This is a genomic window from Buttiauxella agrestis (assembly GCF_900446255.1).
GTDB classification, from domain to species: domain Bacteria; phylum Pseudomonadota; class Gammaproteobacteria; order Enterobacterales; family Enterobacteriaceae; genus Buttiauxella; species Buttiauxella agrestis.
Window position 1 is genome coordinate 401,979 of sequence record NZ_UIGI01000001.1, and the last position, 54,772, is coordinate 456,750.

Annotated in this window: 68 protein-coding genes, 3 tRNA genes and 4 rRNA genes (2 of these 75 only partly in view); 52 read left to right on the forward strand and 23 right to left on the reverse strand. The window is 49.4% G+C overall.

Annotation, left to right across the window (positions count from 1 at the left end; all coding sequences use genetic code 11):
- Positions 1-134: the end of a bacterioferritin gene (gene bfr / locus DY231_RS01915; RefSeq protein ID WP_034499033.1), read on the forward strand. Its footprint begins 343 nt before the window's first position; 134 of the gene's 477 nt are visible here — the last part of the coding sequence; its start codon lies off the left edge, out of view; its stop codon occupies positions 132-134.
- On the opposite strand, the gene DY231_RS01920 is transcribed toward bfr, so the two are convergent.
- Positions 118-630 (reverse strand): prepilin peptidase, encoded by a 513-nt coding sequence (locus DY231_RS01920; RefSeq protein ID WP_115627102.1) that lies wholly within the window; start codon positions 628-630, stop codon positions 118-120. The genes bfr and DY231_RS01920 overlap by 17 nt on opposite strands.
- Positions 631-1,016: 386 nt before the next feature.
- Here DY231_RS01920 and rpsJ point away from each other — a divergent pair, with 386 nt between their 5' ends.
- The 30 genes from rpsJ (at position 1,017) to DY231_RS02070 (ending at position 15,535) form a co-directional block, all read left to right on the forward strand.
- Positions 1,017-1,328 carry a 30S ribosomal protein S10 gene (gene rpsJ, locus DY231_RS01925; RefSeq protein ID WP_034461784.1) on the forward strand — a complete coding sequence of 104 codons (312 nt, stop codon included), beginning with the start codon at positions 1,017-1,019 and terminating at the stop codon, positions 1,326-1,328.
- 31 nt (positions 1,329-1,359) lie between these two features.
- On the forward strand, positions 1,360-1,989 hold the full coding sequence (rplC, locus tag DY231_RS01930) for a 50S ribosomal protein L3 (RefSeq protein WP_034461783.1): 630 nt from the start codon (positions 1,360-1,362) through the stop codon (positions 1,987-1,989).
- 10 nt (positions 1,990-1,999) lie between these two features.
- Entirely contained in the window at positions 2,000-2,605 is a 606-nt protein-coding gene (gene rplD / locus DY231_RS01935) for a 50S ribosomal protein L4 (RefSeq protein ID WP_034499031.1), read from the forward strand.
- On the forward strand, positions 2,602-2,904 hold the full coding sequence (rplW, locus tag DY231_RS01940) for a 50S ribosomal protein L23 (RefSeq protein WP_034499029.1): 303 nt from the start codon (positions 2,602-2,604) through the stop codon (positions 2,902-2,904). The genes rplD and rplW overlap by 4 nt, the downstream gene beginning before the upstream one ends.
- A gap of 17 nt (positions 2,905-2,921) precedes the next feature.
- Positions 2,922-3,743, forward strand: a complete 822-nt coding sequence (gene rplB, locus DY231_RS01945) for a 50S ribosomal protein L2 (protein WP_034499027.1) — start codon at positions 2,922-2,924, stop codon at positions 3,741-3,743.
- 16 nt (positions 3,744-3,759) lie between these two features.
- Positions 3,760-4,038, forward strand: a complete 279-nt coding sequence (gene rpsS, locus DY231_RS01950; RefSeq protein ID WP_001138115.1) for a 30S ribosomal protein S19 — start codon at positions 3,760-3,762, stop codon at positions 4,036-4,038.
- Positions 4,039-4,051: 13 nt separating this feature from the next.
- A complete protein-coding gene (rplV, locus tag DY231_RS01955) occupies positions 4,052-4,384 on the forward strand; it encodes a 50S ribosomal protein L22 (RefSeq protein ID WP_034461779.1) in 333 nt (110 codons plus the stop codon).
- Positions 4,385-4,401: 17 nt separating this feature from the next.
- Entirely contained in the window at positions 4,402-5,103 is a 702-nt protein-coding gene (gene rpsC, locus DY231_RS01960) for a 30S ribosomal protein S3 (protein WP_000529945.1), read from the forward strand.
- An 11-nt stretch (positions 5,104-5,114) separates the two neighbouring features.
- Positions 5,115-5,525: a 50S ribosomal protein L16 gene (gene rplP / locus DY231_RS01965; RefSeq protein WP_008927134.1), complete on the forward strand. Its 411-nt coding sequence runs from the start codon at positions 5,115-5,117 to the stop codon at positions 5,523-5,525.
- Complete coding sequence (gene rpmC, locus DY231_RS01970) at positions 5,525-5,716, forward strand: 50S ribosomal protein L29 (protein WP_008457158.1); 192 nt, start codon at positions 5,525-5,527, stop codon at positions 5,714-5,716. The genes rplP and rpmC overlap by 1 nt, the downstream gene beginning before the upstream one ends.
- Positions 5,716-5,970: a 30S ribosomal protein S17 gene (gene rpsQ, locus DY231_RS01975; protein WP_034499024.1), complete on the forward strand. Its 255-nt coding sequence runs from the start codon at positions 5,716-5,718 to the stop codon at positions 5,968-5,970. The genes rpmC and rpsQ overlap by 1 nt, the downstream gene beginning before the upstream one ends.
- 166 nt (positions 5,971-6,136) lie before the next feature.
- The gene (gene rplN / locus DY231_RS01980) at positions 6,137-6,508 is read left to right on the forward strand and encodes a 50S ribosomal protein L14 (RefSeq protein ID WP_002438705.1); all 372 of its coding nucleotides are present in this window, start codon (positions 6,137-6,139) and stop codon (positions 6,506-6,508) included.
- Between the two features lie 10 nt (positions 6,509-6,518).
- Positions 6,519-6,833 (forward strand): 50S ribosomal protein L24, encoded by a 315-nt coding sequence (gene rplX / locus DY231_RS01985; protein WP_034461774.1) that lies wholly within the window; start codon positions 6,519-6,521, stop codon positions 6,831-6,833.
- A gap of 14 nt (positions 6,834-6,847) precedes the next feature.
- Complete coding sequence (rplE, locus tag DY231_RS01990) at positions 6,848-7,387, forward strand: 50S ribosomal protein L5 (protein ID WP_034461772.1); 540 nt, start codon at positions 6,848-6,850, stop codon at positions 7,385-7,387.
- A 13-nt stretch (positions 7,388-7,400) separates the two neighbouring features.
- Positions 7,401-7,706 (forward strand): 30S ribosomal protein S14, encoded by a 306-nt coding sequence (gene rpsN / locus DY231_RS01995; RefSeq protein WP_034499021.1) that lies wholly within the window; start codon positions 7,401-7,403, stop codon positions 7,704-7,706.
- A gap of 30 nt (positions 7,707-7,736) precedes the next feature.
- Positions 7,737-8,129 carry a 30S ribosomal protein S8 gene (gene rpsH / locus DY231_RS02000; RefSeq protein ID WP_034461770.1) on the forward strand — a complete coding sequence of 131 codons (393 nt, stop codon included), beginning with the start codon at positions 7,737-7,739 and terminating at the stop codon, positions 8,127-8,129.
- Between the two features lie 13 nt (positions 8,130-8,142).
- On the forward strand, positions 8,143-8,676 hold the full coding sequence (gene rplF, locus DY231_RS02005) for a 50S ribosomal protein L6 (RefSeq protein WP_034461769.1): 534 nt from the start codon (positions 8,143-8,145) through the stop codon (positions 8,674-8,676).
- Between the two features lie 9 nt (positions 8,677-8,685).
- Entirely contained in the window at positions 8,686-9,039 is a 354-nt protein-coding gene (gene rplR, locus DY231_RS02010) for a 50S ribosomal protein L18 (protein ID WP_034461768.1), read from the forward strand.
- Between the two features lie 14 nt (positions 9,040-9,053).
- Positions 9,054-9,554 carry a 30S ribosomal protein S5 gene (gene rpsE, locus DY231_RS02015; RefSeq protein ID WP_034461766.1) on the forward strand — a complete coding sequence of 167 codons (501 nt, stop codon included), beginning with the start codon at positions 9,054-9,056 and terminating at the stop codon, positions 9,552-9,554.
- A 6-nt stretch (positions 9,555-9,560) separates the two neighbouring features.
- The gene (gene rpmD, locus DY231_RS02020) at positions 9,561-9,740 is read left to right on the forward strand and encodes a 50S ribosomal protein L30 (RefSeq protein WP_004846568.1); all 180 of its coding nucleotides are present in this window, start codon (positions 9,561-9,563) and stop codon (positions 9,738-9,740) included.
- A 3-nt stretch (positions 9,741-9,743) separates the two neighbouring features.
- Positions 9,744-10,178, forward strand: a complete 435-nt coding sequence (rplO, locus tag DY231_RS02025; protein ID WP_034499019.1) for a 50S ribosomal protein L15 — start codon at positions 9,744-9,746, stop codon at positions 10,176-10,178.
- A gap of 7 nt (positions 10,179-10,185) precedes the next feature.
- Positions 10,186-11,517: a preprotein translocase subunit SecY gene (gene secY / locus DY231_RS02030; protein WP_034499015.1), complete on the forward strand. Its 1,332-nt coding sequence runs from the start codon at positions 10,186-10,188 to the stop codon at positions 11,515-11,517.
- 30 nt (positions 11,518-11,547) lie between these two features.
- The gene (gene rpmJ, locus DY231_RS02035; protein ID WP_000868187.1) at positions 11,548-11,664 is read left to right on the forward strand and encodes a 50S ribosomal protein L36; all 117 of its coding nucleotides are present in this window, start codon (positions 11,548-11,550) and stop codon (positions 11,662-11,664) included.
- 146 nt (positions 11,665-11,810) lie between these two features.
- On the forward strand, positions 11,811-12,167 hold the full coding sequence (gene rpsM, locus DY231_RS02040) for a 30S ribosomal protein S13 (protein ID WP_034461763.1): 357 nt from the start codon (positions 11,811-11,813) through the stop codon (positions 12,165-12,167).
- A gap of 16 nt (positions 12,168-12,183) precedes the next feature.
- Positions 12,184-12,573, forward strand: coding sequence for a 30S ribosomal protein S11 (gene rpsK, locus DY231_RS02045; protein ID WP_004138423.1), 390 nt, complete (start codon positions 12,184-12,186; stop codon positions 12,571-12,573).
- Positions 12,574-12,604: 31 nt separating this feature from the next.
- The gene (gene rpsD, locus DY231_RS02050; protein ID WP_034461762.1) at positions 12,605-13,225 is read left to right on the forward strand and encodes a 30S ribosomal protein S4; all 621 of its coding nucleotides are present in this window, start codon (positions 12,605-12,607) and stop codon (positions 13,223-13,225) included.
- Between the two features lie 25 nt (positions 13,226-13,250).
- Positions 13,251-14,240, forward strand: coding sequence for a DNA-directed RNA polymerase subunit alpha (locus DY231_RS02055; protein ID WP_034461761.1), 990 nt, complete (start codon positions 13,251-13,253; stop codon positions 14,238-14,240).
- 40 nt (positions 14,241-14,280) lie between these two features.
- Positions 14,281-14,667: a 50S ribosomal protein L17 gene (gene rplQ, locus DY231_RS02060; RefSeq protein WP_034461760.1), complete on the forward strand. Its 387-nt coding sequence runs from the start codon at positions 14,281-14,283 to the stop codon at positions 14,665-14,667.
- Between the two features lie 143 nt (positions 14,668-14,810).
- On the forward strand, positions 14,811-15,230 hold the full coding sequence (gene zntR, locus DY231_RS02065) for a Zn(2+)-responsive transcriptional regulator (protein WP_115627103.1): 420 nt from the start codon (positions 14,811-14,813) through the stop codon (positions 15,228-15,230).
- A 62-nt stretch (positions 15,231-15,292) separates the two neighbouring features.
- Positions 15,293-15,535, forward strand: a complete 243-nt coding sequence (locus DY231_RS02070; RefSeq protein ID WP_115627104.1) for an alternative ribosome-rescue factor A — start codon at positions 15,293-15,295, stop codon at positions 15,533-15,535.
- Here DY231_RS02070 and mscL read toward each other — a convergent pair.
- The 5 genes from mscL to def form a co-directional block, all read right to left on the reverse strand.
- The gene (mscL, locus tag DY231_RS02075) at positions 15,510-15,923 is read right to left on the reverse strand and encodes a large-conductance mechanosensitive channel protein MscL (RefSeq protein ID WP_115627105.1); all 414 of its coding nucleotides are present in this window, start codon (positions 15,921-15,923) and stop codon (positions 15,510-15,512) included. The genes DY231_RS02070 and mscL overlap by 26 nt on opposite strands.
- A gap of 159 nt (positions 15,924-16,082) precedes the next feature.
- Complete coding sequence (gene trkA / locus DY231_RS02080) at positions 16,083-17,459, reverse strand: Trk system potassium transporter TrkA (RefSeq protein WP_034499005.1); 1,377 nt, start codon at positions 17,457-17,459, stop codon at positions 16,083-16,085.
- Positions 17,460-17,506: 47 nt separating this feature from the next.
- A complete protein-coding gene (rsmB, locus tag DY231_RS02085) occupies positions 17,507-18,796 on the reverse strand; it encodes a 16S rRNA (cytosine(967)-C(5))-methyltransferase RsmB (RefSeq protein ID WP_115627106.1) in 1,290 nt (429 codons plus the stop codon).
- Positions 18,797-18,872: 76 nt separating this feature from the next.
- Positions 18,873-19,820, reverse strand: coding sequence for a methionyl-tRNA formyltransferase (fmt, locus tag DY231_RS02090; protein ID WP_115627107.1), 948 nt, complete (start codon positions 19,818-19,820; stop codon positions 18,873-18,875).
- A gap of 21 nt (positions 19,821-19,841) precedes the next feature.
- Positions 19,842-20,351 carry a peptide deformylase gene (gene def / locus DY231_RS02095; protein ID WP_115627108.1) on the reverse strand — a complete coding sequence of 170 codons (510 nt, stop codon included), beginning with the start codon at positions 20,349-20,351 and terminating at the stop codon, positions 19,842-19,844.
- A gap of 128 nt (positions 20,352-20,479) precedes the next feature.
- On the opposite strand from def, the gene dprA reads away from it, so the two are divergent.
- Genes dprA through DY231_RS02125 form a run of 6 tightly spaced genes read left to right on the forward strand, consistent with a single transcriptional unit; the run spans position 20,480 to position 24,276 of the window.
- Complete coding sequence (dprA, locus tag DY231_RS02100; protein ID WP_115627109.1) at positions 20,480-21,604, forward strand: DNA-protecting protein DprA; 1,125 nt, start codon at positions 20,480-20,482, stop codon at positions 21,602-21,604.
- A complete protein-coding gene (gene smg, locus DY231_RS02105) occupies positions 21,576-22,049 on the forward strand; it encodes a DUF494 family protein Smg (RefSeq protein WP_115627110.1) in 474 nt (157 codons plus the stop codon). The genes dprA and smg overlap by 29 nt, the downstream gene beginning before the upstream one ends.
- 24 nt (positions 22,050-22,073) lie before the next feature.
- Entirely contained in the window at positions 22,074-22,616 is a 543-nt protein-coding gene (locus DY231_RS02110; protein ID WP_115627111.1) for a DNA topoisomerase family protein, read from the forward strand.
- A 6-nt stretch (positions 22,617-22,622) separates the two neighbouring features.
- Positions 22,623-23,195 (forward strand): L-threonylcarbamoyladenylate synthase type 1 TsaC, encoded by a 573-nt coding sequence (gene tsaC, locus DY231_RS02115; protein WP_115627112.1) that lies wholly within the window; start codon positions 22,623-22,625, stop codon positions 23,193-23,195.
- Positions 23,196-23,203: 8 nt separating this feature from the next.
- A complete protein-coding gene (gene aroE / locus DY231_RS02120; RefSeq protein WP_115627113.1) occupies positions 23,204-24,022 on the forward strand; it encodes a shikimate dehydrogenase in 819 nt (272 codons plus the stop codon).
- On the forward strand, positions 24,019-24,276 hold the full coding sequence (locus DY231_RS02125; RefSeq protein WP_115627114.1) for a DUF1488 family protein: 258 nt from the start codon (positions 24,019-24,021) through the stop codon (positions 24,274-24,276). The genes aroE and DY231_RS02125 overlap by 4 nt, the downstream gene beginning before the upstream one ends.
- On the opposite strand, the gene DY231_RS02130 is transcribed toward DY231_RS02125, so the two are convergent.
- The gene (locus DY231_RS02130; protein ID WP_115627115.1) at positions 24,252-24,806 is read right to left on the reverse strand and encodes a gamma carbonic anhydrase family protein; all 555 of its coding nucleotides are present in this window, start codon (positions 24,804-24,806) and stop codon (positions 24,252-24,254) included. The two genes, DY231_RS02125 and DY231_RS02130, sit on opposite strands and share 25 nt — an antisense overlap.
- A 510-nt stretch (positions 24,807-25,316) precedes the next feature.
- Between DY231_RS02130 and DY231_RS02135 the strand changes: the two genes are divergently transcribed.
- The 7 genes from DY231_RS02135 (at position 25,317) to rrf (DY231_RS02165) (ending at position 30,781) form a co-directional block, all read left to right on the forward strand.
- A 16S ribosomal RNA gene (locus DY231_RS02135) occupies positions 25,317-26,856 on the forward strand.
- Positions 26,857-26,925: 69 nt separating this feature from the next.
- A tRNA-Ile gene (locus DY231_RS02140) sits at positions 26,926-27,002 on the forward strand.
- A 113-nt stretch (positions 27,003-27,115) separates the two neighbouring features.
- Positions 27,116-27,191 (forward strand) — tRNA-Ala (locus DY231_RS02145).
- A 207-nt stretch (positions 27,192-27,398) separates the two neighbouring features.
- Positions 27,399-30,307: ribosomal RNA gene (locus tag DY231_RS02150) — 23S ribosomal RNA — on the forward strand.
- A gap of 113 nt (positions 30,308-30,420) precedes the next feature.
- Positions 30,421-30,536, forward strand: a 5S ribosomal RNA gene (gene rrf / locus DY231_RS02155).
- 15 nt (positions 30,537-30,551) lie between these two features.
- Positions 30,552-30,627: transfer RNA gene (locus DY231_RS02160), tRNA-Thr, on the forward strand.
- Between the two features lie 38 nt (positions 30,628-30,665).
- Positions 30,666-30,781 (forward strand): 5S ribosomal RNA (gene rrf, locus DY231_RS02165).
- The 16S, 23S and 5S rRNA genes sit together here with 3 tRNA genes alongside, the layout of an rRNA operon.
- Positions 30,782-30,878: 97 nt before the next feature.
- Here rrf (DY231_RS02165) and DY231_RS02170 read toward each other — a convergent pair.
- The 5 genes from DY231_RS02170 to DY231_RS02190 all read right to left on the reverse strand — a co-directional run bounded on the left by DY231_RS02170 (position 30,879) and on the right by DY231_RS02190 (position 35,761).
- Positions 30,879-31,637: an amino acid ABC transporter ATP-binding protein gene (locus DY231_RS02170; RefSeq protein WP_115627116.1), complete on the reverse strand. Its 759-nt coding sequence runs from the start codon at positions 31,635-31,637 to the stop codon at positions 30,879-30,881.
- A 10-nt stretch (positions 31,638-31,647) separates the two neighbouring features.
- A complete protein-coding gene (locus tag DY231_RS02175) occupies positions 31,648-32,748 on the reverse strand; it encodes an amino acid ABC transporter permease (RefSeq protein WP_115627117.1) in 1,101 nt (366 codons plus the stop codon).
- A gap of 9 nt (positions 32,749-32,757) precedes the next feature.
- Entirely contained in the window at positions 32,758-33,939 is a 1,182-nt protein-coding gene (locus DY231_RS02180; RefSeq protein WP_115627118.1) for an amino acid ABC transporter permease, read from the reverse strand.
- 69 nt (positions 33,940-34,008) lie between these two features.
- Positions 34,009-35,034 (reverse strand): amino acid ABC transporter substrate-binding protein, encoded by a 1,026-nt coding sequence (locus DY231_RS02185; protein WP_115627119.1) that lies wholly within the window; start codon positions 35,032-35,034, stop codon positions 34,009-34,011.
- A 505-nt stretch (positions 35,035-35,539) separates the two neighbouring features.
- On the reverse strand, positions 35,540-35,761 hold the full coding sequence (locus tag DY231_RS02190) for a hypothetical protein (RefSeq protein WP_034498932.1): 222 nt from the start codon (positions 35,759-35,761) through the stop codon (positions 35,540-35,542).
- 482 nt (positions 35,762-36,243) lie between these two features.
- On the opposite strand from DY231_RS02190, the gene DY231_RS02195 reads away from it, so the two are divergent.
- Positions 36,244-36,567, forward strand: a complete 324-nt coding sequence (locus DY231_RS02195; protein ID WP_115627120.1) for a DUF1889 family protein — start codon at positions 36,244-36,246, stop codon at positions 36,565-36,567.
- 89 nt (positions 36,568-36,656) lie between these two features.
- Here the strand turns inward: DY231_RS02195 and fis are convergent, their stop codons facing one another.
- The 11 genes from fis to msrP form a co-directional block, all read right to left on the reverse strand.
- A complete protein-coding gene (fis, locus tag DY231_RS02200) occupies positions 36,657-36,953 on the reverse strand; it encodes a DNA-binding transcriptional regulator Fis (RefSeq protein WP_000462905.1) in 297 nt (98 codons plus the stop codon).
- A 25-nt stretch (positions 36,954-36,978) separates the two neighbouring features.
- Entirely contained in the window at positions 36,979-37,944 is a 966-nt protein-coding gene (dusB, locus tag DY231_RS02205; RefSeq protein WP_034498926.1) for a tRNA dihydrouridine synthase DusB, read from the reverse strand.
- A gap of 374 nt (positions 37,945-38,318) precedes the next feature.
- Complete coding sequence (locus tag DY231_RS02210) at positions 38,319-39,059, reverse strand: carbonic anhydrase (RefSeq protein ID WP_115627121.1); 741 nt, start codon at positions 39,057-39,059, stop codon at positions 38,319-38,321.
- A gap of 169 nt (positions 39,060-39,228) precedes the next feature.
- Positions 39,229-40,110 carry a 50S ribosomal protein L11 methyltransferase gene (gene prmA / locus DY231_RS02215; protein WP_115627122.1) on the reverse strand — a complete coding sequence of 294 codons (882 nt, stop codon included), beginning with the start codon at positions 40,108-40,110 and terminating at the stop codon, positions 39,229-39,231.
- 11 nt (positions 40,111-40,121) lie between these two features.
- Positions 40,122-41,576 (reverse strand): sodium/pantothenate symporter, encoded by a 1,455-nt coding sequence (gene panF, locus DY231_RS02220; RefSeq protein WP_115627123.1) that lies wholly within the window; start codon positions 41,574-41,576, stop codon positions 40,122-40,124.
- Positions 41,566-41,808 carry a YhdT family protein gene (locus DY231_RS02225; protein WP_115627124.1) on the reverse strand — a complete coding sequence of 81 codons (243 nt, stop codon included), beginning with the start codon at positions 41,806-41,808 and terminating at the stop codon, positions 41,566-41,568. Before DY231_RS02225 ends, panF begins: the two co-directional genes overlap by 11 nt.
- Positions 41,809-41,924: 116 nt before the next feature.
- Positions 41,925-43,271 carry an acetyl-CoA carboxylase biotin carboxylase subunit gene (accC, locus tag DY231_RS02230; RefSeq protein ID WP_034498918.1) on the reverse strand — a complete coding sequence of 449 codons (1,347 nt, stop codon included), beginning with the start codon at positions 43,269-43,271 and terminating at the stop codon, positions 41,925-41,927.
- Positions 43,272-43,281: 10 nt separating this feature from the next.
- Positions 43,282-43,755 carry an acetyl-CoA carboxylase biotin carboxyl carrier protein gene (gene accB / locus DY231_RS02235; RefSeq protein ID WP_034498916.1) on the reverse strand — a complete coding sequence of 158 codons (474 nt, stop codon included), beginning with the start codon at positions 43,753-43,755 and terminating at the stop codon, positions 43,282-43,284.
- A gap of 21 nt (positions 43,756-43,776) precedes the next feature.
- Entirely contained in the window at positions 43,777-44,229 is a 453-nt protein-coding gene (aroQ, locus tag DY231_RS02245; RefSeq protein WP_115627125.1) for a type II 3-dehydroquinate dehydratase, read from the reverse strand.
- A 232-nt stretch (positions 44,230-44,461) separates the two neighbouring features.
- Positions 44,462-45,061, reverse strand: a complete 600-nt coding sequence (gene msrQ / locus DY231_RS02250; protein ID WP_115627126.1) for a protein-methionine-sulfoxide reductase heme-binding subunit MsrQ — start codon at positions 45,059-45,061, stop codon at positions 44,462-44,464.
- A gap of 1 nt (position 45,062) precedes the next feature.
- Positions 45,063-46,067, reverse strand: a complete 1,005-nt coding sequence (gene msrP, locus DY231_RS02255; RefSeq protein WP_115627127.1) for a protein-methionine-sulfoxide reductase catalytic subunit MsrP — start codon at positions 46,065-46,067, stop codon at positions 45,063-45,065.
- 298 nt (positions 46,068-46,365) lie between these two features.
- Between msrP and csrD the strand changes: the two genes are divergently transcribed.
- The 7 genes from csrD to yhdP all read left to right on the forward strand — a co-directional run.
- Entirely contained in the window at positions 46,366-48,306 is a 1,941-nt protein-coding gene (gene csrD / locus DY231_RS02260; RefSeq protein WP_115627128.1) for an RNase E specificity factor CsrD, read from the forward strand.
- 307 nt (positions 48,307-48,613) lie between these two features.
- Positions 48,614-49,657 (forward strand): rod shape-determining protein MreB, encoded by a 1,044-nt coding sequence (gene mreB, locus DY231_RS02265; protein ID WP_034498906.1) that lies wholly within the window; start codon positions 48,614-48,616, stop codon positions 49,655-49,657.
- Between the two features lie 67 nt (positions 49,658-49,724).
- Positions 49,725-50,750 (forward strand): rod shape-determining protein MreC, encoded by a 1,026-nt coding sequence (gene mreC / locus DY231_RS02270; RefSeq protein WP_115627129.1) that lies wholly within the window; start codon positions 49,725-49,727, stop codon positions 50,748-50,750.
- A complete protein-coding gene (gene mreD, locus DY231_RS02275) occupies positions 50,750-51,238 on the forward strand; it encodes a rod shape-determining protein MreD (RefSeq protein ID WP_034498903.1) in 489 nt (162 codons plus the stop codon). The genes mreC and mreD overlap by 1 nt, the downstream gene beginning before the upstream one ends.
- An 8-nt stretch (positions 51,239-51,246) precedes the next feature.
- A complete protein-coding gene (locus DY231_RS02280; protein ID WP_115627130.1) occupies positions 51,247-51,840 on the forward strand; it encodes a Maf family protein in 594 nt (197 codons plus the stop codon).
- Positions 51,830-53,299: a ribonuclease G gene (gene rng, locus DY231_RS02285; protein ID WP_034498898.1), complete on the forward strand. Its 1,470-nt coding sequence runs from the start codon at positions 51,830-51,832 to the stop codon at positions 53,297-53,299. Before DY231_RS02280 ends, rng begins: the two co-directional genes overlap by 11 nt.
- A 59-nt stretch (positions 53,300-53,358) precedes the next feature.
- Positions 53,359-54,772, forward strand: the 5' end (the start) of a protein-coding gene (yhdP, locus tag DY231_RS02290; protein ID WP_115627131.1) for an AsmA2 domain-containing protein YhdP. Its footprint extends 2,387 nt past the window's final position; 1,414 of the gene's 3,801 nt are visible here — the first part of the coding sequence; its start codon is at positions 53,359-53,361; the stop codon falls past the right edge of the window.

Here is a 54,772-nt window from a genome sequence, read left to right on the forward strand (position 1 = left end):
TTAGTCGGGATATGATGATACAAATTCTTGCCGAAGAAGAGCATCACATCGATTGGTTAGAAACTGAATTGGATCTCATTTCAAAAATTGGTTTGCAAAATTATCTACAATCGCAAATCAAAGAAGGAAACTGAGTTCTTTAAACTGTGGGAGGGAAGAGCAAATCCATCCTACAGAACCACCCGCTATCGCGAGGTTTGGTCCGAAAGGTAGCGGAGTGGTAGCAAGTGAAAGACGATTCCCCAGTAACAATTTTGTTATCAAGGCAAAAAGCAATCCAGATGTTGCCGCCGCTAATGTTATCCATCCTAAACTCTGCCAACCATGCCACGCCCCCAGGGCGGATAACAATTTCATATCGCCGTATCCAATTCCTTCCCAGCCTCGCCAGTAATAGTAAACCCAATAGAGTACCCACAAACTCAAATACCCGATAATGGCTCCAAGTACACAGTCAGATAAGTGTTCCGGTGCAAAACAGATTTGAAATATCAATCCAGACCACAAAAGAGGGTAGTTCAGTCTATCCGGTAGCAGCAAGCTTCGATAATCAATCCAGGCCAGGCGCAGTAAAAGCCCAACATGCAGGACAATAAAAAGTAAAAGGACCGGGGTAGAGGAGATAAACATTACGTAAAAGTACTCTTCAAAAAGATGTCTTCCCAAGCTAGTGAAATGAATGGGTCAAAGCAAAATGACAATTGCTGATTTACGAGGGGTCTTCCCAAAAAGTTCTCTCGCCACTTACGGAAGACATTTACCCTGCAAAGAGAATCGTATTCCCGCACAAAAGATTGTTTAATTCGTATCCATGGCTTGCTTAAGGTGCAGATTTACGTATAATGCGCGGGCCTGTCTTAATCGATGGCTGGCTCGATATGAGCCTGACAGCGAAGCTGCTGTCGACAATGTTCCCAATTGGGGAACTATGTATGAACGATTACACTCCCCCATCAATCGTAATGGGTGCGAGTAGTGATTTTTTTCGTCTATAAAATAATTGGAGCTATGGTCTCATGCAGAGCCAAAGAATCCGTATCCGCCTTAAAGCGTTTGATCATCGTCTGATCGATCAATCAACTGCGGAAATCGTCGAGACTGCTAAGCGCACTGGTGCGCAAGTACGTGGTCCGATCCCGCTGCCGACCCGCAAAGAGCGCTTTACCGTTCTGATCTCTCCGCACGTCAACAAAGACGCGCGTGATCAGTACGAAATTCGCACTCACAAGCGTCTGGTTGACATCGTTGAGCCAACTGAGAAAACCGTTGATGCTCTGATGCGTCTGGATCTGGCTGCTGGTGTTGATGTGCAGATCAGCCTGGGTTAATCAGGTCATTGACGATTGAGAGGTTGAAACAATGATTGGTTTAGTCGGTAAAAAAGTGGGTATGACCCGTATCTTCACAGAAGACGGCGTTTCTATCCCAGTAACCGTGATCGAAGTAGAAGCAAACCGTGTTACTCAGGTTAAAGACCTGGCTAACGACGGCTACCGTGCTGTTCAAGTTACCACTGGCGCTAAAAAAGCTAGCCGTGTAACTAAGCCGGAAGCTGGTCACTTCGCTAAAGCTGGCGTAGAAGCTGGCCGTGGCCTTTGGGAATTCCGTCTTGCAGAAGGCGAAGAGTTCACTGTAGGTCAAGACATTAGCGTTGAGCTGTTTGCTGAAGTTAAAAAAGTTGACGTAACTGGCACCTCTAAAGGTAAAGGTTTCGCAGGTACCGTTAAGCGCTGGAACTTCCGTACCCAGGACGCTACACACGGTAACTCCTTGTCTCACCGCGTTCCGGGTTCTATCGGTCAGAACCAGACTCCGGGCAAAGTGTTCAAAGGCAAGAAAATGGCAGGCCAACTGGGCAACGAACGTGTAACTGTTCAGAGCCTGGATGTAGTACGCGTTGACGCTGAGCGCAACCTGCTGCTGGTTAAGGGTGCAGTTCCGGGTGCAACCGGTAGCGACCTTATTGTTAAACCAGCTGTGAAGGCGTGAGGAGATAGCAATGGAATTAGTATTGAAAGACGCGCAAAGCGCGCTGACTGTTTCCGAAACTACCTTCGGTCGTGATTTCAACGAAGCGCTGGTACACCAGGTTGTAGTTGCTTATGCAGCTGGTGCCCGTCAAGGTACTCGTGCTCAGAAGACCCGTGCTGAAGTAACTGGTTCCGGTAAAAAGCCGTGGCGCCAGAAAGGTACCGGCCGTGCGCGTTCAGGTTCTATCAAGAGCCCGATCTGGCGTTCCGGTGGCGTAACCTTCGCTGCTCGCCCGCAGGACCACAGTCAAAAAGTTAACAAAAAGATGTACCGCGGAGCGCTGAAAAGCATTCTGTCCGAACTGGTACGTCAGGATCGTCTGATCGTTGTCGAGACGTTCTCTGTAGAAGCGCCTAAAACTAAGCTGCTTGCTCAGAAACTGAAAGACATGGCCCTGGAAGATGTGCTGATCGTAACTGGCGAACTGGATGAGAATCTGTTCCTGGCTGCGCGTAACCTGCATAAGGTTGACGTGCGCGATGCAGCAACAATCGATCCAGTTAGCCTGATCGCCTTCGACAAAGTCGTTATGACTGCTGATGCAGTTAAGCAAGTTGAGGAGATGCTGGCATGATCCGTGAAGAACGTCTGCTGAAAGTACTGCGCGCGCCGCACGTATCTGAAAAAGCATCTATGGCGATGGAAAAAACAAATACCATCGTTCTCAAAGTTGCAAAAGACGCGACCAAAGCAGAGATCGTTGCTGCTGTTGAGAAACTGTTCGAAGTTGAAGTTAAAGGCGTTAATACCTTGGTTGTTAAAGGTAAAACTAAGCGTCATGGACAGCGTATCGGTCGTCGTAGCGACTGGAAAAAAGCTTACGTCACCCTGAAGGAAGGCCAGAATCTGGACTTCGTCGGCGGCGCTGAGTAAGTCGGAGGAGAAAAACAATGGCAGTTGTTAAATGTAAACCGACATCTCCGGGTCGTCGCCACGTAGTTAAAGTGGTCAACCCTGAGCTGCATAAGGGCAAACCATTTGCTCCGCTGGTTGAAAAAAACAGCAAATCCGGTGGCCGTAACAACAATGGTCGTATCACTACTCGTCACATCGGTGGTGGTCACAAGCAGGCTTATCGTATTGTTGACTTTAAACGCAACAAAGACGGTATCCCGGCAATTGTTGAACGTCTTGAGTACGATCCGAACCGTTCTGCGAACATCGCACTGGTTCTGTACAAAGATGGCGAACGCCGTTACATCCTGGCCCCTAAAGGCCTGAAAGCTGGCGACCAGATTCAATCTGGCGTTGATGCTGCAATCAAAGCAGGTAACACCCTGCCGATGCGCAATATCCCGGTTGGTTCTACCGTTCATAACGTAGAAATGAAACCAGGTAAAGGCGGTCAGCTTGCACGTTCTGCTGGTACCTATGTGCAGATCGTTGCACGTGATGGTGCTTACGTTACCCTGCGTCTGCGTTCTGGTGAAATGCGTAAAGTCGAAGCTGACTGCCGTGCAACCATGGGCGAAGTCGGTAACTCTGAGCATATGCTCCGCGTTCTGGGTAAAGCAGGTGCTGCACGCTGGCGTGGTGTTCGTCCTACCGTTCGCGGTACTGCGATGAACCCAGTCGACCACCCACACGGTGGTGGTGAAGGTCGTAACTTTGGTAAGCACCCGGTAACTCCGTGGGGCGTTCAGACCAAAGGTAAGAAGACCCGCAGCAACAAGCGTACTGATAAATTCATCGTACGTCGCCGTAGCAAATAATTTTAGAGGATAAGCCATGCCACGTTCTCTCAAGAAAGGTCCTTTTATTGACCTGCACTTGCTGAAGAAGGTAGAGAAAGCGGTGGAAAGCGGTGACAAGAAGCCCCTGCGCACTTGGTCCCGTCGTTCAACGATCTTTCCTAACATGATCGGTTTGACCATCGCTGTCCATAATGGTCGTCAGCATGTTCCGGTATTTGTTTCCGACGAAATGGTCGGTCACAAACTGGGTGAATTTGCACCGACACGTACTTATCGCGGCCACGCTGCTGATAAAAAAGCCAAGAAGAAATAAGTAGGAGGAAGAGATGGAAACTTTAGCTCAACATCGCCACGCTCGTTCTTCTGCTCAAAAGGTTCGCCTTGTTGCAGACCTTATTCGCGGTAAGAAAGTGTCGCAGGCACTGGAAATTTTGACCTTCACCAACAAGAAAGCTGCGGTATTGGTCAAGAAAGTTCTGGAATCTGCCATTGCTAACGCTGAACACAACGATGGCGCTGACATTGACGATCTGAAAGTCGCGAAAATCTTCGTAGACGCAGGCCCAAGCATGAAGCGCATTATGCCGCGTGCAAAAGGTCGTGCAGATCGCATCCTGAAGCGCACCAGCCACATTACTGTGGTTGTGTCCGATCGCTGAGACTCTGGAGACTAGCAATGGGTCAGAAAGTACATCCTAATGGTATTCGCCTGGGTATTGTAAAACCTTGGAACTCTACTTGGTTTGCGAACACCAAAGAATTCGCTGACAACCTGGACAGCGATTTTAAAGTTCGTCAGTACCTGACTAAGGAACTGGCGAAGGCGTCTGTATCTCGTATCGTTATCGAGCGTCCAGCTAAGAGCATCCGTGTGACTATTCACACTGCTCGCCCTGGCATCGTAATCGGTAAGAAAGGCGAAGACGTAGAAAAACTGCGCAAGGTCGTAGCGGATATCGCTGGCGTTCCTGCACAGATCAATATCGCCGAAGTTCGTAAGCCTGAACTGGACGCAAAATTGGTTGCTGATAGCATCACTTCACAGCTGGAACGTCGTGTTATGTTCCGTCGTGCTATGAAGCGTGCTGTACAGAACGCCATGCGTCTGGGCGCTAAAGGTATCAAAGTTGAAGTTAGCGGCCGTCTGGGTGGCGCTGAGATCGCACGTACCGAATGGTATCGTGAAGGTCGCGTGCCATTGCACACACTGCGTGCTGACATTGACTACAACACCTCTGAAGCGCACACCACTTATGGTGTAATCGGCGTTAAAGTGTGGATCTTCAAAGGTGAGATCCTGGGTGGGATGGCTGCTGTTGAACAACCGGAAAAACCGGCTGCTCAACCTAAAAAGCAGCAGCGTAAAGGCCGTAAGTAAGGAGAGTCGCTGTGTTACAACCAAAGCGTACAAAATTCCGTAAAGTGCACAAAGGCCGCAACCGTGGTCTGGCTGCTGGTACGGATGTTAGCTTCGGCACTTTCGGTCTGAAAGCTGTTGGCCGTGGTCGTCTGACTGCACGTCAGATCGAAGCAGCACGTCGTGCAATGACCCGTGCAGTTAAGCGTCAGGGTAAGATCTGGATCCGTGTATTCCCGGACAAACCGATCACCGAAAAGCCGCTTGAAGTGCGTATGGGTAAAGGTAAAGGCAACGTAGAGTATTGGGTTGCCTTGATTCAGCCTGGCAAAGTCCTGTATGAAATGGACGGCGTACCAGAAGAGCTGGCCCGTGAAGCATTCAAGCTGGCAGCAGCGAAACTGCCGATTAAAACCACCTTTGTAACTAAGACGGTGATGTAATGAAAGCAAAAGAGCTGCGTGAAAAGAGTGTTGAAGAGCTGAACACCGAGCTGCTGAATTTGCTGCGTGAGCAGTTCAATCTGCGTATGCAAGCAGCAAGTGGCCAGCTGCAACAGACTCACCTGCTGAAGCAAGTGCGTCGTGATGTTGCACGTGTTAAGACTTTATTGACTCAGAAGGCGGGTGCGTAATGACCGATAAAATCCGTACTCTGCAAGGTCGCGTGATTAGCAACAAAATGGAGAAATCCATCGTTGTTGCTATCGAACGTGTGGTGAAACACCCGATTTACGGTAAATTCATCAAACGTACGACCAAACTGCACGTACATGACGAGAGCAATGAATGTGGTATTGGTGACGTGGTTGAAATCCGCGAATGCCGTCCACTGTCCAAGACTAAGTCCTGGACGCTTGTTCGCGTTGTAGATAAAGCTGTTCTGTAATACAGTGAGCTTTGTCTAACGAATAAACGGCTCAGTAAATGAGCCGTTTATTTTTTCTACCCATATTCAGGAACCGGTGTTATAATGCCGCGCCCTCGTTTATGGGGCTTTTTAACGACCTAATTATGGGTCCCGAAGTAGTAGTTGACATTAGCGGAGCACTGAAATGATCCAAGAACAGACTATGCTGACCGTAGCCGACAACTCCGGCGCGCGTCGCGTAATGTGTATCAAGGTTCTGGGTGGCTCGCACCGTCGCTACGCAGGCGTCGGCGACATCATCAAAATTACCATCAAGGAAGCAATTCCTCGTGGTAAGGTGAAGAAAGGCGATGTCCTGAAAGCGGTAGTGGTGCGCACCAGGAAGGGTGTTCGTCGCCCGGACGGTTCTGTCATTCGCTTCGATGGTAATGCATGCGTTATTTTAAATAATAACAGCGAGCAACCAATCGGCACGCGTATTTTTGGGCCGGTAACTCGTGAACTGCGTAATGAAAAGTTCATGAAAATTATCTCTCTGGCACCAGAAGTACTCTAAGGAGCGAATCATGGCAGCTAAAATCCGTCGTGATGACGAAGTTATCGTGTTAACCGGTAAAGATAAAGGTAAGCGCGGTAAAGTTAAGAATGTCTTGTCTTCCGGCAAGCTAATTGTTGAAGGTATTAACCTGGTTAAGAAACATCAGAAGCCGGTTCCGGCCCTGAACCAACCAGGTGGCATCGTTGAAAAAGAAGCTGCTATTCAAGTTTCTAACGTTGCACTCTTCAATGCGGCAACCGGCAAGGCTGACCGTGTAGGCTTTAGATTCGAAGAGGGCAAAAAAGTCCGTTTCTTCAAGTCTAACAGCGAAACTATCAAGTAATTTGGAGTAGTACGATGGCGAAACTGCATGATTACTACAAAGACGAAGTAGTTACAAAACTCATGACTGAGTTTAACTACAATTCTGTCATGCAAGTCCCTCGGGTCGAGAAGATCACCCTGAACATGGGTGTGGGTGAAGCGATCGCTGACAAGAAACTGCTGGATAACGCAGCAGCTGACTTGACAGCAATCTCCGGTCAAAAGCCGTTGATCACCAAAGCACGCAAATCAGTTGCAGGCTTCAAAATCCGTCAGGGCTATCCGATCGGCTGTAAAGTAACTCTGCGTGGCGAACGCATGTGGGAGTTTCTTGAGCGCCTGATCACCATTGCTGTACCGCGTATCCGTGACTTCCGTGGCTTGTCCGCTAAGTCATTCGATGGTCGTGGTAACTACAGCATGGGTGTCCGTGAGCAGATCATCTTCCCAGAAATCGACTATGACAAAGTCGATCGCGTTCGTGGTTTGGATATTACCATTACCACTACTGCGAAATCTGATGATGAAGGCCGTGCTCTGCTGGCAGCCTTTAACTTCCCATTCCGTAAGTAAGGTAGGGTTACTAATGGCTAAGCAATCGATGAAAGCACGCGAAGTCGTTCGCGTGAAACTGGCCGACAAATACCGCGCTAAACGCGAGGAATTGAAAGCTATCATCTCTGGTGTGAACTCATCCGACGAAGATCGTTGGGATGCTGTTCTTAAGCTGCAGTCTCTGCCGCGTGATTCCAGCCCGTCCCGTCAGCGTAACCGCTGCCGCCAAACTGGTCGTCCGCATGGTTATGTGGGCAAATTCGGGTTGAGCCGTATCAAGCTTCGTGAAGCCGCTATGCGCGGTGAAGTACCTGGCTTGAAGAAGGCTAGCTGGTAATATCCAATTGAATCACGGGAGTAAAGACAGATGAGCATGCAAGATCCGATCGCGGATATGCTGACCCGTATCCGTAACGGTCAAGCCGCGAATAAAGTTGCGGTCACCATGCCTTCCTCCAAGCTGAAATTGGCAATTGCCAACGTGCTGAAAGAAGAAGGCTATATTGAAGATTTTAAAATCGAAGGCGACATCAAGCCTGAACTGGAACTGACTCTTAAGTATTTCCAGGGCAAGGCTGTGGTAGAGAGCATTCAGCGAGTCAGCCGCCCAGGTCTGCGCATCTATAAGAAAAAAGATGAGCTGCCTAAAGTTATGGCCGGTATGGGTATTGCTGTCGTTTCTACCTCTAAAGGTGTTATGACTGATCGTGCAGCGCGCCAAGCTGGTCTTGGTGGCGAAATTATCTGCTACGTAGCCTAATTGGAGGAATAAAATGTCTCGTGTTGCTAAAGCACCGGTCGTTATTCCTGCTGGCGTAGAGGTAAAACTCAACGGTCAGGTTATTTCGATCAAAGGTAAGAACGGCGAGCTGACTCGTACAATCAACGATGCTGTTGAAGTTAAACACGCTGATAATGCACTGACTTTCGCTCCACGCGAAGGTTTTGCTAACGCGTGGGCCCAAGCGGGTACCACTCGTGCGCTGTTAAATGCAATGGTTATCGGTGTTACCGAAGGCTTCACTAAGAAGCTGCAGCTGGTTGGTGTAGGTTATCGTGCAGCAGTTAAAGGCAATGCGGTGAGTTTGGCCCTGGGCTTCTCTCATCCTGTTGAACATGCTCTGCCAGCGGGAATCACTGCTGAATGTCCAACTCAAACTGAAATCGTGCTGAAAGGCGCTGATAAGCAGATGATTGGACAAGTGGCTGCTGATCTGCGCGCCTACCGTCGTCCTGAGCCTTATAAAGGCAAGGGTGTTCGTTACGCCGACGAAGTCGTGCGTACCAAAGAGGCTAAGAAGAAGTAAGGTAACACTATGGATAAGAAATCTGCTCGTATCCGTCGTGCGACCCGCGCACGTCACAAGCTCAAAGAACTGGGTGCGACTCGTCTGGTGATTCACCGTACGCCTCGTCATATTTATGCACAGGTTATCGCACCGAACGGTTCAGAAGTCCTGGTAGCTGCATCTACTGTAGAGAAAGCTATCGCTGAGCAACTGAAGTACACTGGAAATAAAGACGCCGCTACAGCTGTGGGTAAAGCTGTTGCAGAGCGCGCACTGGAAAAAGGTATTACGAAAGTATCCTTTGACCGTGCTGGTTTCCAATATCATGGTCGTGTCCAGGCACTGGCAGATGCTGCCCGTGATGCTGGCCTTCAGTTCTAAGGTAGAGGTGTAAGATGGCTCACATCGAAAAACAAGCTGGCGAACTGCAGGAAAAGCTGATCGCGGTAAATCGCGTATCTAAAACCGTTAAAGGTGGTCGTATTTTCTCCTTCACTGCTCTGACAGTGGTTGGCGATGGTAACGGTCGCATTGGTTTTGGTTACGGAAAAGCGCGTGAAGTTCCAGCAGCTATCCAGAAAGCGATGGAAAAAGCCCGTCGCAACATGATTAACGTCGCGCTGAACCACGGCACCCTGCAGCACCCTGTTAAAGGTGTGCATACAGGATCTCGTGTGTTCATGCAGCCGGCTTCCCAGGGTACCGGTATTATTGCCGGTGGTGCAATGCGCGCCGTTCTGGAAGTCGCTGGAGTTCATAACGTTTTGGCTAAAGCATATGGTTCCACCAACCCGATTAACGTGGTTCGTGCAACTATTGATGGCCTGGCGAATATGAAGTCTCCGGAAATGGTCGCTGCCAAGCGTGGTAAATCCGTTGAAGAAATTCTGGGGTAATTGACCATGGCAAAGACTATTAAAATTACACAAACCCGCAGTGCGATCGGTCGTTTGCCGAAACACAAGGCAACGCTGCTTGGCCTGGGTCTGCGTCGTATTGGCCACACCGTAGAGCGCGAGGATACTCCTGCTGTACGTGGTATGGTCAACGCGGTTTCCTACATGGTTAAAGTTGAGGAGTAAGAGATGCGTTTAAATACTCTGTCTCCGGCCGAAGGGTCTAAGCACGCTTCCAAGCGTCTGGGTCGTGGTATCGGTTCTGGCCTCGGTAAAACCGCTGGTCGTGGTCACAAAGGTCAGAACTCTCGTTCTGGCGGTGGCGTACGTCGCGGTTTTGAAGGTGGTCAGATGCCGTTGTACCGTCGTCTGCCGAAGTTTGGTTTCACCTCTCGCAAAGCAATGATCACCGGTGAGATTCGTCTCTCTGATCTGGCGAAAGTTGAAGGCGACGTAGTTGACCTGAACACGCTGAAAGCAGCAAACATTATCGGTATTCAGATTGAATTCGCGAAAGTGATTCTGTCTGGCGAGGTTTCTCGTCCGGTAACTGTTCGCGGCCTGCGTGTCACTAAAGGCGCTCGTGCTGCTATCGAAGCTGCTGGCGGTAAAATCGAGGAATAAGTAGCAGATGGCAAAGCAACCGGGATTAGATTTTCAAAGTGCTAAAGGCGGGCTAGGTGAGCTGAAACGCAGACTGATGTTTGTTATCGGTGCGCTGATTGTTTTCCGCATTGGCTCTTTTATTCCGATCCCTGGTATTGATGCCGCTGTACTTGCCAAACTGCTTGAACAACAGCGAGGCACTATCATTGAAATGTTTAACATGTTCTCTGGTGGTGCTCTCAGCCGTGCTTCTATCTTTGCATTGGGTATCATGCCGTATATTTCGGCATCGATTATTATCCAGCTGTTAACGGTGGTTCACCCAGCGTTAGCAGAGTTGAAGAAAGAAGGGGAATCTGGTCGTCGTAAGATTAGTCAGTACACCCGTTACGGAACTCTGGTGTTGGCAATATTCCAGTCAATCGGTATTGCTACCGGTTTACCGAATATGCCTGGTATGCAGGGCCTGGTGTTAAACCCAGGCTTTGCATTCTACTTCACCGCTGTTGTGAGTCTTGTCACGGGAACGATGTTCCTTATGTGGCTGGGCGAACAGATTACTGAGCGTGGTATCGGCAACGGTATCTCAATCATAATCTTCGCTGGTATTGTTGCGGGTTTGCCGCCGGCCGTTGGCCATACTATCGAGCAAGCAAGGCAAGGCGACCTGCACTTCCTTCTGTTGCTGTTGGTTGCAGTACTAGTATTCGCAGTGACCTTCTTCGTTGTTTTTGTTGAACGTGGTCAACGCCGCATTGTGGTAAACTACGCAAAACGTCAACAAGGTCGTCGTGTCTATGCTGCGCAGAGCACGCATTTACCGCTGAAAGTGAATATGGCTGGTGTTATTCCAGCAATCTTTGCTTCCAGTATTATTCTGTTCCCTGCAACGATTGCATCGTGGTTTGGGGGCGGAACCGGTTGGAACTGGCTGACTACAATTTCGCTGTATTTGCAGCCTGGGCAACCGCTTTATGTGTTACTCTATGCGTCTGCAATCATCTTCTTCTGTTTCTTCTATACGGCGTTGGTTTTCAACCCTCGTGAAACAGCAGATAACCTGAAGAAGTCCGGTGCATTTGTACCAGGAATTCGTCCGGGAGAACAAACGGCGAAGTATATTGATAAAGTAATGACCCGCCTGACCTTGGTTGGTGCGTTGTACATTACCTTTATCTGCCTAATCCCGGAGTTCATGCGTGACGCAATGAAAGTGCCTTTCTACTTCGGTGGAACCTCACTGCTCATTGTTGTCGTGGTTATCATGGACTTTATGGCTCAAGTGCAAACTCTGATGATGTCAAGTCAGTACGAGTCTGCATTGAAGAAAGCGAATCTGAAAGGCTACGGCCGTTAATAGTCGCTTGAGAAGTTACGGAGAGTAAAAATGAAAGTTCGTGCTTCCGTCAAGAAATTATGTCGTAACTGCAAAATCGTTAAGCGTGACGGTGTTATTCGCGTGATTTGCAGCGCCGAACCGAAGCATAAACAGCGTCAAGGCTGATTATCTCGCATATTTTTCTTGCAAAGTTGGGTTGAGCTGGCTAGATTAGCCAGCCAATCTTTTGTATGTCTATGCGTTTCCATTTGAGTATCCTGAAAACGGGCTTTTCGGTATGGGACGCATAATCTAAATAGTAGGAGTGCATAGTGGCCCGTATAGCAGGCATTAACATTCCTGATCAAAAACATACCGTGATCGCTTTAACTTCGATCTACGGTGTAGGCAAGACTCGTTCAAAGGCCATTTGTGCTGCGGCGGGTATCGCTGAAGATGTTAAGATCAGAGAGCTGTCTGAAGAACAAATCGACACGCTGCGTGACGAAGTTGCCAAATTTGTCGTTGAAGGTGATCTACGCCGTGAAGTGAGTATGAGCATCAAGCGTCTGATGGACCTTGGTTGCTATCGCGGTTTGCGTCATCGTCGTGGTCTGCCAGTACGCGGTCAGCGTACGAAGACCAACGCACGTACCCGTAAGGGTCCGCGCAAACCGATCAAGAAATAATCGGGGTGATTGAATAATGGCAAAGGCACCAGTTCGTGCACGTAAGCGTGTAAGAAAACAAGTCTCTGACGGCGTGGCTCATGTCCATGCTTCTTTCAACAACACAATCGTTACTATTACTGATCGTCAGGGTAATGCATTGGGTTGGGCAACTGCCGGTGGTTCCGGTTTCCGTGGCTCTCGCAAGTCCACTCCGTTCGCAGCTCAGGTTGCAGCAGAGCGTTGCGCAGAAGCTGTGAAAGAATACGGTATCAAGAACCTTGAAGTTATGGTTAAGGGACCGGGTCCAGGCCGCGAATCTACTATTCGTGCTCTGAACGCCGCTGGTTTCCGCATCACTAATATTACTGATGTGACTCCGATCCCTCACAACGGTTGTCGTCCGCCGAAAAAACGTCGCGTATAACGCTCGTTTTTAGGAATGTTGGAGAAAGAAAATGGCAAGATATTTGGGTCCTAAGCTCAAGCTGAGCCGTCGCGAGGGCACAGACCTGTTCCTGAAGTCTGGTGTTCGCGCGATCGATACCAAGTGTAAAATTGAACAAGCTCCTGGCCAGCACGGTGCGCGTAAACCGCGTCTGTCTGACTATGGTGTGCAGTTGCGTGAAAAGCAAAAAGTTCGCCGTATGTTCGGTGTTCTGGAGCGTCAGTTCCGTAACTACTATAAAGAAGCAGCTCGTCTGAAAGGCAACACCGGTGAAAACCTGTTGGCTCTGCTGGAAGGTCGTCTTGACAACGTTGTTTACCGTATGGGCTTCGGTGCTACTCGTGCAGAATCACGTCAGCTCGTTAGCCACAAAGCAGTAATGGTAAATGGTCGCGTTGTTAACATCGCTTCTTATCAGGTAACTCCGAATGACGTAGTTAGCATCCGTGAGAAAGCCAAAAAGCAATCTCGCGTGAAGGCCGCTCTGGAGCTGGCTGAACAGCGTGAAAAGCCAACCTGGCTGGAAGTTGATGCTGCTAAGATGGAAGGTGTGTTCAAGCGTAAGCCTGAGCGTACAGATCTGTCTGCGGACATTAACGAACACCTGATCGTCGAGCTTTACTCCAAGTAAGGCTTAGTACCAAAGAGAGGACACAATGCAGGGTTCTGTGACAGAGTTTCTAAAACCGCGCCTGGTAGATATCGAGCAAGTGAGTTCGACGCACGCCAAGGTGACCCTTGAGCCTTTAGAGCGTGGCTTTGGCCATACTCTTGGTAATGCACTGCGCCGTATTCTGCTCTCATCGATGCCGGGTTGCGCGGTGACAGAGGTTGAGATTGATGGTGTACTACATGAGTACAGCACCAAAGAAGGCGTTCAGGAGGATATCCTGGAAATCCTGCTCAACCTGAAAGGGCTGGCGGTGAGAGTTCAAGGTAAAGATGATGTTATTCTTACTCTGAATAAGTCTGGCATTGGCCCTGTGACTGCAGCCGATATCACCCATGATGGTGATGTCGAAATCGTCAAGCCGCAGCATGTGATCTGCCACCTGACCGATGAGAACGCATCTATTAGCATGCGTATCAAAGTTCAGCGCGGTCGCGGTTATGTGCCGGCCTCTGCCCGAATTCATTCGGAAGAAGATGAGCGCCCAATCGGACGTTTGCTGGTCGACGCTTGCTACAGCCCTGTAGAGCGAATTGCCTACAATGTTGAAGCTGCGCGTGTAGAACAGCGCACCGACCTGGATAAGCTGGTCATCGAAATGGAAACCAACGGCACAATCGATCCTGAAGAGGCGATTCGTCGTGCGGCAACCATTCTGGCTGAACAACTTGAAGCTTTCGTTGACTTACGTGATGTACGTCAACCAGAAGTTAAAGAAGAGAAACCAGAATTCGATCCGATCCTGCTGCGCCCTGTTGACGATCTGGAATTGACTGTCCGCTCTGCTAACTGCCTTAAGGCAGAAGCTATCCACTATATCGGTGATCTGGTACAGCGTACCGAAGTTGAGCTGCTCAAAACGCCTAACTTGGGTAAAAAATCTCTTACTGAGATTAAAGACGTGCTGGCTTCCCGTGGTTTGTCTCTGGGCATGCGCCTGGAAAACTGGCCACCGGCAAGCATCGCTGACGAGTAACCGGATCACAGGTTAAGGTTTTACTGAGAAGGATAAGGTCATGCGCCATCGTAAGAGTGGTCGTCAACTGAACCGCAACAGCAGCCATCGCCAGGCTATGTTCCGCAACATGGCAGGTTCACTGGTTCGTCATGAGATCATCAAGACGACTCTGCCTAAAGCGAAAGAGCTGCGTCGCGTAGTTGAGCCGCTGATTACTCTTGCCAAGACTGATAGCGTTGCTAATCGTCGTCTGGCATTCGCCCGCACTCGTGATAACGAGATCGTGGCAAAACTGTTTAATGAATTGGGTCCGCGCTTTGCAGCGCGTACTGGTGGTTACACTCGTATTCTTAAGTGTGGCTTCCGTGCTGGTGATAACGCTCCGATGGCTTACATCGAGCTGGTTGACCGCGCCGAATCTCAAACAGAAGCTGCTGCAGAGTAATCTGTAGTAACGTGAAAAAACCGGGCTTGCCCGGTTTTTTTATATCTGAAATTCCCCTCCGGCATTAATTCATCGTATCTTTGTTGTATCTCTTACCAGCAAGAACGACATACGTTGCTTCATAAAATTGTTGAGGAATAATCATGTTTCGTATTGGAGAGTTGGCCAAACTGGCGGACGTTACACCTGATACCATTCGTTATTACGAAAAGCAGCAAATGATGGCTCATGAAGTCAGGACTGAAGGCGGATTCAGACTTTACAGCGAAAGTGATTTACAGCGTTTGAAATTCATCCGTTATGCCAAGCAGTTAGGCTTCACTCTTGAAACGATCAGTGAACTTTTGTCTATCCGAGTTGATCCCGAACATCATACATGCCAGGAATCAAAGAGCATTGTGCAGTCGAGGCTGCTCGAAGTTGAGTCGAAAATTAAAGAATTACAGCATATGAAAAGATCATTACAAAGACTGAATGATGCCTGCTGTGGAAGCGCTCATAGCAGTGAGTATTGTTCAATTCTCGAGGCTCTTGAGCAAGGTGCGAGCCAGCGAAAAGAATAAATTGCAGTCCGATATGTGCAGGCATAGAATAATGCCGTTATTTTAATCTATCTGGAGTTTGTATGAGCAAGTATCAGCATAAAAAAGGTGTCATCAGGGATAATGCCATCGAGGCTTTACTGCATGACCCGTTATTTCGCCAAAGAGTTGAGCAGAATAAGAAAGGGAAAGGTAGTTATCAACGAACAGCAAAACATGGAAAACGTAGTAACTGGGAGGCCAGTGGCAAACAAGCAAATTGTTTTTTTACCACTGGCCTTCCTGTTTTAACTAGCGCAATCAGATTCGCTCATTCTGCTGTTTAAGCAGGTCGCGGATTTCGCTGAGTAATATTTCTTCTTTTGTTGGCACCGGTGGTGCTGCAGGTTCTTCTTTTTTCTTACGATTCAGTTGGTTTAGCGCTTTGATTGCCATGAAGATTGCGAACGCAACGATCACGAAATCAAAGATATTTTGAATAAAAACGCCGTAATGCATTACCACTGCCGGAATATCTCCGACTGCAGGTCTTAGCGTTATAGCGAATTGTTTAAAATCAACACCACCAATCAATAACCCCAGTGGCGGCATAATAATATCTGCAACCAGTGATGAAACGATTTTCCCGAATGCCGCACCAATGATGACACCCACTGCCAAATCAACAACATTTCCGCGCATCGCGAATTCGCGAAATTCTTTTAACATGCTCATTTTTCTCTCCTTGTTCCGGCTGACGTTAATAAGTCTAACAAATGATGACTCGATTGCCATTACATCAGGAAATAAGAATTTATTGCTAATTCAATAGGTTTAGTAAGGTTTATCGAATTTGAAAGTGAGTGGGCAGAAAAGTAATCTGCCCAAAAGTGATTACAGGAAGAATGGACTCGGCTGGAACAGGCGTTCTACATCGCTAACAAATTTCTTATCTGTCAGGAACATAATGACATGGTCACCTTGTTCGATGCGTAAATTGTCATTAGCGATCATGACATCATTGCCACGAACGACTGCGCCGATAATTGTTCCTGGCGGAAGTTTTATCTCATCAATAGATCGTCCTACTACACGTGAAGTACTTTCGTCACCGTGCGCAACGGCCTCAATCGCTTCGGCTACTCCACGACGCAAAGATGAAACGCTGACGATATCAGCTTTCCGCACGTGCCCCAGAAGCGCCGAAATGGTGGCTTGCTGCGGTGAAATTGCAATATCAATTACGCTGCCCTGTACCAGGTCCACGTAAGCTTTACGCTGAATAAGAACCATCACTTTTTTGGCTCCCATACGTTTAGCCAGCATCGCAGACATAATATTTGCTTCATCATCGTTGGTGACGGCGATAAACAAATCTACCTGTTCGATATGCTCTTCAGCCAGCAGCTCCTGATCGGAAGCATCGCCATAGAATACAATGGTGTTTTGCAGCATTTCCGCAAGTTCGGCTGCGCGTTGTGGATCGCGTTCAATAAGCTTAACGCTGTAATCCTTTTCAAGGCGTTGCGCCAGACCAGCGCCAATATTACCGCCGCCAACGAGCATGATGCGCTTATACGGTTTTTCCAGACGTTGTAGCTCACTCATTACCGCCCGAATATGCTGAGATGCGGCAATGAAGAAGACTTCGTCCCCAGCTTCAACGATGGTTGAACCTTGCGGGCGAATTGGACGGTCATGGCGGAAAATAGCGGCGACACGAGTTTCGATATGCGGCATATGTTCACGCATCGTCGAAAGGGCATTCCCTACCAATGGGCCACCGTAATAGGCTTTCACTACCGCAAGACTGACTTTCCCTTCTGCGAAATTCACGACCTGAAGCGCCCCAGGATACTCAATCAGACGATAAATATTGTCGATAACTAATTGTTCTGGCGCAATAAGATGGTCAATTGGCACAGCTTCAGCGTTAAACAAACGCTCGGCGTCACGCACGTAATCTGGCGCACGGATACGCGCAATTCGGTTTGGCGTGTTAAACAACGAATACGCCACCTGGCAGGCGATCATATTCGTTTCATCAGAACTGGTAACAGCAACCAGCATATCGGCGTCGTCTGCACCTGCTTCGCGTAAAACACGTGGATGCGAGCCGTGCCCCTGCACAACACGTAAATCGAACTTATCTTGCAAGCTGCGTAGGCGATCCTGATTAGTATCAACAACGGTAATATCGTTGTTCTCACCAACCAGGTTTTCTGCCAGCGTGCCGCCAACCTGGCCAGCACCGAGAATTATTATTTTCATTGTTTATAGCTTCATGGGTGATGAAACCTAAGACTCAGCAAACTGAATCAGCTCTTAATTAGCTTAGCGTAAAAGAAGCCGTCACCGTCTTCCTGGGAAGGTAGATTCTGGATCCCCGGCTTTTCAGTTGTACCCGTTTCAACCAGTTTTGCTTCTGGATGCAGGGCCAGGAATGCGGCGACTTGCTGGCAATTCTCTTCCGGCAGGATAGAACAGGTCGCGTAGACCAATGTTCCACCCGTTTTCAGTTTTGGCCAGATAGCTTCAAGAATCTCTTTTTGCAGCGCGGCTAATTCAGCGATATCACGGTCACGGCGCAGCCATTTGATATCCGGATGACGTCGAATAACCCCTGTTGCTGAACATGGAGCGTCAAGAAGAATACGATCAAATTGCTGGTTGCCACACCACTGCTCAGGGTAACGACCATCACCTTTTTTCACATCAGCGGTCATTCCCAAACGTTGTAGGTTTTCGTGGACTCTTTTCAGGCGCTGTTCATCAATGTCTACTGCCATGACACGCGCTTTTGGAGCAGCTTCCAGAATATGTGTCGTTTTTCCGCCCGGTGCCGCACACAAATCCAGGATCGTATCGCCGTTTTGCGGATCAAGCAGATCAACACAACCCTGAGCTGAGGCGTCCTGAACAGTCACCCAGCCCTCTTCAAATCCAGGCAGCGCATGCACAGGAGCTGGAGTCTCGAGACGCACAGCGTCGCGATATTGCGGGTGAGCATGTCCTTCAAAGCCTTTTTCAGCCAGTAGTGCCATCCACTCTTCACGCGTTTGATGCTGACGGTTCACGCGTAGCCACATTGGTGGGCGCTGATTGTTAGCCTCAATGATGGATTGCCACTGATTAGGGTAGGCTTTTTTCAAACGTTGCAGCAACCAGGAAGGATGTAAAAAACGACTTTCGTGTTTCGCCGCTTCCGCCATTAATTCTTCTTGCTGCCGTTGGAACTGACGAAGAACGCCATTAATCAGCCCTTTCAGCGACTGGCGTTTAATTGCTACCGCGCCTTCAACCGTTTCTGCCAGAGCGGCATGGGCTGGAATTCGGGTATAAAGCAGCTGATAAAAACCCACCATAATCAGATAGTGGATGGTGCGTTGCTTGCCGGTCATTGGACGGGACATCAATTTACCAATCAGCCATTCTAGCTGCGGTAAGGTGCGTAATACACCAAAGCAAAGCTCTTGTAGTAAAGCTCTATCTTTATCAGAGACTTTTTGTTGCATGGCTGGTAGGACATTGCTGAGCGATTGGCCCTGTTCCACAACTTGTTCAATCGTCTGTGCGGCCATACTGCGAAGATTTTGTGTTTTTTTCATAACAACGCTCTGGTTTTTCGGCGCTTAAAAACAAAAATGCCCAGGTGTTTGACCTGGGCGCAAAGAATTTCTTTTATCAGGCGAGGAGTGCACCTGGCTTAAACCATTCGCTGCGAGAGTTCAGAATATCCTGAGCGCTCATTGCTTTTTTACCTGCGGGTTGAAGCGATTCCAGATTTAAAATCCCTTCACCTGTTGCCACCTGAATACCCTGCTTACTGGCTTCGATGATTGTTCCAGGGATTGCTTTAGCCGGCTGGTTGATCACGGATGCTTGCCAGATTTTGACAGGCTGCCCGTCAATTTCCAGCCAACTCATTGGCCACGGGTTAAATGCACGGATATTGCGCTCGAGCTGTGCCGCGGAAAGTGACCAATCGACGCGGGCCTCTTCCTTGCTGAGCTTTTCAGCGTAAGTCACTAATTCTTCATTCTGAGTTTCAGGTTTTGCAGTGCCTGCTGCCAACTGACTCAATGTTTCCAGTAACCCCTGAGGGCCAAGCTCTGCCAGTTTATCGTACAACGTTGCGCTGGTATCTGTCGCTTCAATCGGGCATGCGAGTTTAACCAGCATATCGCCAGTATCCAGACCAACATCCATCTGCATGATGGTTACGCCAGTTTCAGCATCACCTGCCCATAATGAGCGCTGGATAGGCGCCGCACCGCGCCAGCGTGGCAGCAGTGACCCGTGCACATTGATGCAACCCAGGCGAGGCATATCAAGAACTGCTTTTGGCAGAATCAAACCGTAAGCCACGACGACCATCACATCGGCATCCAGGTTGGAAACCAATTCCTGATTTTCAGCAGGGCGCAATGACGCAGGTTGAAAAACGGGGATATTCTTTTCCGTAGCCAACACTTTGACAGGACTCGGCATCAGCTTTTTACCACGTCCAGCGGGCCGGTCGGGTTGTGTGAATACGCCAACGACCTGGTGCTGAGAAGACAACAGCGCGTCTAGATGACGCGCTGCGAAGTCAGGTGTGCCAGCGAAAATAATACGTAGTGAATCAGACACATTATTCCCTTTTGTGATGTATTAGGCGCTCTTATTCAGGCGAGCCATTTTTTCCAGTTTCTGACGAATACGCTGACGTTTCAACGGCGAAAGATAATCGACGAAAAGTTTGCCAACCAAGTGATCCATCTCGTGCTGAATACAAATAGCCAGCAGGCCATCAGCTTCTAGTTCGTACGATTTACCTTCACGATCGAGCGCGCGGATTTTGACTTTTTCCGCACGTGGAACCAGTGCACGTTGTTCAGGAATAGAAAGGCAACCTTCTTCGATACCTGTTTCACCGCTTTTTTCCAGCAGTTCAGGGTTAATCAACACCAGCCGTTCATCGCGATTCTCGGAAACATCAATCACGATAATACGTTGATGGATATCCACCTGCGTTGCTGCCAGGCCAATACCTTCCTCTGCGTACATTGTCTCGAACATGTCATCGACAATCCGCTGAATCTCCGCATTCACCTCTTTAACCGGCGTCGCAACAGTGCGAAGGCGCTCGTCCGGAAAATGTAATACCTGCAAAACTGACATAAATATCCAGAGCTGTGTTCAATTGATAGAAAGATTATTACCTCTATTCTAGACATTTCCCCGCCTGATTGACAGCATCAGTGACCAATCGCAAGGATTGCTTTTATAGCTTATGGCAGGGGGAAGTTATGCCAACAAAAGAGATTTGGTTACGCCTTATGGCTGTTCAAAGCTTGAGTGGCGATAAGCTATTAAAAATTGCCCATTTCTTATTGAGTGAGTCGGAGTATTCGTCATTCTCGCTGGCTAAAGCAGGGATGTCTGCTCCACAGATATCTCAGTTTCTGGCACTCAGTAATAAAGAACTGGAAGCATCATTCAACTGGCTTGAACAACCTAATCATCATCTCCTGACTGCAGATGACCCAGCATATCCCGAGCAACTACGGGCAATAGACTGTTACCCCGCAGCGCTATTTGTCGCGGGTGATGTGGCGCTTCTTTCCAGTAATCAGCTTGCAGTAGTGGGTAATCGCGGCCTTACTCTTTACGGCGAACGTTGGTGCCGGATGTTTTGTGAGCCACTCGCTACCGCTGGGTTAACAATAACCAGTGGCCTGGCTTTGGGTATTGATGCGGTAGCGCACCGCGCAGCACTCAATGTTCATGGAAAAACCCTCGCGGTATTGGGAAACGGTCTGGCAGAAATCTACCCCAAACGGCATAAGCAGTTGGGTCAGCAGATCATTGCTGAAGGAGGGACGGTAGTATCTGAGTTTCCACTTACGACCTCGCCGTATCCTGGTAACTTCCCTCGCAGAAATCGCATCATTAGCGGGCTAAGCCGGGCAGTATTTGTTGTGGAGGCGAGTGAGCGCAGCGGTTCGTTGGTTACAGCGCGTTATGCCCTCGAACAAGGCCGTGAACTATTTGCATTACCTGGGGCCGTGGGTAGCCCGGGGAGTGAAGGCCCGCATTGGTTGATTAAGCAGGGGGCAACTCTTGTGAGTCATCCTACAGATATTCTCGAGTATCTAGAAAACGAACTGCAATGGCTTCCGCCACCTCACAAAGCATTAATATATTCACACAATGAAGGGGATCGCACATTGCCATTTCCTGAGCTGTTGGCTAACGTAGGAGATGAGGTTACACCTGTTGACGTCGTCGCTGAACGTGCCGGCCAACCTGTGCCAGTTACGGTAGCCCAGCTACTCGAACTGGAGTTAGCAGGATGGATCGCAGCTGTACCCGGCGGCTATGTCCGATTGAGGAGGGCATGCCATGTTCGACGTACTAATGTACTTATTTGAAACCTACATCCACAACGAAGTGGAAATGCGAGTTGATCAAGATAAATTAACGCGTGATCTCGCCGACGCTGGTTTTGATCACGAAGACATTTATAACGCTCTTGTATGGCTTGAAAAACTGGCAGACTATCAAGAGGGTCTGACAGAACCCATGCAACTGGCCGCTGACCCGCTTTCTATGCGGATCTATACCGCAGAAGAATGCCAGCGACTTGATGCGACTTGCCGGGGGTTTTTACTGTTCCTGGAACAGATTCAGGTGCTGAACCTCGAAACTCGTGAAATGGTCATTGAACGAGTATTGGCGCTAGACACCGCTGAGTTTGAGCTGGAAGACTTAAAGTGGGTAGTGCTAATGGTACTGTTCAATATTCCGGGTTGCGAAAACGCATATCAGCAAATGGAAGAATTACTCTTCGAAGTAAATGAAGGTATGCTGCACTAAATTAAAGTCGCAGCATGGGATGTTATGACCAAATCAGCACTGTTCACTGTGCCTAAAAATGAACCCTGTCCACAATGCGGGGCAGGGTTAGTGATTCGTTCCGGTAAACATGGCCCTTTTCTTGGCTGTTCTCATTACCCGGAATGTGATTATGTGCGCCCGCTAAAAAACCAGGCTGACGCCCATATAGTTAAAGTACTGGAAGGCCAGCTCTGCCCGTTATGCCAGGAGAACCTTGTTCTACGCCAGGGGCGTTTTGGCATGTTCATTGGTTGTAGCAACTATCCTTCCTGCGAACACACGGAAGTCATCGATAAACCTGATGAAACGGCAATTAGCTGCCCGCAATGCCAGCAGGGGAAATTAGTCCAGCGCCGTTCTCGATTTGGCAAAACATTTTGGTCTTGTGATAGCTACCCGACATGTCAGTTTGTTATCAACAGCAAACCGGAAGCGGGCGAATGCCCTGTATGTCACTATCCTTTACTTATCGAAAAGAAAACCGCACAGGGCTTAAAACATTTCTGTGCCAGTAAACAATGTGGAAAGCCGGTAACGGCGGAATAAAAGCTTGTGAAGACAAACCTGCAAAAAGAGCAACTCGTAGAGATCGTTGCCGCCTTAAAAGAACAACAAGTCATCGCTTATCCAACCGAAGCTGTATTCGGTGTCGGTTGTGATCCTGACAGTGAATTAGCCGTTACGCGTTTGCTTGAGTTAAAACATCGTCCTGTCGACAAAGGCCTGATTCTGATTGCTGCGAATTTCGAGCAACTAGTTCCTTATATAGATAGTTCCGCACTTTCACAAAAGCAGACAGAAGATGTGTTTTCTTGCTGGCCAGGACCAGTGACTTTTGTCTTTCCTGCGCTTCCTTCAACGCCGCGCTGGCTAACGGGTCGGTTTGATTCCCTGGCTGTGAGAGTCACTGACCATCCTTTAGTTCGCGATTTATGCGAGGCGTTTGGCAAACCTTTGGTTTCCACCAGTGCCAACTTATCCGGCCTACCTCCGTGTCGCACTGCCGATGAAGTCTCGCTGCAATTTGGCGATAACTTCCCGGTATTGCGTGGTGATACCGGAGGCCGCCAGAATCCTTCTGAAATTCGTGACGCTTTGACCGGCGAACTTTTCCGCCAAGGGTAATTTAGTTAATGGAAACCTTTGCCGTTTTTGGTAACCCAATTCAGCACAGCAAATCACCGCAAATACACAAGATGTTTGCTGAACAACTAACTATCGAGCATCCATATGGTCGCGTGTTGGCACCTGTTGATGCTTTTATTGAAACACTGGAGCAATTTTTCCAGGCTGGCGGCAAAGGCATCAACATTACCGTTCCTTTTAAGGAGCAGGCATTCGCTCGGGCAGATGAACTGACTGAACGTGCAGCTTTAGCCGGAGCGGTGAATACTCTCAAACGTCTGGAAGATGGTCGTCTGTTGGGGGATAACACTGACGGTATTGGGTTGTTAACCGACCTGGAACGTTTGTCGTTCATTAAACCGAGGCAGCGCATTTTGTTGTTAGGTGCTGGTGGAGCGGCAAGAGGGGTATTATTGCCACTGCTTTCACTTGATTGCGCAGTAACGATAGTTAACCGAACCTTTTCCCGAGCACAAGAACTCGCACAACTCTTTAGCCACACTGGAAGTGTTAAGGCGTTGGCGCAATGTGACCTCGATGGCCATGAATTTGATCTCATTATCAATGCGACTTCGAGTGGAATCGCTGGTGACATTCCAGCGATCCCAGCGTCGCTGCTTTCGCACAACGTTTATTGCTACGACATGTTCTACCAAAAGGGTGAAACCCCCTTCCTGCTTTGGTGCAAACAACACGGCGTTCAACACTACGCTGACGGTTTGGGGATGTTGGTGGGGCAAGCTGCGCATGCATTTTTACTGTGGCATGGAGTATTACCTGAAATCACACCCGTGATAGAAAAGCTAAAACAGGAAATGTTGCAGTGAACCAGGCGATCCAGTTTCCCGATCGTGAATGGTGGGACGATAAGTGTCAGGCTATTTGTTTTCCTGCGGTAGTAAATGGGTTTCAGGTGATGTGCGGCATTTCCGGGGAGATTATCGCCAGCCGCTATGGTGGCGATAATAATGAATCATGGCTCGAGCACTTCCGTCTTCATCGTTGGGACCTGGAAGAAGAAGCTGAGGCAATGATTGTCGAAGACGAAGATGACGATCAAGGCTGGGTCTGGCTTTCCTGAGCGAGGTATTCATCTTTCCATCGTACATAGTTATTGGCTGAGTATTTTAAGCCTTCCCGTTCTTCTGATGTGAGTGGGCGAATCTGTTTAACCGGGCTACCCAAATAAAGGTAACCACTTTCAAGTCGCTTGTGTTGTGGCACCAGACTTCCCGCACCAATCATTACGTCATCTTCTATTACTACACCATCCAGCAAAATCGATCCCATACCGACAAGCACGCGATTGCCAATAGTGCAGCCGTGCAGCATGACCTTGTGTCCAACAGTTACATCTTCACCAACAACTAGCGGGTTACCTTCCGGGTTGTAGGCGGATTTATGCGTGACGTGCAGAACACTGCCATCCTGAATGTTGCTACGAGCACCAATAGCGACATAGTTTACGTCACCACGAATGGCGACTAGCGGCCAAATACTCACATCATCGGCAAGACGTACATCGCCAATGACGACACTGGAACTATCAAGCATCACTCGTTGGCCGACTTTAGGGTAAGTTTTTTGAAAAGGTCGTAATACTGCGGACATAAATACCTCTGGAAGTTCTCTTCGTAGATAGACTGTGGCTGCTTTCTGAACCGAAGGCAAGAAGGGAAACCGTCAAAAACAGGGCAGATCGAACACGATCGCAGCGAAAAGGGCGAAAACTAATCAGTCAGTAGAAAAGATCGAAAAAAGGGTTGTGCAATAAAAAGAGATCCCTATAATGCGCCTCCATCGACACGGAACATGTGAACAACATCACAGAGTAACGGCGGCGATGAGAGTCAAATATCCTGAAATTAAGGGTTGACTCTGAAAGAGGAAAGCGTAATATGCGCCACCTCGAGTTAGCAAGCGAAAGCGCCTGACTCACTGCTCTTTAACAATTTATCAGACAATCTGTGTGGGCACTCGCAGGATTGATATCTCAGATACCTTCGGGTATCAAAAAAATATCAAGTCTTGAAGAGTGACCAAGCAGTAATTCATTTAGTTGAATTATTACGAAAGTTAATTTTTGAGCACCGCTTCACGAGTTGAAGCAAATCAAGCTTTTAATTGAAGAGTTTGATCATGGCTCAGATTGAACGCTGGCGGCAGGCCTAACACATGCAAGTCGAGCGGTAGCACAGGGAGCTTGCTCCTGGGTGACGAGCGGCGGACGGGTGAGTAATGTCTGGGAAACTGCCTGATGGAGGGGGATAACTACTGGAAACGGTAGCTAATACCGCATAACGTCTTCGGACCAAAGAGGGGGACCTTCGGGCCTCTTGCCATCAGATGTGCCCAGATGGGATTAGCTAGTAGGTGAGGTAATGGCTCACCTAGGCGACGATCCCTAGCTGGTCTGAGAGGATGACCAGCCACACTGGAACTGAGACACGGTCCAGACTCCTACGGGAGGCAGCAGTGGGGAATATTGCACAATGGGCGCAAGCCTGATGCAGCCATGCCGCGTGTATGAAGAAGGCCTTCGGGTTGTAAAGTACTTTCAGCGAGGAGGAAGGCATTGTGGTTAATAACCACAGTGATTGACGTTACTCGCAGAAGAAGCACCGGCTAACTCCGTGCCAGCAGCCGCGGTAATACGGAGGGTGCAAGCGTTAATCGGAATTACTGGGCGTAAAGCGCACGCAGGCGGTCTGTCAAGTCGGATGTGAAATCCCCGGGCTCAACCTGGGAACTGCATTCGAAACTGGCAGGCTAGAGTCTTGTAGAGGGGGGTAGAATTCCAGGTGTAGCGGTGAAATGCGTAGAGATCTGGAGGAATACCGGTGGCGAAGGCGGCCCCCTGGACAAAGACTGACGCTCAGGTGCGAAAGCGTGGGGAGCAAACAGGATTAGATACCCTGGTAGTCCACGCCGTAAACGATGTCGACTTGGAGGTTGTTCCCTTGAGGAGTGGCTTCCGGAGCTAACGCGTTAAGTCGACCGCCTGGGGAGTACGGCCGCAAGGTTAAAACTCAAATGAATTGACGGGGGCCCGCACAAGCGGTGGAGCATGTGGTTTAATTCGATGCAACGCGAAGAACCTTACCTACTCTTGACATCCAGAGAATTCGCTAGAGATAGCTTAGTGCCTTCGGGAACTCTGAGACAGGTGCTGCATGGCTGTCGTCAGCTCGTGTTGTGAAATGTTGGGTTAAGTCCCGCAACGAGCGCAACCCTTATCCTTTGTTGCCAGCGGTTCGGCCGGGAACTCAAAGGAGACTGCCAGTGATAAACTGGAGGAAGGTGGGGATGACGTCAAGTCATCATGGCCCTTACGAGTAGGGCTACACACGTGCTACAATGGCGCATACAAAGAGAAGCGACCTCGCGAGAGCAAGCGGACCTCATAAAGTGCGTCGTAGTCCGGATCGGAGTCTGCAACTCGACTCCGTGAAGTCGGAATCGCTAGTAATCGTAGATCAGAATGCTACGGTGAATACGTTCCCGGGCCTTGTACACACCGCCCGTCACACCATGGGAGTGGGTTGCAAAAGAAGTAGGTAGCTTAACCTTCGGGAGGGCGCTTACCACTTTGTGATTCATGACTGGGGTGAAGTCGTAACAAGGTAACCGTAGGGGAACCTGCGGTTGGATCACCTCCTTACCTAATAGATACGAACTTGCGTAGTGCTCACACAGATTGTCTGATAGAAAACGAGCAGTAAAACCTTATAGGCTTGTAGCTCAGGTGGTTAGAGCGCACCCCTGATAAGGGTGAGGTCGGTGGTTCAAGTCCACTCAGGCCTACCAAATTCTCCGCTATCCTGCGTTACAGCATCACTCGCATATTTCAATATGCTTCGTGACGCTGCGCCTTGACTAGCGAATAATTCACGGTAAATCAAAGGTTTTACGAAATCGATGGGGCTATAGCTCAGCTGGGAGAGCGCCTGCCTTGCACGCAGGAGGTCAGCGGTTCGATCCCGCTTAGCTCCACCATCATTTCATGCTCACCCAATACTTCTAAGTGTACTGTTTAACAGTGTGCTGAGAAGTATTTGCTCTTTAAAAATCCGGAACAAGCTGAAAATTGAAACGACACACTGTTTTCTTTCTCCGTAATAAGAAAGGAAAATGCGGTGTGTTCGAGTCTCTCAAATTTTCACAACATACGATTGTGTCTTACGAGACATCTTCGGGTTGTGAGGTTAAGCGACTAAGCGTACACGGTGGATGCCCTGGCAGTCAGAGGCGATGAAGGACGTGCTAATCTGCGATAAGCGTCGGTAAGGTGATATGAACCGTTATAACCGACGATTTCCGAATGGGGAAACCCAGTGTGATTCGTCACACTATCGTTAAGTGAATACATAGCTTAACGAAGCGAACCGGGGGAACTGAAACATCTAAGTACCCCGAGGAAAAGAAATCAACCGAGATTCCCCCAGTAGCGGCGAGCGAACGGGGAGCAGCCCAGAGTCTGAATCAGTTTGTGTATTAGTGGAAGCGTCTGGAAAGTCGCAGGGTACAGGGTGATACTCCCGTACACAAAAATGCACATACTGTGAACTCGAAGAGTAGGGCGGGACACGTGGTATCCTGTCTGAATATGGGGGGACCATCCTCCAAGGCTAAATACTCCTGACTGACCGATAGTGAACCAGTACCGTGAGGGAAAGGCGAAAAGAACCCCGGCGAGGGGAGTGAAACAGAACCTGAAACCGTGTACGTACAAGCAGTGGGAGCCTCTTTTATGGGGTGACTGCGTACCTTTTGTATAATGGGTCAGCGACTTATATTCTGTAGCAAGGTTAACCGTATAGGGGAGCCGCAGGGAAACCGAGTCTTAACTGGGCGTTAAGTTGCAGGGTATAGACCCGAAACCCGGTGATCTAGCCATGGGCAGGTTGAAGGTTGGGTAACACTAACTGGAGGACCGAACCGACTAATGTTGAAAAATTAGCGGATGACTTGTGGCTGGGGGTGAAAGGCCAATCAAACCGGGAGATAGCTGGTTCTCCCCGAAAGCTATTTAGGTAGCGCCTCGTGAACTCATCTTCGGGGGTAGAGCACTGTTTCGGCTAGGGGGCCATCCCGGCTTACCAACCCGATGCAAACTACGAATACCGAAGAATGTTATCACGGGAGACACACGGCGGGTGCTAACGTCCGTCGTGAAGAGGGAAACAACCCAGACCGCCAGCTAAGGTCCCAAAGTCATGGTTAAGTGGGAAACGATGTGGGAAGGCACAGACAGCCAGGATGTTGGCTTAGAAGCAGCCATCATTTAAAGAAAGCGTAATAGCTCACTGGTCGAGTCGGCCTGCGCGGAAGATGTAACGGGGCTAAACCATGCACCGAAGCTGCGGCAGCGACGCTTAGGCGTTGTTGGGTAGGGGAGCGTTCTGTAAGCCGTTGAAGCTGGACTGTGAGGTCTGGTGGAGGTATCAGAAGTGCGAATGCTGACATAAGTAACGATAAAGCGGGTGAAAAACCCGCTCGCCGGAAGACCAAGGGTTCCTGTCCAACGTTAATCGGGGCAGGGTGAGTCGACCCCTAAGGCGAGGCCGAAAGGCGTAGTCGATGGGAAACAGGTTAATATTCCTGTACTCGGTGTTACTGCGAAGGGGGGACGGAGAGGGCTATGTTAGCCGGGCGACGGTTGTCCCGGTTTAAGCATGTAGGCGGAGAGTTTAGGTAAATCCGGACTCTTATCTAACGCTGAGGTGTGATGACGAGGCACTACGGTGCTGAAGTAACAAATGCCGCACTTCCAGGAAAAGCCTCTAAGCATCAGGTAACAACGAATCGTACCCCAAACCGACACAGGTGGTCAGGTAGAGAATACCAAGGCGCTTGAGAGAACTCGGGTGAAGGAACTAGGCAAAATGGTGCCGTAACTTCGGGAGAAGGCACGCTGTCGGTAGGTGAAGTCCCTCGCGGATGGAGCTGAAGGCAGTCGAAGATACCAGCTGGCTGCAACTGTTTATTAAAAACACAGCACTGTGCAAACACGAAAGTGGACGTATACGGTGTGACGCCTGCCCGGTGCCGGAAGGTTAATTGATGGGGTTAAGCGCAAGCTGAAGCTCTTGATCGAAGCCCCGGTAAACGGCGGCCGTAACTATAACGGTCCTAAGGTAGCGAAATTCCTTGTCGGGTAAGTTCCGACCTGCACGAATGGCGTAATGATGGCCAGGCTGTCTCCACCCGAGACTCAGTGAAATTGAAATCGCTGTGAAGATGCAGTGTACCCGCGGCAAGACGGAAAGACCCCGTGAACCTTTACTATAGCTTGACACTGAACATTGAGCCTTGATGTGTAGGATAGGTGGGAGGCTTTGAAGTGTGGACGCCAGTCTGCATGGAGCCAACCTTGAAATACCACCCTTTAATGTTTGATGTTCTAACGTAGACCCGTAATCCGGGTTGCGGACAGTGTCTGGTGGGTAGTTTGACTGGGGCGGTCTCCTCCTAAAGCGTAACGGAGGAGCACGAAGGTTAGCTAATCACGGTCGGACATCGTGAGGTTAGTGCAAAGGCATAAGCTAGCTTGACTGCGAGAGTGACGGCTCGAGCAGGTGCGAAAGCAGGTCTTAGTGATCCGGTGGTTCTGAATGGAAGGGCCATCGCTCAACGGATAAAAGGTACTCCGGGGATAACAGGCTGATACCGCCCAAGAGTTCATATCGACGGCGGTGTTTGGCACCTCGATGTCGGCTCATCACATCCTGGGGCTGAAGTAGGTCCCAAGGGTATGGCTGTTCGCCATTTAAAGTGGTACGCGAGCTGGGTTTAGAACGTCGTGAGACAGTTCGGTCCCTATCTGCCGTGGGCGCTGGAGAATTGAGGGGGGCTGCTCCTAGTACGAGAGGACCGGAGTGGACGCATCACTGGTGTTCGGGTTGTCATGCCAATGGCATTGCCCGGTAGCTAAATGCGGAAAAGATAAGCGCTGAAAGCATCTAAGCGCGAAACTTGCCCCGAGATGAATTCTCCCTGGGAACTTGATTCCCCTGAAGGAACGTTGAAGACTACGACGTTGATAGGCTGGGTGTGTAAGCGTAGCGATACGTTGAGCTAACCAGTACTAATGATCCGTGAGGCTTAACCTTACAACACCGAAGGTGTTTTGGTTGAGAGACTAAGATATTTGATTTTCAGCTTGAACCGAGATTTTAAGTCGATGGTTATGTGAATAACATAACGGTTGATGAAACAGAATATGCCTGGCGGCAGTAGCGCGGTGGTCCCACCTGACCCCATGCCGAACTCAGAAGTGAAACGCCGTAGCGCCGATGGTAGTGTGGGGTCTCCCCATGCGAGAGTAGGGAACTGCCAGGCTCCAAATTAAAGTGTGCTGATATGGCTCAGTTGGTAGAGCGCACCCTTGGTAAGGGTGAGGTCCCCAGTTCGACTCTGGGTATCAGCACCAGTTTTTAGGTTAATGTTCGGCGCTGGATAAAGAATTTGCCTGGCGGCAGTAGCGCGGTGGTCCCACCTGACCCCATGCCGAACTCAGAAGTGAAACGCCGTAGCGCCGATGGTAGTGTGGGGTCTCCCCATGCGAGAGTAGGGAACTGCCAGGCTTCAAATAAACAAAAAGGCCATCCTTTCGGATGGCCTTTTTGTTATGGATTTTTGTCAGGAAAATAAGGCCACTGTCGTGGCCTTTATCTTTAAATATCAATGAATAACCTGAGATAAGAAAGCTCTGGTACGCTCCGACTTCGGATGTGCAAAGAACTCATCCGGGGGCGCTTGTTCAACAATTTCCCCTCGATCCATAAAGATAACTCTATCAGCTACCGTTCGCGCAAAGCCCATTTCGTGTGTTACACACAACATCGTCATGCCAGATTCTGCCAGGCCAATCATCGTATCAAGCACTTCTTTAACCATCTCAGGATCGAGTGCAGAAGTGGGTTCATCAAACAGCATGATCTTGGGCTTCATACATAACGAGCGAGCAATCGCCACACGCTGCTGTTGCCCACCAGAGATTTGTCCTGGGAATTTATGCGCGTGCTCGGCAATTCGCACGCGTTCCAGGTAATGCATTGCTAGTGCTTCGGCCTCTTTCCTGGGCATTTTGCGCACCCAAATCGGGGCAAGCGTGCAGTTTTGCAGTACGGTCAGATGTGGGAAAAGGTTAAAGTGCTGAAATACCATACCAACCTCAGTCCGCACCTTCTCTATATTGCGCAAATCATCATTCAGCTCGGTTCCATCAACGACAATACGTCCTTGTTGATGCTCTTCCAGGTGGTTTATACAACGAATTGTTGTTGATTTACCTGAACCGGAAGGGCCGCATAGAACTATGCGTTCACCTTGTTTGACCTTCAGATTAATATCTTTCAGTACGTGAAATTGCCCGTACCACTTATTAACATTCTCCAGCATGATCATCGCATCAGCGGGTTGCATAGTCATTTGGCTCATTTATTCATCCTCAGTGCGGTGCTCTTCCGGTGTTAAAACGTTTTTCAAGATGCTGGCTATAGCGCGACATACTGAAGCAGAAAATCCAGTAGATAAGCGCGGCAAAAACATATCCTTCAGTCGACATGCCTAGCCAGGCGGGATCAACCGTGGCTTGTTGCACGCTACTAAAGAGATCAAACAAGCCAATAATGATCACCAGGCTGGTGTCTTTGAATAGGGCGATAATGGTATTAACCAGGCCAGGAATGACCATTTTTAGGGCCTGAGGTAAGATAACTAGCCCCTGTGTTTTCCAGTACCCCAGCGCCAGAGATTCCGCCGCTTCATACTGTCCTTTTGGTAGCGCCTGTAAGCCGCCACGTACAACTTCTGCCACATAGGCCGACTGGAACAAAATCACGCCAACCAATGCGCGGATCAATTTATCAATGCTTGTCCCTTCGGATAGAAATAACGGCAGCATGACGGATGACATAAACAACACGGTAATTAGCGGTACACCGCGCCAGAATTCAATAAACACCACCGACAAAATTCTGACGACAGGCATTGTTGAACGGCGGCCTAATGCCAATAAGATCCCCAGCGGCAATGCTCCGGCGATCCCAACGGATGCAATGATCAGCGTTAAAGTTAACCCTCCCCACTGACGTGTTTCGACACGATCCAACCCTAAAAAACCACCGTACAATAAACCCCAAACAACTAATGGATAGACGACTGCCCACACCGCGATATATCGCCCCCGACGCGGCATCGCATTCCAGAACATAGGAATGATGGAAGCCAGGCCAATCAAAAGCGCCAGGTTAATTCGCCAGCGCTGATCATGAGGGTAAAGTCCGTACATAAATTGCCCAAAACGTGCATGGATAAACACCCAGCAAGCGCCTTCTTTGGTGCAATCAGCGCGGCTATCGCCTATCCAATTCGCCTGGAAAACCGTCCAGTTTAACAATGGCGGGATCAGCTCCCACATCATCCACAAACAGAAAATAGTCAGTAAGCTATTAGACCAGCTTGAAAAGAGATTCTTGCGTACCCATTGTACAGCTCCGGACCGAACAGCTTTTGGGCGCGCGTGATGTGACATCAATACTTTTGTCATCGTGATTCCTTAGCGCTCAATCAGGGCTATTCGCCGATTATAGATATTCATCAAGAGTGATATTGTCAGGCTGATAATCAGATATACCGACATCGTTATGGCAATAGTTTCAATGGCTTGACCCGTCTGATTCAGCACCGTTCCGGCAAACAAAGAAACCATATCCGGATAGCCAATCGCAGCCGCCAGAGAGGAGTTTTTCACGATGTTGAGATACTGACTGGTAAGCGGTGGAATGATCACGCGCATCGCTTGAGGAATGATGACCTGGCGCAATGTGACCGGATTGGGTATCCCTAATGAGCGCGCCGCTTCGTGCTGGCCATAAGGGACTGACTGGATTCCGGCACGAATGATTTCGGCAATAAAAGCGGAGGTATAAACCGATAACGCGAGAGTTAATGCCGCAAGCTCAGGAATAAGCACCATACCGCCACGGAAGTTAAATCCGCGCAAAGCGGGGACATCCCAGTGCAGTGCCGCACCGAAAATCCATTGAGCAACAATCGGCAGCAATATCAATAAACCCAAAGCAAAAGGCCATGTACGGCGCAATTGCCCAGTCTTTATCTGGTGCATTTTGTTGTAGCGAAACAGGCCCGCAGAAAGGATCAATGCAGCCGCAATAGCAGCAATAAAGGCCAGTATTCCTTCACCTATTTGCGGAGAAGGAATGTAAAGCCCACGGTTGCTCAGAAAGAGAAGATCAAAGGCATTAACCGCCTGACGGGGGCCGGGTAAGTTGCGCAGTACCGCAAAATACCAGAAGAAAATCTGCAATAAAGGAGGAATATTGCGGAACGTCTCGATATAAAAAGTAGAAAGTTTGCGTAGAAGCCAGTTATCGGAAAGCCGGGCTAAACCGAGAAAGAAGCCGATAAATGAAGCAAACACGATGCATAACGCAGAAACCAACAGGGTATTCAGCAGGCCGACTACAAACACCCGACCATAAGTATCACCCTGTTCATAATCAATGAGATGCTGAACGATACCGAAGCCTGCGCTGCGATCCAGGAATGCAAAACCGGAGGTAATGCCACGATTGCTAAGGTTGGTGACGGTGTTGTGTATCAAGTAAATGGCGATGCCAGCAACGATGACGACCGCAATAATCTGATACAACCACGCACGAACCGCAGGATTTGAAAAGGAGATATCCCCTTTTACGAATGGGCGGCGATGGGACATAAGCGAACCTCAATAACATAAACTCAAACCCTGGGCACTACCGTAGCAGTGCCCATTTTGACGTCTCGCTTAGCGAACCGGTGGTGCGTACTGAATGCCACCTTTATTCCACAGATTATTTTGCCCGCGCTTAATTTTCAGTGGGCTTTCAGAACCCACGTTATGTTCAAAGATTTCAGCGTAGTTACCCACTTGCTTAACGATGTTATAAGCCCATTTGTTATCGAGCTTGAGGTCTTTACCGAAATCGCCTTCTTTCCCTAACAGATGCGCCATATCTGGTGTTGTCGGGTTAGCGGCCATCTGGTCAACGTTTTTAGAGTCAACGCCCATTTCTTCGGCATTCAGCATAGCGAACAGCGTCCAGCGCACGATGGAGAACCAATCTTCATCACCGCGGCGAACTACCGGGCCAAGAGGTTCTTTGGAGATGACTTCTGGAAGAACGAGCCACTCGCCAGGAGTACTCAATTTGATACGGAGGGCGTAAAGCTGAGACTGATCAGAAGCCAGCGTATCGCAACGGCCTGATTCCAGCGCTTTGGCTGACTCATCAGAACGGTCGAAGGTCACTGGGGTGTACTTCATGTTGTTGGCTTTGAAGTAGTCAGCCACGTTCAACTCTGTGTCTGTACCAGCCTGAATACAAACTGTTGCGCCATCCAGCTCCTTCGCACTCTTCAGACCTGCTTTGTTGTGTGTCAGGAAGCCGATGCCATCGTAATAAGTGACGCCAGTAAACATCATGCCCATGCCAGCATCACGTGAGGACGTCCAGGTCGTATTGCGCGACAAAATGTCCACTTCACCTGACTGGAGTGCGGTAAAACGCTCTTTTGCAGTCAGTGGGGTGTATTTCACTTTCGATGCATCACCAAATACCGCAGCCGCAACGCCGCGACAAACGTCTACATCAATGCCGGTAAACTTACCGTTGGCATCAGCATAGGAAAAACCGGGCAGACCATCGCTAATCCCGCATTGCACAAAACCTTTCTTTTTTACCGCTTCAAACGTGGTCCCAGCGTGAGCCTGGCCGACGATTGCGAATAATGCACCGGCTGCGACCAGAGTGGAGAGTAGTGTCTTTTTCATAATGCATCCTGTGTGGCGAAATTATCGTTATAAGTATTAGCGCTAGCGTGGCGCCGTTTTTCCTGTCTGTGGCATCTGCCAGTCTGGTTAAAGCAAAGGGAGTGCCAAGATTGCGAGTCGTGGTATGCGTGTACCACGCGTCGCAGTTAGCTGAGTGTAGACAGGAAAAATCACTCACAGCGCCCTGAAATGGTGCAAAAATGAAACCTACGCCACATTTCAGCACAAAAAAGTTTCAGCTTTAGATCATATGAAAAGAAGTAGTTTCTGACGTTAATATTAGCTGGAGTGCTATTAATGCTGGGGTGTGAGAGACATCACGGCTCTTGATGCAACAAAACAAAAAAGCATGAAACTGAGTGATTTGTTTCACGCAAAAAAAGCAGAGCTTATGACTTAAAAAGGAAGGGGCTATCTTTGCCTGCACTTAAAAGATGCAGAGGCATTTTCTCAATAAAAAAGCGCGCCCAATCAGGGCGCGCTTTTTTTAATTCGCATGGAATCCTTATTTAGTTAACGCAACGATACCTAGCGTTAAACCTGCAATCGCAGCGGCGCCACCGGCGATTGCACCTGCGGTCTCCCAGTTATCCTGAGTAGTCCCTTTCATGCAGGTATTGGTGTGCACCAGGCGGCCTTGATCGTCATAGACAGGCACGCAAGGTGACTCGGTTGCACAACCTGCCAGAAGTGTTGAAAGCAACGCAGCAGCAATTAGCTTTTTCATTTGGAACCTCATTGAAACAAACCCCGGTGAGGGATAACTCGCGCTGTGGGCTACGGGAAATCTACAAACCTGAACCGGCGTGAATGTGGTTATTTTATCACCGTCATCACCCTTGCGAGAGAAGCGAATAATTGCAATTCATGTGCTGTGTAAACAAAGTGGAGAGAAAGGGGCGAAAGCAAATAAATGTGGAGAGAAAATGAATTCGAGCATTTTCGGATTTTAATCCGGCATCGCAAAGCAAAGTTATCGTGGTTAACACCGAGCTTCTCTAGGCGTGCCTATAATTCAATTGGCAACGCTTCCAGGCATGCCCGTTCTTGCTCCAGTAGCAACCACTTTTCAGATTTAAAAAGTGACCATTTCCTCAGGAAGCGTTCAGTGTGTCACAACTATTTAAAAGGGTGATTACCCATAATGGTAACCTTTTAAATCATATGGTTAACTGAGGGAGTCGGTGCATGCGCAGACTCGTTTAAAATATGGACAATTTTAAGGACATGAATATGCCAACTGTCATTGAAAAAGCATTGGACTACATTGGCGGAATGAATACATCCGCATCAACGCCAGATTCTATGGACGAGAGTACAACTAAAGGAATTTTTAAGTATCTGAAAGAGTTGGGCGTACCGGTTAGTGCTGCCGATGTGACGGCCCGCGGTGATCAGGAGGGATGGAATACTGAGTTCACGAAAAAGGTGGCCGGTTGGGCTGAAAAAGTTGAGTCCGAAAATCGAATTGTTATTAAAAACCCTGAATACTTTTCTTCCTATATGCGGGAAGAACTCAGAGCGCTAGTGTGAGTTTCTACACACGCGTATCAGCAAAATTAAAAAAGGCGCTTCCCCATGCCGAGTAGCGCCTTTTTAAACAACAAGTTAACTGATTAATATCAGTTCATGCCGTATTTTTTCAATTTCTTACGCAGCGTTCCACGGTTGATGCCCATCATCAGGGCAGCGCGGGTTTGGTTGCCACGGGTGTATTGCATCACCATGTCCAACAATGGCTGCTCTACTTCAGCCAATACCAGCTCATACAGATCATTAACATCCTGACCATTCAGTTGAGCAAAATAGTTCTTCAGTGCCTGTTTCACGGAGTCACGCAGAGGTTTTTGGGTAACCTGATCCTGTGAGTTAACGGTTGAAACGGTTAGTACGTCAGAATTTACGCGTTGTTCGAACATAGTTCTGTCAGCTCTTTATTTCTAATTACGCAAGATTTTCGAAGTATGCCTCCAACGCCTCAAGCTGTTCGCTTGCATCCTCAATGGCGTTGAATGTGCGCCGAAACTGGTCATTTGGAGCGTGTTCCTGTAGGTACCAGGAAACGTGTTTGCGAGCAATCCGGTATCCCTTTGCATGACCATAAAAGTCATGAAGTTCGCGAATATGCCCACAAAGTAAGCGCTTCACCTCTGCCAGAGGCAGGGGAGGAAGCAGCTCTCCAGTGTCCAGATAATACTGGATTTCCCGAAAGATCCAGGGTCTTCCCTGAGCTGCACGTCCTATCATCAGAGCATCAGCCCCTGTATAGTCAAGCACAGCTCTGGCTTTAAGCGGGTCAGTAATGTCACCATTCGCGATTACCGGAATGGAAACTTTCTGCTTAACTGCCCGAATGCTGTCGTATTCAGCATCTCCCTGAAATAAACAGGCGCGGGTGCGTCCATGAATTGTCAGAGCCTGAATGCCACAGTCTTCAGCCAGTTGGGCAATCTCTTCACAGTTACGGTGCGCCGTATCCCAGCCTGTGCGAATCTTCAACGTCACAGGTACATCAACTGCGTTAATGACCGTCGTCAGGATAGACTTCACCAGACTTGGGTATTGCAGCAGAGCGGAACCCGCGAGCTTGCGATTCACTTTTTTCGCTGGGCATCCCATATTGATATCAATAATCTGGGCGCCATTAGCCACGTTAATGCGTGCGGCCTCTGCCATCTCATCAGGATCACTACCAGCAATTTGCACGGTGCGAATACCTGGTTCATTCACGTGCACCATCCGTAAACGTGATTTGTCGCTCGCCCAAACTTCTGGGTTAGATGACATCATCTCCGAAACAGTAAGCCCTGCCCCCATCTCGTAACACAGCGTCCTGAATGGTCTGTCAGTAATGCCAGCCATCGGTGCTGCAATCAGTCGATTCCTGAGCTGGTGGTGTCCAATGCGCATGAGTTAAGAAATGACCATACTTGCCTGCAAGGCGGCGTATATTACGCATTTTTAGCCTGAGATGAAAGGCCAAACTTTGAACAATCAGCTGTCGTAGATCAATGAATCCGCATATGGAATAATAGCTAAAACAAATTAATGATAATTATCAGTAACTTATTTTGATTTGGTTTATTTATGCTCTTTTTGATTTTTGTGAAACCGAGTGGCAATCTTCACCAATTTTGACGGCTGTTGCCCTATAAACTGCTGCTTTGTTCACCGATTTATGCATTTTTATGTGAGTGAAATCTCGTTTTTTTGCGTGAAAACGCTAACGTCAGGCGGGACAAAAGTAAATGAAAACGGGGTATAAAACCCCGCTAATAGACTATCTATTCAACAACCACGCGGCCATGTAAAGGCTGTACAGGGCGGTTATTATCGTGATGCATCACTGAGGTGAATTGTTTCAGTTGTTGCTCAGACAGCGTCACAGGGTGTTTCATTACCAGCCAACGGACGCCTTCTGAACAGGGTGGCGTTGTCAGCGAGCCGCTGAAACGATAGTGGGTCAAGTCAGAGGGTAACAGTTTGTTGATATCGATTTTCTGGGTGAGTTCGCCAGACTCTTCTGCCTTCGCTGGCATTGCCTGCCAAAGTTTACTCAATTCGCTGTTTGCCGCTCCGGTTTCGAACATGACTGCAACCACAGCAAGCTCCCCATCAGCATTCTTGTGCACCAGATGCATTTCCATATCGTAATGTTTGCCATGAAGGGTGTTTTCGCTTGGCGCATGGAAATGGAGCTGCTGGAGCTGGAAAGAAACGCCATCAATCATCACGCTATCTTTCGCATTGGCTGTAAAACCTGCCTGCACCGTATGACCGTTGTTAATGATGGTGGCCGGAGAGTCAACGTAGCTGGTTTTAAGCGGGTTAACGTGCGCTTCAAGCGTATTGTTGATATCAATTGGTGATTGATTCATACCCTGCTTACACATTTGGTTCTCTGGGCTGATTTCGCTCCAGTGCTCTGGCGAGCCTTCACCTTCGTAACTCCAGTGAGAGGCCATTGCTAAAGCGGGCAGCATTCCCATTGCGAGAACTGCCAGAGTGCGCAAAGTGGTTTTCATTAATTCATTCCCTGATAAATTTTATTAAATAACGTCGTTTAACTGACACATTTGAAACGGCGCATTATAAAACTCGGCTTTCAGAAGGCAGGGGGCAAAAATGGTGGGGGCGTTACATTTAGGAATAAGTCAGGAGCAAAAGTGGCCAACTGGCCACTTTTAAGGGGGCTTAGCGTTTGAAGCCGGTAATTCGGCACCATTCTTCTTTTTCAGCAACAGGGTCGAGAGTGAATTTATCCTGATATGCTTCGCAGACACTTTCAGCCTGGCTTGCCAGAACTCCAGAAAGCCCAAGGAAACCGCCCTGAACTGGGAGCACGCTGATTAATGGTGCTAACTCACGTAATGGCCCTGCCAGGATGTTAGCGACCACCACGTCGGCGCTCATGGCTTCTGGTTGGTCCTTCGGCAGATACAGTTCCAGACGCTCAGAAACACCGTTGCGTTCTGCGTTGTCACGGCTGGCTTGAATCGCTTGTGGATCGATGTCGATACCAATCGCATGCGCTGCACCCAATTTCAGCGCCGCGATGGCAAGAATGCCGGAGCCACAACCGAAATCAATCACGGTTTTGCCTGCTAAATCTAAGCTATCAAGCCACTCAAGGCACAACGACGTTGTTGGGTGTGTGCCTGTCCCGAACGCCAGACCCGGGTCGAGCATGACATTGACGGCGTTGGCGTCGGGTACATCACGCCAGCTTGGGCAAATCCACAGGCGCTGGCCAAAACGCATTGGGTGGAAATTATCCATCCATTCGCGTTCCCAGTCTTTGTCTTCGATTTGTTCGATTTTATAGTGGAAACCAACGCTCAGCAGTGGGCAGCTTTCGAGAATGGCGACTACTTCGTTCATATCTGCTTCAGCGTCGTACAAACCGATCACATCGGTATCGCCCCATAAGCGGGTTTCGCCAGGTAATGGCTCGAATACCGGTGTGTCATGGGTATCCTGAAAGGTCACGGATACTGCGCCGCTTTCGATCAGTGCATCGCCGAGTTCTTCAGCGGTTGCGCCGGTGGTATTAATTTTCAGTTGAATCCATGGCATAGCGAAACTCTTTATTTATCAGTAGTTGGAACGAGTGCTGGGGCGGGCAATGGCTGACCGAAACGGTTGCCTATCAGGAACGCCAGCAAACTTAGTAATAAGGATGGCACAATTGGGTGGAAGCCAAATAGCTGGATTTTGAAACTCGCCAGCGCGGCGTAAAGCCCACCGCCAATAATCATCGCGCTCAGTGCGCCGGCCGCATTAGCACGCTCCCAATAGAGGCCCAAAACCAACGGCCACAGGAACACAGCTTCGAGTCCACCAAACGCCAGTAAATTCAGCCAGATGATCATCTCTGGCGGACGCCACGCAGCAAGCAGCAACAGCGCACCGAGGATCAGCGTGATCACCGAAGACATTCTCTTCAGGCGCGTCTCGTTGTGGATCTGCTCAGGGTGCATATTGAGATAGAGATCTTTAACGATCGTAGCGGATGATTGCAGCAATTGGGCATTAATTGTCGACATGATTGCCGCCATCGGTGCTGCAAGGAAGATCCCCGCGGCGAAGGGCGGTAGCACCGTCACCATCAACGTTGGAATAACCAGGTCTGGCACTTTCAGGTCGGGTATTACCGCACGGCCTAACGCGCCCGCCAGGTGCATACCAAACATCAGAATTGCGACCACAATAGTGCCGAGAATAATGCCACGGTGTACGGCTTTGCTGTCTTTATAAGAGATGCAACGTACCGCCGTGTGCGGCAACCCTATCACCCCAAAACAAACCAATACCCAGAACGATGTCATAAACGTTGGGGACAGAATGTCATCTGCCCCCTGCGGAGACACCAGTTTCGGGTCGATTTGCTGGAGCGTATCAACCGCGTTATGCAAGCCGCCTGCCGCATGAACAATGCCAACCAAAAGCAAAATCGTTCCAACCAGCATCACCATACCTTGCATCGCATCGTTGAGAACGCTGGCGCGGAAGCCACCAAAAGCGGTGTAAAGGGCGATACTGATGCCAAAAATCAGCAATCCCGTTTCGTAAGGGATCCCCGCAGCGGTTTCCAGTAAACGCGCACCGCCGATGAATTGAACGGTCATGGCACCGACAAAAGCCACCAGCAGGCTGATACTTGCCAGCCAGACCAAAAGGCGGCTTTGGTAGCGAGCGTACAGCATGTCGTTCAGGGTTACGGCGTTATAGCGACGCGCAAGAATGGCAAACTTCTTACCCAGAATCCCCAATGATAACCACACCGCCGGGAGCTGAATCATCGCCAGTAATACCCAACCAAGGCCGTACTTATAAGCAGCTCCTGGGCCGCCAATAAAGGAACTGGCACTGATATAGGTGGCAGTTAGCGTCATCGCTAATACGAACCCGCCCATCGAACGGCTGCCGAGGAAATATTCGTTGAGGAAATTACCCGTAGTGCGGCGTTTCATGGCGTACATAGAAATGCCAAAAACCACCAGTAAATACGCCACTAGCGGCAAAATGACTTCAAGCTGCATGATCATCCTCCAGCGGAATATCACGGAAGATAAACTTCACCATCGCCCAGCACAGCAAAATAAAAAGCAGAGGTACCAGCAGGCATGCCATTTCAAACCAGTGCGGGAGACCGGTTGGGCCGATTTGGTTATCAGGTAAGTAAGCAGCCACTAACCATGCTGCAAGGTAGAGAAGGGTGAGCCAAAGCGCCCAGCGGGCTTCTTTATGGGCCTGAACAAAACGCGCGTCCATTATTGTCCCTTGAGTTGGCGGAAAGCGGCGATTGTAACGCATAGCGAGAAGTAGGGGATCAAAAAAGAAAAAGGCCGGATAATCGGCCTCTTAGCGATGTCACTACTTGAGAAAACTTAGTCCTGAAGACCCAGTTTTTTCTCCAGATAGTGGATGTTAGTCCCACCATGCTGGAAGTTTTCATCGTTCATGATGCGGGTCTGCAAATCAACGTTGGTTTTAATGCCATCGATGATCAGTTCCGCCAGGGCGTTCTTCATACGCGCGATTGCCACTTCACGAGTTTCACCGTAACAGATGAGCTTCGCAATCATTGAATCGTAGTATGGAGGAACGGTGTAGCCGGAATAGATATGCGATTCCCAACGTACACCAAAACCACCCGGCACGTGGCAACGAGTAATTTTACCAGGGCTTGGCAGGAAGGTATTCGGGTCTTCGGCGTTGATACGGCATTCAACCGCATGGCCACGAACCTGAACATCTTCTTGCTTGATAGACAGTGGCTGTCCAGCTGCAATGCGAAGCTGTTCTTTAATCAAGTCAACGCCGGTGATCATTTCTGTTACCGGGTGCTCAACCTGAATACGGGTGTTCATCTCGATAAAGTAGAACTCACCGTTTTCGAACAGGAACTCGAAAGTACCCGCGCCGCGATAGTTGATATCGATACACGCTTTAGAGCAGCGCTCACCGATGAATTTACGCAGCTCAGGCGTGATGCCTGGTGCTGGCGCTTCTTCAACAACTTTCTGGTGACGACGCTGCATTGAGCAGTCACGTTCAGCCAGATAAATCGCGTTACCCTGGCCATCAGCAAGAACTTGAATCTCGATGTGGCGTGGGTTTTCGAGGTACTTCTCCATATAGACCATATCGTTGTTGAAAGCAGCTTTTGCTTCCGCACGGGTCATATTAATGGATTGTTCCAGGTCTGCATCGCCACGTACAACGCGCATACCACGACCGCCGCCGCCGCCAGACGCTTTGATAATAACCGGGTAGCCGATGCGTTTCGCATGGGCACGGTTTTTATCCATATCGCCGTCCAGTGGGCCGTCAGATCCTGGTACGCAAGGTACGCCAGCTTTCTTCATTGCATTGATTGCAGAAACTTTATCGCCCATCAGACGGATAGTATCAGCACGCGGACCAATGAAGATAAAGCCTGAACGCTCAACTTGCTCAGCAAAGTTGGCGTTTTCAGACAGGAAGCCGTAACCCGGGTGAATCGCCACCGCGCCAGTAATTTCTGCCGCAGAGATGATTGCCGGGATATTCAGATAGCTTTTTACGGACGGAGCAGGACCGATACAAACGGTTTCATCCGCCAGCAAAACGTGTTTTAAATCGCGATCCGCAGTGGAATGCACAGCGACAGTCTTGATACCCAGCTCTTTACAGGCACGAAGAATACGCAGAGCAATCTCGCCACGGTTTGCGATGACAATTTTATCCAGCATGTTCGCCTCGTTACTCGATGACGACCAGCGGCTCGTCAAATTCAACCGGTTGACCATTTTCAACCAGGATGGCTTTCACCACACCGGCTTTATCAGCTTCGATCTGGTTCATCATTTTCATCGCTTCAACGATGCAAAGCGTGTCGCCAACGTTAACTTTCTGGCCAACTTCAACAAATGATTTAGCATCCGGGCTTGGGGTGCGGTAGAAAGTACCGACCATTGGGGAACGCACGATGTGACCACTGACTTCAGCAGCCGCTGGCGCTTCCATTACCGGTGTTGCGGCAGGAGCAACAGCGCCAGCCAGAGTTGGCTGCGGCTGGTACATTGGAGCTGCATAAGCCTGTTGCATCATCGGGAAGCCAGCATTTGCCGGTGCGCGACTGATACGAACAGACTCTTCGCCTTCAGAAATTTCCAGTTCGGAGATGCCTGATTCTTCAACCAGCTCGATCAGTTTTTTAATCTTACGAATATCCATGAGTGGGTTCCGTACTCTTGTTTAGATGGATTTTGACAAGCGTTTTACCGCCGTCTGTAGTGCATATGAATAGCCGTCAGCGCCTAATCCGCAGATGACACCAACCGCTTTATCAGAAAGATACGAATGATGGCGGAACGGCTCGCGTGCATGAACATTACTGAGGTGGATCTCGATGAACGGGATATCCACGGACAGCAAGGCATCACGCAGCGCAACGCTCGTATGCGTAAACGCGGCCGGATTAATCAGAATAAAATCGACAGTGTCTTTAGCCTGATGAATTCGGTCGATCAACTCATATTCCGCATTAGATTGCAGGTGGCTGAACGAGACATTTAACGTTTTCGCTTCGTCTTCGAGCGAGTTAACAATTTGAGCTAAAGTCAGCGTGCCATACTTCTCCGGCTCACGTGTACCCAGCATGTTAAGATTCGGACCATTCAAAAGCAAAATGTGAAAATTAGCCGACATCGTGCTGCCATCTCCTGCAATTTGTAGGTATTTTACAAAATATACCTAAGTTGCTCGGTTGTCACCTTCAGAGCCAGAAAATGGCCTGTCAGAAAAACCAAAGTCGCACATTATAACGATTTCGTAGCAATTGGCAGCTAAATACTGGTCTTATCAGGGAAGATGATCAACTCATATCCTTTTTAAGGGACGAGTTGATCACTTTTTTGCACGGATGAGCACATATCTGGAGTTATCGCCGCCACTGTCTGAATTTCTTGTAGCGCAAGGCCAGCAGAATGAATGCGCCCAGAGCATAAAGCAGTGGTTGCGGGGAAATAACCTTCACTGACCACAGATAATGAACAGGTGCGAGGATAGCGACAAGATAGACGAGGTTGTGCAGTTTTTGCCAGCGCGGACCTAACTTTCGTTGTAATGATTGGGTCGACGTTGCCGCCAATGATAACAGCACCAACCAACTAATTATTCCTAAAGTTAAATACGGGCGCGTGACCAGTTCTCTTCCAAGCAGCGACAAATTGCTAATGCCCAACTCCAGCATCGCGTAACTGGTTAAATGAAGCGTCGCCCAGGCAAAGCACCATAACCCCAGCAGGCGACGGGTGCGAATCAGTAGCGGTTGTTTTCCGTAGCGTGCCAGCGGTGTGACCAGGAGCGTTGCCAGCAACAATTTTAATGCCATTCTGCCGGTAAAATGTTGGATATCTTTTGCCGGATCGGCGCTTAAAAGCCCCTGGCTTGCCGCATAAAACAGCCACAAGAACGGCAAGAAGGCGGCGAGATGCAGCACCACTTTAAGCCAGGTAATTTGCTTCGCCGTAAGTCTCACTTTAGAAGTTCTCCTTCAGATTTAAGCCGCGATACAACGAAGCGACCTGATCGGCATAGCCATTAAAAAGCAGCGTCGGCTGACGCTTCACATCGAGCACACCACCAGAGCCAATGAATCGTTCGCTTGCTTGCGACCAGCGCGGGTGGTCAACGTTCGGGTTAACGTTGGCATAAAATCCATATTCGTTGGGAGCGGCCATATTCCAGGTGGTGGGCGGTAATTCGCTTACTAATTTAATGCTGACAATCGACTTAATCCCCTTGAAACCATATTTCCACGGCACGGTGAGTCGAATAGGAGCGCCGTTTTGTGGCGGGAGCGCTTTGCCGTAAACACCGACCGTGAGCAACGTTAAAGGATTCATGGCTTCATCGAGACGCAGACCCTCCACGTAGGGATACTTTAACCCGCCGCCAATAAAGCGGTCTTTTTGCCCCGGCATTTGTTCCGGATCATAAAGGGTTTCAAAGGCGACATATTTCGCCTTGCTGGTGGGTTCAACCATCGCCAGCAATTTGCTCAGTGGGAAACCGATCCACGGCACCACCATCGACCAGGCTTCAACACAGCGCATGCGATAGATTCTCTGCTCCAGCGGGAATTTCTTATACAGATCGTCCAGATCGAGAGTTTGGGGTTTTGCCACTTCGCCACTGATAGTGATTTTCCACGGATCGGTTTTGAGGCTACCGGCGTTGGCTGCGGGGTCGGCTTTATCCAACCCGAACTCATAAAAGTTATTGTATCCGGTGACTTTGTCTTCTGGCGTCATGGCGAGTTTTGATTGCCACTGTTCAGGCTGGCTAAATTGCAGCGGTTTGCCCGATGGCGCTGGTGGCCTGTCATTGCCTTTAAACCAGGAAAGAATATCGGCATGAGTCGTTTGAGGAATTGAGAGAGCGGCGGCACTGATCCCCAGCGCTTTCAGTACCTGGCGGCGTTTCATCATAAAAACTGATTCGGCTGTGACATCTGCTTCGGTAAAGCGCGTGACCTTCTTCATCTTAAACTCCTGCGTTGCTTAATACGTTAAGCATGACGGAGAACGAACATCCCTGCGAATATGTCACAAAAAATTGAAAATTAGATGCTCTCAGGCAACGCCGGAATCACGTTCATGGGAAAAAAATGGCTGAAGGCTATACTTGAAATCTGGTGTGTAAAGAATGCCGGGTGCAACAAAGGGTGAAAATCTGTTCACCGCGTTTGCCTGGCCAGCGCTTTTGCTATGTAATGCCGCATCAGATGAGGCCTTAGGGTGTTTTAGCAGTATATCTTCACCAAACGGAGTTAACACAAGGATGCGATTAACGACGAAACTTTCTGCTTTTATGACACTACTGACCGGCCTCGCGATTTTTGTGACGCTTGTCGGTTGTTCATTAAGCTTCTTCAATGCGATGCACTATAAAGTTCATCAACGCGTGGTTGCGGTTGCCACCATTATTGATAACGAGCTGGTTTCAAGTTCCCCGCAAGCTTTGATCAAACGCCTCAACGAAGTGATGGTCCCCATTGATATCACCGAGGTCGATTTCAAAATTGGCAACAACACCGTTTATCAGCACCAACTGGCGCAAACCTATCGCTTGTTGGGAAACAGCTACAGTTTTCGCACCGTGACCGTTGAATTAATGAAGCATCCAGGGATGTTTCTGAGCCTGACATATCGCGACCCAGTTGCGAATTACTACAACTCTTTATTCACGACAGTCCCCCTTTCTATCACGGTCGGCTTCATGCTAATCGTGCTGTTCTTTGCTATTCGCTGGATGAAAAAGCAACTTGCCGGGCAAGAATTACTGGAGGATAGGGCACGCCGTATTCTCAACGGTGAGCGCGGTGTTGGGGCGCGAGGTTCGGTGCTGGAATGGCCGCCTCAAGCCAGCAGCGCGCTAGATTTGCTGCTATCCGATCTACAGAACGCCAGCGATCAACGAAGCAGAATGGATACGTTGATTCGTGCTTTCGCCGCCCAGGATGCGAAAACTGGCCTGAACAATCGTCTGTTTTTTGATAACCAACTGGCCACGCTGCTTGATGAGCAAGAACAAGTTGGCGCGCACGGGGTGGTGATGATCATTCGTTTGCCGGACTTCGATACCCTGCATGAAACGTGGGGGCGAAGTGCCGTAGAAGAATATTTGTTTACCATTATTAATATGCTATCGACATTTGTGATGCGCTATCCGGGGGCTTTGCTGGCACGCTACTTCCGCAGCGATTTTGCCGTTCTGTTACCGCATCGCACATTAAAAGAAGCCGATAGCATCGCCAGTCAGCTATTAAAAGCCGTTGATTCGTTACCGCCGACGCGGATGCTCGATCGTAATGACATGATGCACATCGGTATTTGCGCCTGGCGTAGCGGGCAAACCAAAGAGCAAGTGATGGAGAATGCAGAGGTAGCAACGCGAAACGCTTCCTTGCAGGGAACCAACGGTTGGTCGGTGTATGATGATACTTTGCCTGAAAAAGGGCGCGGCAACGTTAAATGGCGTACGCTCATTGAGCAAGTCTTGCAGCGTGGCGGCCCACGATTTTATCAAAAGCCATCGGTTAAGCGCGATGGCTATGTGCACCACCGTGAAATCATGTGTCGAATTTTCGATGGCGAGCAAGAAGTGCTGGCGGCGGAATATTTGCCGATGGTGAAACAGTTTGGTTTATCGGAGCAATATGACCGACAAACCATTGCACGTTTGTTACCGTTAGTCGGTTTCTGGCCAGAGGAAACGCTGGCAATTCAGGTCTCTGTCGAATCATTAATTCGCGTACCCTTCCAGCGTTGGCTGCGTGATGCACTGATGCAATCTGAAAAATCTTTACGCCGACGTATTCTTTTTGAACTTGCAGAGGCAGATGTTTGTCAACACATCAGCCGTTTACAACCTGTGGTTCGTTTAATCAAAGCGCTGGGAGCCAGAATTGCTGTGTCCCAGGCAGGTTTGACCGTAGTCGGTACGTCTTATATTAAAGAGTTGGATGTTGAGTTGATAAAACTGCACCCGGGGCTTGTGCGAAACATTGAGAAACGAACCGAAAATCAGCTGTTTGTTCAAAGCCTGGTTGAGGCATGTAACGGGACTCAGACGCAAGTTTTTGCGGTGGGAGTAAGAACTCGAAGTGAATGGCAGACACTGGTGGAGAAAGGCGTGACGGGTGCTCAGGGCGATTTTTTTGCCGCCTCACAACCCCTCGACAGCAACGTGAAAAAATATTCGCAAAGATACTCGGTTTAACCTGCCGTTTATAAATATTTCACGTAGAATAACGCGCGCTGCATCTCAAGGGGGCGACTATGCCTGCTGACCAGATTGTTGAAGCACGAAATGAACCCAGTTTGCTACCCAGCACTGTTCGTTTAACCCACAGCGTTTGTTTATTTCCTCTGCAGTTGAGGATAAACGTGCCTAAGGTGTTACAGTCGTAGTGAATTGCACAATTTTTCACCATTGCAGAACATTTTTGCGCCTTGTCGCTGCAATGAGTGGTTGGTAAAGTAAGCGGATTTTGTTTCCGCCCCAGCTTTCAGGATTATCCCTTAGTATGTTGAAAAAATTTCGTGGCATGTTTTCCAATGACCTGTCCATTGACCTGGGTACCGCGAATACCCTGATTTATGTAAAAGGACAAGGCATCGTATTGAATGAGCCATCGGTCGTGGCCATTCGCCAGGATCGTGCCGGTTCACCTAAAAGTGTTGCGGCCGTAGGCCATGATGCTAAACAGATGCTGGGTCGTACCCCTGGCAACATCGCAGCTATCCGTCCGATGAAAGATGGCGTTATCGCCGATTTCTTCGTGACCGAAAAAATGCTGCAACACTTCATTAAACAAGTGCATAGCAACAGCTTTATGCGCCCAAGCCCGCGCGTTTTGGTGTGTGTGCCAGTCGGCGCAACTCAGGTTGAGCGTCGTGCAATCCGTGAATCCGCTCAAGGCGCTGGTGCTCGTGAAGTCTTCTTGATTGAAGAGCCAATGGCTGCGGCTATCGGTGCTGGCCTGCCGGTTTCTGAAGCCACCGGTTCTATGGTTGTGGATATCGGTGGTGGTACCACTGAAGTTGCCGTTATCTCTCTGAACGGTGTGGTTTACTCCTCTTCCGTTCGTATTGGTGGTGACCGCTTTGATGAAGCCATCATTAATTATGTGCGCCGTAACTACGGTTCACTGATTGGTGAAGCAACCGCTGAACGTATCAAACACGAAATCGGTTCTGCTTACCCAGGCGATGAAGTGCTTGAAATCGAAGTGCGTGGTCGTAACCTGGCTGAGGGTGTTCCACGCGGCTTTACCCTGAATTCCAATGAAATCCTCGAAGCCCTGCAAGAGCCATTGACGGGGATCGTGAGTGCGGTGATGGTTGCACTGGAGCAGTGTCCACCAGAACTGGCGTCAGATATCTCTGAGCGCGGTATGGTTCTGACCGGTGGCGGCGCATTGCTGCGTAACCTCGACCGTCTGCTGATGGAAGAAACAGGCATTCCGGTAGTAGTTGCAGAAGATCCATTGACTTGTGTAGCCCGTGGCGGCGGCAAGGCACTGGAGATGATCGACATGCACGGCGGCGACTTGTTCAGCGAAGAGTAATCAGCCGCACGTAAGGGGCAGTCATCAAGACTGCCCTTTCTTGCTGGCCCTGGAATACGCATAGCCTATGAAGCCAATTTTTAGCCGTGGCCCTTCGTTACAGTTTCGCCTGATTTTGGCGGTGCTGGTGGCGATTGGTGTAATGATTGCCGATAGTCGCCTGGGTACGTTCAGTCAGATTCGAACGTATATGGATACTGCCGTCAGCCCTTTCTATTTTGTCTCAAATGGTCCCCGTGAATTGCTCGACAGCGTCTCGCAAACACTGGCATCACGCGACCAGCTAGAACTCGAAAATCGTGCACTGCGTCAGGAGTTGATCCTGAAAAACAGCGAATTACTGATGATGGGTCAATATCGTCAGGAAAACGCACGCCTGCGCGAACTGCTTGGCTCACCGTTGCGTCAGGACGAGCAAAAAATGGTGACACAGGTTATCTCAACCGTTAACGATCCTTACAGTGACCAGGTGGTTATTGATAAAGGCAGCGTCAACGGGGTTTATGAAGGCCAGCCTGTCATTAGTGATAAAGGCGTTGTTGGGCAGGTTGTCGCGGTAGCGAAACTCACCAGCCGCGTTTTGCTGATCTGCGATGCGACCCATGCGCTACCCATTCAGGTTCTGCGTAATGATATTCGTATTATTGCGGCGGGTAACGGCTGCACTGACGATCTGCAACTGGAACATTTGCCTGCTAACACTGACATCCGCGTAGGCGATGTGTTGGTGACGTCGGGCTTGGGTGGTCGCTTCCCGGAAGGTTATCCTGTGGGTGTCGTTTCTTCGGTGAAACTTGATACTCAACGTGCTTACACCGTGATTCAGGCACGCCCAACCGCTGGTTTGCAACGTCTGCGTTATCTGTTGCTGTTATGGGGAGCGGATCGCGAAGGGAAAACCCCGATGCCGCCGGATGAAGTGCATCGTGTTGCCAATGAGCGTTTGATGCAAATGATGCCGCAGGTTTTACCTCCAGCTGATTCTGTTGGCCCGCCAGCTCCGGCCCCTGTACCACCTCCGGCAACGGGAGTGGTACAGACTCCTGCGGTGAACTCCGGTTCTCCTGCTCCTGCGACCCAGGGAGGGCAGTAGTGGGAAGTTATCGTAGCCAGGGGCGTTGGGTAATCTGGCTCTCTTTCCTTATCGCCTTGCTATTACAAGTCATGCCCTGGCCTGACGATTTGAAAGTCTATCGTCCGGACTGGGTTTTACTGATCCTGCTGTACTGGATACTGGCATTGCCGCACCGCGTAAATGTGGGCACAGGTTTTGTGGTGGGTGCCATACTGGATCTGATCAGTGGTTCCACCCTTGGCGTGCGGGCGTTGTCTCTGAGCATCGTTGCTTATCTGGTGGCGTTGAAATATCAGCTATTCCGTAATCTGGCGCTTTGGCAACAGGCTCTGGTCGTAATGCTGTTGTCGCTGATGACGGATGTCATTGTTTTCTGGTCTGAATTTTTAGTCATCAACGTCTCTTTCCGTCCGGAAATCTTCTGGAGTAGTGTCGTGAATGGCGTGCTCTGGCCATGGATTTTCTTGCTGATGCGTAAAATTCGCCAACAATTTGCTGTGCAATAGGATTTAACATGACATCTTTGTATCTTGCATCGGGTTCCCCACGTCGTCAGGAGCTTCTGACGCAGTTGGGCGTCTCATTTGAGCGCATTATTACCGATGTTGAAGAACAACGACTGAATCATGAAAGCGCGCAACAATATGTTGTACGCCTGGCGCGTGATAAAGCGCGTGCGGGCGTGGCGCTTGCACCCCGTGATTTACCGGTTTTGGGTGCAGATACTATTGTTATCTACAACGGCAACGTGCTGGAAAAGCCTAAAGATGAACAACATGCAGTTTCGATGCTGCGAATGTTGTCCGGCAACCAGCATCAAGTCATGACGGCAGTAGCGCTGGCAGATAGTGAATCGTTGCTGGATTGTCTGGTGACGACTGAAGTGACATTTCGTGCATTATCAGAACAAGATATCGCCGGTTACGTTGCCAGCGGTGAACCTATGGATAAAGCAGGGGCATACGGTATTCAAGGGCTTGGTGGCTGTTTTGTCAGGAAGATTAATGGCAGCTATCATGCAGTAGTCGGCTTACCGCTAGTTGAAACCTATGAATTGCTGAGTAATTTTCACGCATTGCGTGATGGACGAGGAAAACATGACGGCTGAATTATTAGTCAACGTGACCCCATCGGAAACTCGGGTGGCTTACATTGATGGTGGAATACTGCAAGAGATTCATATTGAACGCGAAGCTCGTCGCGGGATCGTAGGGAATATCTACAAAGGTCGTGTTAGCCGGGTGCTTCCGGGGATGCAGGCGGCATTTGTAGATATTGGCCTTGATAAGGCAGCGTTTCTCCACGCTTCTGACATCATGCCGCATACCGAATGTGTGGCAGGTGAAGAGCGAAAAAACTTCACAGTACGTGACATCTCAGAATTAGTTCGTCAGGGCCAGGATTTAATGGTGCAAGTGGTGAAAGACCCGCTGGGCACCAAAGGCGCACGTCTGACAACTGACATCACGCTGCCTTCCCGTTATTTGGTCTTTATGCCGGGCGCTTCGCACGTGGGTGTTTCTCAGCGTATTGAAAGCGAAGCCGAACGTGAGCGCCTGAAGCGCGTCGTTAATGCCTATTGTGACGAACAAGGCGGGTTCATTATTCGTACCGCGGCTGAAGGCGTCTGTGAAGACGATTTAGCGTCAGATGCGGCATATTTAAAGCGTGTCTGGACGAAAGTCAGCGAGCGCAAAAAGCGTAACAAAACCCGCTGCCAGCTTTACGGTGAATTGGCGCTGGCACAGCGTGTGCTGCGTGATTTTGCCGATGCGGCACTCGACCGTATTCGCGTCGACTCCCGTCTGACTTACGACATGCTGCTGGAATTCACCGCAGAATACATGCCGGAAATGCACGAAAAAATTGAACACTACAGCGGTCGTCAGCCTATTTTTGACTTGTTTGACGTTGAGAACGAAATTCAGCGCGCGCTGGAACGTAAAGTTGAACTGAAATCTGGCGGCTATTTAGTTATCGATCAAACGGAAGCGATGACCACCGTTGATATCAACACCGGCGCTTTTGTCGGCCATCGTAATCTTGACGATACTATTTTCAACACCAACATCGAAGCGACTCAGGCGATTGCCCGCCAGTTACGTTTGCGTAATCTGGGCGGCATTATCATTATTGATTTCATCGATATGAGTAATGAAGATCATCGCCGACGTGTACTGCATTCGCTTGAACAGGCGCTGAGCAAAGACCGGGTCAAAACCAGTATTAATGGTTTTTCACAGCTTGGTCTGGTTGAGATGACGCGCAAACGTACTCGTGAAAGCGTTGAACATGTGCTTTGCAATGACTGTCCAACCTGCCATGGGCGCGGCACCGTGAAAACGGTCGAGACAGTCTGCTATGAAATTATGCGTGAAATCGTGCGTGTGCATCATGCTTATGATTCCGATCGTTTCCTGGTTTATGCATCACCTGCCGTAGGGGAAGCGCTGAAAAGCGAAGAGTCCCATTCGCTGGCAGAAGTGGAAATTTTTGTCGGTAAACAAGTCAAAGTGCAGATCGAGCCGCTCTATAATCAGGAGCAGTTCGACGTTGTTATGATGTAACTCGCTGCACGGATAGTGCAGTTTTGAGTTCCGCCCCGGCGGTAGATAAGGAGATATACGTGAGGCGACTGCCCGGCATTTTGCTATTCACTGGCGCTACGCTTATCGTTATCGTCGCACTGCTGGTGAGTGGTCTGCGGCTGGTTTTGCCGCATCTCGATGCCTGGCGGCCAGCGCTACTCGATAAAATCGAAGCCATGACAGGCACGCCTGTCGATGCCAGCCAGATAAAAGCAAGCTGGGAGAATTACGGCCCAACACTCGATGTGCGCGATATCAAAGCGGGCCTGAAAGACGGCGGCGAAATGAGCGTAAAACGCGTCACGTTAGCGCTCGATCTCTGGCAAAGCCTGCTGCATGCGCGTTGGCAATTTCGCGATCTCACTTTTTATCAATTGCAGCTGCGCACCAACACGCCGCTGAGCCAAAACAAAAGCGACAGTAAATTCGAACCAGGTCAAATCAGCGATCTCTTTTTACGCCAGTTCGATCACTTTGATCTACGTGACAGCTCGCTGAGTTTCTTGACCCTTTCCGGCCAACGCGCCGAACTCGCTATTCCACAACTCACCTGGCTAAACACAAAAAATCGCCACCGCGCAGAAGGGCTTGTGAGCTTGTCGAGCTTTACGGGTCAACACGGCCTGGCAAAAGTGCGTATGGATTTGCGTGACGAAAATGGTTTGCTGAATATTGGCAAGGTCTGGTTGCAGGCTGATAACGTCGACGTGAAACCGTGGCTTGGCCGCTGGATGAAAGACAATGTCGATTTGCAAACCGCTGAATTCACTCTTGAAGCCTGGATGGATATCAAAGATGGAGACATTTCCGGGGGCAACGTCTGGCTGAAACAAGGCGGCGCAAGTTGGGCGGGGAAAAGCACTTCGCATCAGTTGTCTGTTGATAATTTAATGGCCCACGTTAATCGTTCTGACGCGGGCTGGAACCTTGCTGTTCCTTCCACAAATATCACTCTTGATGGCAAAACCTGGCCAAAAGGCTCGCTCGCCCTGGCGTGGATTGCTCCGCAGAATGTCGGCGGGAAAGAAAGCACCCGCAGTGACGAATTGCGCATTCGTGCAACAAACATGGAGCTGGAAAGTTTCACTGGCTTGCTGCCTATCGCTGAGAAAATTTCACCAGACCTGGGCGAGATTTGGACCATACTGAAACCGCGCGGACATATAGACGTGCTGGCGGTTGATATTCCTCTCCAACAAACCGAAAACACGCGTATGCAAGGGCGCTGGAAAGAGGTCAGCTGGAACCAATGGAAGATGTTACCGGGCGTTGAGCATTTCTCCGGATCGATAACAGGAAGCGTTGGGCACGGGCAACTGAATGCGCAGGTTCTTGATGCCAAAATGCCCTATGAAGGTGTGTTCCGCGCACCGCTGGAAATTGAACGTGGTGTCGCAACGCTTGAATGGCAGAAAAATGTCGAAGGTTTTCAGCTTGATGGCAAAAACCTTG

Bases quoted from the DNA above. Each gene is read 5' to 3' on its own strand.
- rplW (WP_034499029.1), top strand. From the start codon at position 2,602: ATGATCCGTGAAGAACGTCTGCTGAAAGTACTGCGCGCGCCGCACGTA.
- smg (WP_115627110.1), top strand. From the start codon at position 21,576: ATGTTCGACGTACTAATGTACTTATTTGAAACCTACATCCACAACGAA.
- rplD (WP_034499031.1), top strand. From the start codon at position 2,000: ATGGAATTAGTATTGAAAGACGCGCAAAGCGCGCTGACTGTTTCCGAA.
- rpsK (WP_004138423.1), top strand. From the start codon at position 12,184: ATGGCAAAGGCACCAGTTCGTGCACGTAAGCGTGTAAGAAAACAAGTC.
- accC (WP_034498918.1), bottom strand. From the start codon at position 43,271: ATGCTGGATAAAATTGTCATCGCAAACCGTGGCGAGATTGCTCTGCGT.
- aroQ (WP_115627125.1), bottom strand. From the start codon at position 44,229: ATGTCGGCTAATTTTCACATTTTGCTTTTGAATGGTCCGAATCTTAAC.
- rpmJ (WP_000868187.1), top strand. From the start codon at position 11,548: ATGAAAGTTCGTGCTTCCGTCAAGAAATTATGTCGTAACTGCAAAATC.
- rsmB (WP_115627106.1), bottom strand. From the start codon at position 18,796: ATGAAAAAAACACAAAATCTTCGCAGTATGGCCGCACAGACGATTGAA.
- rplR (WP_034461768.1), top strand. From the start codon at position 8,686: ATGGATAAGAAATCTGCTCGTATCCGTCGTGCGACCCGCGCACGTCAC.
- mscL (WP_115627105.1), bottom strand. From the start codon at position 15,923: ATGAGCATGTTAAAAGAATTTCGCGAATTCGCGATGCGCGGAAATGTT.
- zntR (WP_115627103.1), top strand. From the start codon at position 14,811: ATGTTTCGTATTGGAGAGTTGGCCAAACTGGCGGACGTTACACCTGAT.
- panF (WP_115627123.1), bottom strand. From the start codon at position 41,576: ATGCAGCTTGAAGTCATTTTGCCGCTAGTGGCGTATTTACTGGTGGTT.
- rpmD (WP_004846568.1), top strand. From the start codon at position 9,561: ATGGCAAAGACTATTAAAATTACACAAACCCGCAGTGCGATCGGTCGT.
- rng (WP_034498898.1), top strand. From the start codon at position 51,830: ATGACGGCTGAATTATTAGTCAACGTGACCCCATCGGAAACTCGGGTG.
- rplE (WP_034461772.1), top strand. From the start codon at position 6,848: ATGGCGAAACTGCATGATTACTACAAAGACGAAGTAGTTACAAAACTC.
- DY231_RS01920 (WP_115627102.1), bottom strand. From the start codon at position 630: ATGTTTATCTCCTCTACCCCGGTCCTTTTACTTTTTATTGTCCTGCAT.
- dusB (WP_034498926.1), bottom strand. From the start codon at position 37,944: ATGCGCATTGGACACCACCAGCTCAGGAATCGACTGATTGCAGCACCG.
- DY231_RS02190 (WP_034498932.1), bottom strand. From the start codon at position 35,761: ATGAAAAAGCTAATTGCTGCTGCGTTGCTTTCAACACTTCTGGCAGGT.
- rpmC (WP_008457158.1), top strand. From the start codon at position 5,525: ATGAAAGCAAAAGAGCTGCGTGAAAAGAGTGTTGAAGAGCTGAACACC.
- rplV (WP_034461779.1), top strand. From the start codon at position 4,052: ATGGAAACTTTAGCTCAACATCGCCACGCTCGTTCTTCTGCTCAAAAG.
- rplB (WP_034499027.1), top strand. From the start codon at position 2,922: ATGGCAGTTGTTAAATGTAAACCGACATCTCCGGGTCGTCGCCACGTA.
- DY231_RS02110 (WP_115627111.1), top strand. From the start codon at position 22,074: ATGACCAAATCAGCACTGTTCACTGTGCCTAAAAATGAACCCTGTCCA.
- rpsE (WP_034461766.1), top strand. From the start codon at position 9,054: ATGGCTCACATCGAAAAACAAGCTGGCGAACTGCAGGAAAAGCTGATC.
- DY231_RS02210 (WP_115627121.1), bottom strand. From the start codon at position 39,059: ATGAAAACCACTTTGCGCACTCTGGCAGTTCTCGCAATGGGAATGCTG.
- DY231_RS02130 (WP_115627115.1), bottom strand. From the start codon at position 24,806: ATGTCCGCAGTATTACGACCTTTTCAAAAAACTTACCCTAAAGTCGGC.
- rplF (WP_034461769.1), top strand. From the start codon at position 8,143: ATGTCTCGTGTTGCTAAAGCACCGGTCGTTATTCCTGCTGGCGTAGAG.
- rpsJ (WP_034461784.1), top strand. From the start codon at position 1,017: ATGCAGAGCCAAAGAATCCGTATCCGCCTTAAAGCGTTTGATCATCGT.
- rpsH (WP_034461770.1), top strand. From the start codon at position 7,737: ATGAGCATGCAAGATCCGATCGCGGATATGCTGACCCGTATCCGTAAC.
- rpsD (WP_034461762.1), top strand. From the start codon at position 12,605: ATGGCAAGATATTTGGGTCCTAAGCTCAAGCTGAGCCGTCGCGAGGGC.
- rpsQ (WP_034499024.1), top strand. From the start codon at position 5,716: ATGACCGATAAAATCCGTACTCTGCAAGGTCGCGTGATTAGCAACAAA.
- rpsS (WP_001138115.1), top strand. From the start codon at position 3,760: ATGCCACGTTCTCTCAAGAAAGGTCCTTTTATTGACCTGCACTTGCTG.
- DY231_RS02070 (WP_115627104.1), top strand. From the start codon at position 15,293: ATGAGCAAGTATCAGCATAAAAAAGGTGTCATCAGGGATAATGCCATC.
- DY231_RS02225 (WP_115627124.1), bottom strand. From the start codon at position 41,808: ATGGACGCGCGTTTTGTTCAGGCCCATAAAGAAGCCCGCTGGGCGCTT.
- DY231_RS02175 (WP_115627117.1), bottom strand. From the start codon at position 32,748: ATGACAAAAGTATTGATGTCACATCACGCGCGCCCAAAAGCTGTTCGG.
- trkA (WP_034499005.1), bottom strand. From the start codon at position 17,459: ATGAAAATAATAATTCTCGGTGCTGGCCAGGTTGGCGGCACGCTGGCA.
- DY231_RS02195 (WP_115627120.1), top strand. From the start codon at position 36,244: ATGGACAATTTTAAGGACATGAATATGCCAACTGTCATTGAAAAAGCA.
- rplC (WP_034461783.1), top strand. From the start codon at position 1,360: ATGATTGGTTTAGTCGGTAAAAAAGTGGGTATGACCCGTATCTTCACA.
- rpsN (WP_034499021.1), top strand. From the start codon at position 7,401: ATGGCTAAGCAATCGATGAAAGCACGCGAAGTCGTTCGCGTGAAACTG.
- DY231_RS02055 (WP_034461761.1), top strand. From the start codon at position 13,251: ATGCAGGGTTCTGTGACAGAGTTTCTAAAACCGCGCCTGGTAGATATC.
- rplQ (WP_034461760.1), top strand. From the start codon at position 14,281: ATGCGCCATCGTAAGAGTGGTCGTCAACTGAACCGCAACAGCAGCCAT.
- DY231_RS02170 (WP_115627116.1), bottom strand. From the start codon at position 31,637: ATGAGCCAAATGACTATGCAACCCGCTGATGCGATGATCATGCTGGAG.
- msrP (WP_115627127.1), bottom strand. From the start codon at position 46,067: ATGAAGAAGGTCACGCGCTTTACCGAAGCAGATGTCACAGCCGAATCA.
- mreB (WP_034498906.1), top strand. From the start codon at position 48,614: ATGTTGAAAAAATTTCGTGGCATGTTTTCCAATGACCTGTCCATTGAC.
- rpsC (WP_000529945.1), top strand. From the start codon at position 4,402: ATGGGTCAGAAAGTACATCCTAATGGTATTCGCCTGGGTATTGTAAAA.
- DY231_RS02180 (WP_115627118.1), bottom strand. From the start codon at position 33,939: ATGTCCCATCGCCGCCCATTCGTAAAAGGGGATATCTCCTTTTCAAAT.
- DY231_RS02185 (WP_115627119.1), bottom strand. From the start codon at position 35,034: ATGAAAAAGACACTACTCTCCACTCTGGTCGCAGCCGGTGCATTATTC.
- mreC (WP_115627129.1), top strand. From the start codon at position 49,725: ATGAAGCCAATTTTTAGCCGTGGCCCTTCGTTACAGTTTCGCCTGATT.
- aroE (WP_115627113.1), top strand. From the start codon at position 23,204: ATGGAAACCTTTGCCGTTTTTGGTAACCCAATTCAGCACAGCAAATCA.
- DY231_RS02280 (WP_115627130.1), top strand. From the start codon at position 51,247: ATGACATCTTTGTATCTTGCATCGGGTTCCCCACGTCGTCAGGAGCTT.
- rplN (WP_002438705.1), top strand. From the start codon at position 6,137: ATGATCCAAGAACAGACTATGCTGACCGTAGCCGACAACTCCGGCGCG.
- prmA (WP_115627122.1), bottom strand. From the start codon at position 40,110: ATGCCATGGATTCAACTGAAAATTAATACCACCGGCGCAACCGCTGAA.
- accB (WP_034498916.1), bottom strand. From the start codon at position 43,755: ATGGATATTCGTAAGATTAAAAAACTGATCGAGCTGGTTGAAGAATCA.
- secY (WP_034499015.1), top strand. From the start codon at position 10,186: ATGGCAAAGCAACCGGGATTAGATTTTCAAAGTGCTAAAGGCGGGCTA.
- fis (WP_000462905.1), bottom strand. From the start codon at position 36,953: ATGTTCGAACAACGCGTAAATTCTGACGTACTAACCGTTTCAACCGTT.
- def (WP_115627108.1), bottom strand. From the start codon at position 20,351: ATGTCAGTTTTGCAGGTATTACATTTTCCGGACGAGCGCCTTCGCACT.
- dprA (WP_115627109.1), top strand. From the start codon at position 20,480: ATGCCAACAAAAGAGATTTGGTTACGCCTTATGGCTGTTCAAAGCTTG.
- csrD (WP_115627128.1), top strand. From the start codon at position 46,366: ATGCGATTAACGACGAAACTTTCTGCTTTTATGACACTACTGACCGGC.
- rplO (WP_034499019.1), top strand. From the start codon at position 9,744: ATGCGTTTAAATACTCTGTCTCCGGCCGAAGGGTCTAAGCACGCTTCC.
- rplX (WP_034461774.1), top strand. From the start codon at position 6,519: ATGGCAGCTAAAATCCGTCGTGATGACGAAGTTATCGTGTTAACCGGT.